75 protein-coding genes and 2 pseudogenes (1 of these 77 running past the window's edge) are annotated in these 53,495 nt (G+C 62.7%); 36 read left to right on the forward strand and 41 right to left on the reverse strand.

Annotation, left to right across the window (positions count from 1 at the left end):
* The 8 genes and pseudogenes from IEJ02_RS48435 to IEJ02_RS10465 form a co-directional block, all read right to left on the reverse strand.
* Positions 1-325 (reverse strand): annotated as a pseudogene (locus tag IEJ02_RS48435) (hypothetical protein); the annotation flags it as partial.
* Between the two features lie 56 nt (positions 326-381).
* Complete coding sequence (locus IEJ02_RS10435; RefSeq protein WP_191064495.1) at positions 382-957, reverse strand: phage tail tube protein; 576 nt, start codon at positions 955-957, stop codon at positions 382-384.
* A gap of 177 nt (positions 958-1,134) precedes the next feature.
* Positions 1,135-1,668, reverse strand: a complete 534-nt coding sequence (locus tag IEJ02_RS10440) for a hypothetical protein (RefSeq protein WP_191064496.1) — start codon at positions 1,666-1,668, stop codon at positions 1,135-1,137.
* A 527-nt stretch (positions 1,669-2,195) separates the two neighbouring features.
* Entirely contained in the window at positions 2,196-2,684 is a 489-nt protein-coding gene (locus IEJ02_RS10445; protein WP_191064497.1) for a hypothetical protein, read from the reverse strand.
* Between the two features lie 23 nt (positions 2,685-2,707).
* Complete coding sequence (locus tag IEJ02_RS10450; RefSeq protein ID WP_191064498.1) at positions 2,708-3,061, reverse strand: hypothetical protein; 354 nt, start codon at positions 3,059-3,061, stop codon at positions 2,708-2,710.
* Between the two features lie 57 nt (positions 3,062-3,118).
* Positions 3,119-3,526 (reverse strand): hypothetical protein, encoded by a 408-nt coding sequence (locus tag IEJ02_RS10455; protein ID WP_191064499.1) that lies wholly within the window; start codon positions 3,524-3,526, stop codon positions 3,119-3,121.
* Between the two features lie 42 nt (positions 3,527-3,568).
* Positions 3,569-4,099: a DUF6093 family protein gene (locus tag IEJ02_RS10460; protein ID WP_223863704.1), complete on the reverse strand. Its 531-nt coding sequence runs from the start codon at positions 4,097-4,099 to the stop codon at positions 3,569-3,571.
* 31 nt (positions 4,100-4,130) lie between these two features.
* Positions 4,131-4,430 carry a hypothetical protein gene (locus IEJ02_RS10465; RefSeq protein ID WP_191064501.1) on the reverse strand — a complete coding sequence of 100 codons (300 nt, stop codon included), beginning with the start codon at positions 4,428-4,430 and terminating at the stop codon, positions 4,131-4,133.
* 71 nt (positions 4,431-4,501) lie between these two features.
* Here IEJ02_RS10465 and IEJ02_RS10470 point away from each other — a divergent pair, with 71 nt between their 5' ends.
* Positions 4,502-5,128 (forward strand): thioredoxin-like domain-containing protein, encoded by a 627-nt coding sequence (locus IEJ02_RS10470; protein WP_191064502.1) that lies wholly within the window; start codon positions 4,502-4,504, stop codon positions 5,126-5,128.
* Positions 5,129-5,167: 39 nt separating this feature from the next.
* Here IEJ02_RS10470 and IEJ02_RS10475 read toward each other — a convergent pair whose 3' ends face one another.
* The 10 genes and pseudogenes from IEJ02_RS10475 to IEJ02_RS10520 all read right to left on the reverse strand — a co-directional run bounded on the left by IEJ02_RS10475 (position 5,168) and on the right by IEJ02_RS10520 (position 11,725).
* Complete coding sequence (locus IEJ02_RS10475) at positions 5,168-5,458, reverse strand: DUF2829 domain-containing protein (protein ID WP_191064503.1); 291 nt, start codon at positions 5,456-5,458, stop codon at positions 5,168-5,170.
* A gap of 92 nt (positions 5,459-5,550) precedes the next feature.
* Positions 5,551-5,778: a hypothetical protein gene (locus IEJ02_RS10480; protein ID WP_191064504.1), complete on the reverse strand. Its 228-nt coding sequence runs from the start codon at positions 5,776-5,778 to the stop codon at positions 5,551-5,553.
* A 24-nt stretch (positions 5,779-5,802) separates the two neighbouring features.
* Positions 5,803-7,560: a hypothetical protein gene (locus IEJ02_RS10485; protein ID WP_191064505.1), complete on the reverse strand. Its 1,758-nt coding sequence runs from the start codon at positions 7,558-7,560 to the stop codon at positions 5,803-5,805.
* Between the two features lie 11 nt (positions 7,561-7,571).
* Positions 7,572-8,078, reverse strand: coding sequence for a hypothetical protein (locus IEJ02_RS10490; RefSeq protein ID WP_191064506.1), 507 nt, complete (start codon positions 8,076-8,078; stop codon positions 7,572-7,574).
* Between the two features lie 237 nt (positions 8,079-8,315).
* Entirely contained in the window at positions 8,316-8,564 is a 249-nt protein-coding gene (locus IEJ02_RS10495; protein ID WP_191064507.1) for a hypothetical protein, read from the reverse strand.
* A 39-nt stretch (positions 8,565-8,603) separates the two neighbouring features.
* The gene (locus IEJ02_RS10500; protein WP_191064508.1) at positions 8,604-9,875 is read right to left on the reverse strand and encodes a hypothetical protein; all 1,272 of its coding nucleotides are present in this window, start codon (positions 9,873-9,875) and stop codon (positions 8,604-8,606) included.
* A gap of 75 nt (positions 9,876-9,950) precedes the next feature.
* On the reverse strand, positions 9,951-10,433 hold the full coding sequence (locus IEJ02_RS10505) for a hypothetical protein (protein ID WP_191064509.1): 483 nt from the start codon (positions 10,431-10,433) through the stop codon (positions 9,951-9,953).
* Positions 10,433-10,783, reverse strand: a complete 351-nt coding sequence (locus IEJ02_RS10510; RefSeq protein WP_317985777.1) for a ribonuclease domain-containing protein — start codon at positions 10,781-10,783, stop codon at positions 10,433-10,435. Before IEJ02_RS10510 ends, IEJ02_RS10505 begins: the two co-directional genes overlap by 1 nt.
* Positions 10,784-10,894: 111 nt before the next feature.
* Positions 10,895-11,221 (reverse strand): annotated as a pseudogene (locus IEJ02_RS10515) (ribonuclease domain-containing protein); the annotation flags it as partial.
* Positions 11,222-11,461: 240 nt separating this feature from the next.
* Positions 11,462-11,725, reverse strand: a complete 264-nt coding sequence (locus tag IEJ02_RS10520) for a hypothetical protein (RefSeq protein WP_191064510.1) — start codon at positions 11,723-11,725, stop codon at positions 11,462-11,464.
* 164 nt (positions 11,726-11,889) lie between these two features.
* Here IEJ02_RS10520 and IEJ02_RS10525 point away from each other — a divergent pair, with 164 nt between their 5' ends.
* Positions 11,890-12,480 carry a glycoside hydrolase domain-containing protein gene (locus IEJ02_RS10525; RefSeq protein WP_191064511.1) on the forward strand — a complete coding sequence of 197 codons (591 nt, stop codon included), beginning with the start codon at positions 11,890-11,892 and terminating at the stop codon, positions 12,478-12,480.
* Between the two features lie 56 nt (positions 12,481-12,536).
* On the opposite strand, the gene IEJ02_RS10530 is transcribed toward IEJ02_RS10525, so the two are convergent.
* The 6 genes from IEJ02_RS10530 to IEJ02_RS10555 form a co-directional block, all read right to left on the reverse strand.
* A complete protein-coding gene (locus IEJ02_RS10530; RefSeq protein ID WP_191064512.1) occupies positions 12,537-13,106 on the reverse strand; it encodes a hypothetical protein in 570 nt (189 codons plus the stop codon).
* Between the two features lie 106 nt (positions 13,107-13,212).
* A complete protein-coding gene (locus tag IEJ02_RS10535; RefSeq protein WP_191064513.1) occupies positions 13,213-14,133 on the reverse strand; it encodes a helix-turn-helix domain-containing protein in 921 nt (306 codons plus the stop codon).
* Positions 14,130-14,354, reverse strand: coding sequence for a hypothetical protein (locus IEJ02_RS10540; RefSeq protein WP_191064514.1), 225 nt, complete (start codon positions 14,352-14,354; stop codon positions 14,130-14,132). Before IEJ02_RS10540 ends, IEJ02_RS10535 begins: the two co-directional genes overlap by 4 nt.
* A 220-nt stretch (positions 14,355-14,574) precedes the next feature.
* Positions 14,575-14,784, reverse strand: a complete 210-nt coding sequence (locus tag IEJ02_RS10545; protein ID WP_191064515.1) for a hypothetical protein — start codon at positions 14,782-14,784, stop codon at positions 14,575-14,577.
* 116 nt (positions 14,785-14,900) lie between these two features.
* A complete protein-coding gene (locus tag IEJ02_RS10550; RefSeq protein WP_191064516.1) occupies positions 14,901-16,220 on the reverse strand; it encodes a UDP-glucose dehydrogenase family protein in 1,320 nt (439 codons plus the stop codon).
* 486 nt (positions 16,221-16,706) lie between these two features.
* On the reverse strand, positions 16,707-17,114 hold the full coding sequence (locus IEJ02_RS10555) for an ATP-binding protein (RefSeq protein WP_191064517.1): 408 nt from the start codon (positions 17,112-17,114) through the stop codon (positions 16,707-16,709).
* A gap of 305 nt (positions 17,115-17,419) precedes the next feature.
* Between IEJ02_RS10555 and IEJ02_RS10560 the strand changes: the two genes are divergently transcribed.
* Both IEJ02_RS10560 and IEJ02_RS10565 read left to right on the forward strand, forming a co-directional pair.
* Positions 17,420-18,283, forward strand: a complete 864-nt coding sequence (locus tag IEJ02_RS10560; protein WP_191064518.1) for a helix-turn-helix domain-containing protein — start codon at positions 17,420-17,422, stop codon at positions 18,281-18,283.
* Positions 18,261-18,503 (forward strand): DUF397 domain-containing protein, encoded by a 243-nt coding sequence (locus tag IEJ02_RS10565; protein ID WP_223863684.1) that lies wholly within the window; start codon positions 18,261-18,263, stop codon positions 18,501-18,503. Before IEJ02_RS10560 ends, IEJ02_RS10565 begins: the two co-directional genes overlap by 23 nt.
* An 83-nt stretch (positions 18,504-18,586) precedes the next feature.
* On the opposite strand, the gene IEJ02_RS10570 is transcribed toward IEJ02_RS10565, so the two are convergent.
* From IEJ02_RS10570 to IEJ02_RS10590, 5 genes are all read right to left on the reverse strand, one after another.
* A complete protein-coding gene (locus IEJ02_RS10570) occupies positions 18,587-19,003 on the reverse strand; it encodes an SSI family serine proteinase inhibitor (protein WP_191064519.1) in 417 nt (138 codons plus the stop codon).
* A gap of 325 nt (positions 19,004-19,328) precedes the next feature.
* Positions 19,329-20,888, reverse strand: a complete 1,560-nt coding sequence (locus tag IEJ02_RS10575; protein WP_191064520.1) for a phage major capsid protein — start codon at positions 20,886-20,888, stop codon at positions 19,329-19,331.
* A 30-nt stretch (positions 20,889-20,918) separates the two neighbouring features.
* Positions 20,919-21,485 (reverse strand): hypothetical protein, encoded by a 567-nt coding sequence (locus IEJ02_RS10580; protein WP_191064521.1) that lies wholly within the window; start codon positions 21,483-21,485, stop codon positions 20,919-20,921.
* Between the two features lie 3 nt (positions 21,486-21,488).
* Positions 21,489-22,571: a hypothetical protein gene (locus tag IEJ02_RS10585; RefSeq protein WP_191064522.1), complete on the reverse strand. Its 1,083-nt coding sequence runs from the start codon at positions 22,569-22,571 to the stop codon at positions 21,489-21,491.
* 68 nt (positions 22,572-22,639) lie between these two features.
* Positions 22,640-24,289 carry a hypothetical protein gene (locus IEJ02_RS10590; protein ID WP_191064523.1) on the reverse strand — a complete coding sequence of 550 codons (1,650 nt, stop codon included), beginning with the start codon at positions 24,287-24,289 and terminating at the stop codon, positions 22,640-22,642.
* Positions 24,290-24,334: 45 nt separating this feature from the next.
* Between IEJ02_RS10590 and IEJ02_RS10595 the strand changes: the two genes are divergently transcribed.
* Positions 24,335-25,429 carry a sialidase family protein gene (locus tag IEJ02_RS10595; protein ID WP_191064893.1) on the forward strand — a complete coding sequence of 365 codons (1,095 nt, stop codon included), beginning with the start codon at positions 24,335-24,337 and terminating at the stop codon, positions 25,427-25,429.
* Here the strand turns inward: IEJ02_RS10595 and IEJ02_RS10600 are convergent.
* The 5 genes from IEJ02_RS10600 to IEJ02_RS50360 are packed head-to-tail and all read right to left on the reverse strand — an operon-like array spanning position 25,423 to position 30,207.
* The gene (locus IEJ02_RS10600) at positions 25,423-25,671 is read right to left on the reverse strand and encodes a hypothetical protein (protein ID WP_223863685.1); all 249 of its coding nucleotides are present in this window, start codon (positions 25,669-25,671) and stop codon (positions 25,423-25,425) included. The genes IEJ02_RS10595 and IEJ02_RS10600 overlap by 7 nt on opposite strands.
* A 25-nt stretch (positions 25,672-25,696) precedes the next feature.
* Positions 25,697-26,038 carry a holin gene (locus IEJ02_RS10605; RefSeq protein WP_191064525.1) on the reverse strand — a complete coding sequence of 114 codons (342 nt, stop codon included), beginning with the start codon at positions 26,036-26,038 and terminating at the stop codon, positions 25,697-25,699.
* A gap of 16 nt (positions 26,039-26,054) precedes the next feature.
* Positions 26,055-26,369: a hypothetical protein gene (locus IEJ02_RS10610; RefSeq protein ID WP_191064526.1), complete on the reverse strand. Its 315-nt coding sequence runs from the start codon at positions 26,367-26,369 to the stop codon at positions 26,055-26,057.
* Positions 26,370-26,414: 45 nt separating this feature from the next.
* Entirely contained in the window at positions 26,415-26,678 is a 264-nt protein-coding gene (locus IEJ02_RS10615) for a hypothetical protein (protein WP_191064527.1), read from the reverse strand.
* Between the two features lie 55 nt (positions 26,679-26,733).
* Positions 26,734-30,207, reverse strand: coding sequence for an LAGLIDADG family homing endonuclease (locus IEJ02_RS50360; RefSeq protein ID WP_191064528.1), 3,474 nt, complete (start codon positions 30,205-30,207; stop codon positions 26,734-26,736).
* A gap of 136 nt (positions 30,208-30,343) precedes the next feature.
* Between IEJ02_RS50360 and IEJ02_RS10625 the strand changes: the two genes are divergently transcribed.
* Positions 30,344-31,054: an LPXTG cell wall anchor domain-containing protein gene (locus IEJ02_RS10625; protein ID WP_191064529.1), complete on the forward strand. Its 711-nt coding sequence runs from the start codon at positions 30,344-30,346 to the stop codon at positions 31,052-31,054.
* 83 nt (positions 31,055-31,137) lie between these two features.
* Here the strand turns inward: IEJ02_RS10625 and IEJ02_RS10630 are convergent, their stop codons facing one another.
* Positions 31,138-31,830, reverse strand: coding sequence for a GmrSD restriction endonuclease domain-containing protein (locus tag IEJ02_RS10630; RefSeq protein WP_317985778.1), 693 nt, complete (start codon positions 31,828-31,830; stop codon positions 31,138-31,140).
* Positions 31,831-31,925: 95 nt separating this feature from the next.
* Between IEJ02_RS10630 and IEJ02_RS10635 the strand changes: the two genes are divergently transcribed.
* The gene (locus tag IEJ02_RS10635) at positions 31,926-32,744 is read left to right on the forward strand and encodes a hypothetical protein (RefSeq protein ID WP_191064530.1); all 819 of its coding nucleotides are present in this window, start codon (positions 31,926-31,928) and stop codon (positions 32,742-32,744) included.
* 11 nt (positions 32,745-32,755) lie between these two features.
* A complete protein-coding gene (locus IEJ02_RS10640) occupies positions 32,756-33,070 on the forward strand; it encodes a hypothetical protein (protein ID WP_191064531.1) in 315 nt (104 codons plus the stop codon).
* Positions 33,071-33,490: 420 nt separating this feature from the next.
* On the opposite strand, the gene IEJ02_RS10645 is transcribed toward IEJ02_RS10640, so the two are convergent.
* Both IEJ02_RS10645 and IEJ02_RS10650 read right to left on the reverse strand, forming a co-directional pair.
* Entirely contained in the window at positions 33,491-34,117 is a 627-nt protein-coding gene (locus tag IEJ02_RS10645) for a peptidoglycan recognition protein family protein (protein ID WP_191064532.1), read from the reverse strand.
* A 446-nt stretch (positions 34,118-34,563) separates the two neighbouring features.
* On the reverse strand, positions 34,564-34,767 hold the full coding sequence (locus IEJ02_RS10650) for a hypothetical protein (protein ID WP_191064533.1): 204 nt from the start codon (positions 34,765-34,767) through the stop codon (positions 34,564-34,566).
* Positions 34,768-34,927: 160 nt separating this feature from the next.
* Here IEJ02_RS10650 and IEJ02_RS10655 point away from each other — a divergent pair, with 160 nt between their 5' ends.
* From IEJ02_RS10655 to IEJ02_RS10670, 4 genes are all read left to right on the forward strand, one after another.
* A complete protein-coding gene (locus tag IEJ02_RS10655; protein WP_191064534.1) occupies positions 34,928-35,383 on the forward strand; it encodes a hypothetical protein in 456 nt (151 codons plus the stop codon).
* A 90-nt stretch (positions 35,384-35,473) separates the two neighbouring features.
* Positions 35,474-35,644 (forward strand): hypothetical protein, encoded by a 171-nt coding sequence (locus IEJ02_RS10660; protein ID WP_191064535.1) that lies wholly within the window; start codon positions 35,474-35,476, stop codon positions 35,642-35,644.
* Complete coding sequence (locus IEJ02_RS10665) at positions 35,644-35,880, forward strand: hypothetical protein (RefSeq protein WP_191064536.1); 237 nt, start codon at positions 35,644-35,646, stop codon at positions 35,878-35,880. Before IEJ02_RS10660 ends, IEJ02_RS10665 begins: the two co-directional genes overlap by 1 nt.
* A gap of 41 nt (positions 35,881-35,921) precedes the next feature.
* The gene (locus IEJ02_RS10670; RefSeq protein WP_191064537.1) at positions 35,922-36,230 is read left to right on the forward strand and encodes a hypothetical protein; all 309 of its coding nucleotides are present in this window, start codon (positions 35,922-35,924) and stop codon (positions 36,228-36,230) included.
* Between the two features lie 108 nt (positions 36,231-36,338).
* Here the strand turns inward: IEJ02_RS10670 and IEJ02_RS10675 are convergent, their stop codons facing one another.
* From IEJ02_RS10675 to IEJ02_RS10690, 4 genes are all read right to left on the reverse strand, one after another.
* The gene (locus tag IEJ02_RS10675; RefSeq protein WP_191064538.1) at positions 36,339-37,121 is read right to left on the reverse strand and encodes an ABC transporter permease; all 783 of its coding nucleotides are present in this window, start codon (positions 37,119-37,121) and stop codon (positions 36,339-36,341) included.
* Positions 37,118-38,023, reverse strand: coding sequence for an ABC transporter ATP-binding protein (locus IEJ02_RS10680; protein WP_191064539.1), 906 nt, complete (start codon positions 38,021-38,023; stop codon positions 37,118-37,120). The genes IEJ02_RS10675 and IEJ02_RS10680 overlap by 4 nt, the downstream gene beginning before the upstream one ends.
* Positions 38,024-38,058: 35 nt before the next feature.
* Entirely contained in the window at positions 38,059-38,640 is a 582-nt protein-coding gene (locus IEJ02_RS10685; RefSeq protein ID WP_191064540.1) for a hypothetical protein, read from the reverse strand.
* Positions 38,641-38,715: 75 nt separating this feature from the next.
* Positions 38,716-39,825 (reverse strand): M4 family metallopeptidase, encoded by a 1,110-nt coding sequence (locus IEJ02_RS10690; protein ID WP_191064541.1) that lies wholly within the window; start codon positions 39,823-39,825, stop codon positions 38,716-38,718.
* A 2,812-nt stretch (positions 39,826-42,637) separates the two neighbouring features.
* Here IEJ02_RS10690 and IEJ02_RS10695 point away from each other — a divergent pair.
* From IEJ02_RS10695 to IEJ02_RS10805, 24 genes are all read left to right on the forward strand, one after another.
* Complete coding sequence (locus IEJ02_RS10695; protein ID WP_191064542.1) at positions 42,638-42,811, forward strand: hypothetical protein; 174 nt, start codon at positions 42,638-42,640, stop codon at positions 42,809-42,811.
* Between the two features lie 59 nt (positions 42,812-42,870).
* On the forward strand, positions 42,871-44,058 hold the full coding sequence (locus tag IEJ02_RS10700; protein WP_191064543.1) for a hypothetical protein: 1,188 nt from the start codon (positions 42,871-42,873) through the stop codon (positions 44,056-44,058).
* A gap of 117 nt (positions 44,059-44,175) precedes the next feature.
* Entirely contained in the window at positions 44,176-44,523 is a 348-nt protein-coding gene (locus IEJ02_RS10705; RefSeq protein ID WP_191064544.1) for a hypothetical protein, read from the forward strand.
* Between the two features lie 61 nt (positions 44,524-44,584).
* Positions 44,585-44,830: a hypothetical protein gene (locus tag IEJ02_RS10710; protein WP_191064545.1), complete on the forward strand. Its 246-nt coding sequence runs from the start codon at positions 44,585-44,587 to the stop codon at positions 44,828-44,830.
* 38 nt (positions 44,831-44,868) lie between these two features.
* Positions 44,869-45,258: a hypothetical protein gene (locus tag IEJ02_RS10715; protein WP_223863688.1), complete on the forward strand. Its 390-nt coding sequence runs from the start codon at positions 44,869-44,871 to the stop codon at positions 45,256-45,258.
* A gap of 424 nt (positions 45,259-45,682) precedes the next feature.
* Positions 45,683-45,910, forward strand: a complete 228-nt coding sequence (locus IEJ02_RS10720; protein WP_191064547.1) for a hypothetical protein — start codon at positions 45,683-45,685, stop codon at positions 45,908-45,910.
* 101 nt (positions 45,911-46,011) lie between these two features.
* Positions 46,012-46,140 (forward strand): hypothetical protein, encoded by a 129-nt coding sequence (locus IEJ02_RS49825; RefSeq protein ID WP_263407932.1) that lies wholly within the window; start codon positions 46,012-46,014, stop codon positions 46,138-46,140.
* A gap of 27 nt (positions 46,141-46,167) precedes the next feature.
* The gene (locus IEJ02_RS10725; protein WP_191064548.1) at positions 46,168-46,521 is read left to right on the forward strand and encodes a hypothetical protein; all 354 of its coding nucleotides are present in this window, start codon (positions 46,168-46,170) and stop codon (positions 46,519-46,521) included.
* Positions 46,522-46,615: 94 nt separating this feature from the next.
* Complete coding sequence (locus tag IEJ02_RS10730; protein WP_191064549.1) at positions 46,616-46,858, forward strand: hypothetical protein; 243 nt, start codon at positions 46,616-46,618, stop codon at positions 46,856-46,858.
* A gap of 277 nt (positions 46,859-47,135) precedes the next feature.
* The gene (locus IEJ02_RS10735) at positions 47,136-47,618 is read left to right on the forward strand and encodes a hypothetical protein (RefSeq protein WP_191064550.1); all 483 of its coding nucleotides are present in this window, start codon (positions 47,136-47,138) and stop codon (positions 47,616-47,618) included.
* Positions 47,619-48,625: 1,007 nt separating this feature from the next.
* Positions 48,626-48,772: a hypothetical protein gene (locus tag IEJ02_RS10740; protein ID WP_191064551.1), complete on the forward strand. Its 147-nt coding sequence runs from the start codon at positions 48,626-48,628 to the stop codon at positions 48,770-48,772.
* 207 nt (positions 48,773-48,979) lie between these two features.
* Positions 48,980-49,306, forward strand: a complete 327-nt coding sequence (locus IEJ02_RS10745) for a hypothetical protein (protein ID WP_191064552.1) — start codon at positions 48,980-48,982, stop codon at positions 49,304-49,306.
* Between the two features lie 12 nt (positions 49,307-49,318).
* Positions 49,319-49,630: a hypothetical protein gene (locus IEJ02_RS10750; protein WP_191064553.1), complete on the forward strand. Its 312-nt coding sequence runs from the start codon at positions 49,319-49,321 to the stop codon at positions 49,628-49,630.
* Positions 49,631-49,834: 204 nt separating this feature from the next.
* On the forward strand, positions 49,835-49,999 hold the full coding sequence (locus tag IEJ02_RS10755; protein ID WP_191064554.1) for a hypothetical protein: 165 nt from the start codon (positions 49,835-49,837) through the stop codon (positions 49,997-49,999).
* Positions 49,999-50,400, forward strand: coding sequence for a hypothetical protein (locus IEJ02_RS10760; protein ID WP_191064555.1), 402 nt, complete (start codon positions 49,999-50,001; stop codon positions 50,398-50,400). The genes IEJ02_RS10755 and IEJ02_RS10760 overlap by 1 nt, the downstream gene beginning before the upstream one ends.
* A gap of 73 nt (positions 50,401-50,473) precedes the next feature.
* On the forward strand, positions 50,474-50,848 hold the full coding sequence (locus tag IEJ02_RS10765) for a hypothetical protein (protein ID WP_191064556.1): 375 nt from the start codon (positions 50,474-50,476) through the stop codon (positions 50,846-50,848).
* A 27-nt stretch (positions 50,849-50,875) separates the two neighbouring features.
* Positions 50,876-51,205: a hypothetical protein gene (locus IEJ02_RS10770; protein WP_191064557.1), complete on the forward strand. Its 330-nt coding sequence runs from the start codon at positions 50,876-50,878 to the stop codon at positions 51,203-51,205.
* A 1-nt stretch (position 51,206) separates the two neighbouring features.
* The gene (locus IEJ02_RS10775; RefSeq protein ID WP_191064558.1) at positions 51,207-51,410 is read left to right on the forward strand and encodes a hypothetical protein; all 204 of its coding nucleotides are present in this window, start codon (positions 51,207-51,209) and stop codon (positions 51,408-51,410) included.
* Positions 51,411-51,429: 19 nt separating this feature from the next.
* Complete coding sequence (locus tag IEJ02_RS10780) at positions 51,430-51,729, forward strand: hypothetical protein (RefSeq protein ID WP_191064559.1); 300 nt, start codon at positions 51,430-51,432, stop codon at positions 51,727-51,729.
* Positions 51,730-51,840: 111 nt separating this feature from the next.
* The gene (locus IEJ02_RS10785; protein WP_191064560.1) at positions 51,841-52,212 is read left to right on the forward strand and encodes a hypothetical protein; all 372 of its coding nucleotides are present in this window, start codon (positions 51,841-51,843) and stop codon (positions 52,210-52,212) included.
* Positions 52,200-52,529: a hypothetical protein gene (locus IEJ02_RS10790; RefSeq protein WP_191064561.1), complete on the forward strand. Its 330-nt coding sequence runs from the start codon at positions 52,200-52,202 to the stop codon at positions 52,527-52,529. Before IEJ02_RS10785 ends, IEJ02_RS10790 begins: the two co-directional genes overlap by 13 nt.
* On the forward strand, positions 52,526-52,756 hold the full coding sequence (locus IEJ02_RS10795; protein ID WP_191064562.1) for a hypothetical protein: 231 nt from the start codon (positions 52,526-52,528) through the stop codon (positions 52,754-52,756). The genes IEJ02_RS10790 and IEJ02_RS10795 overlap by 4 nt, the downstream gene beginning before the upstream one ends.
* Positions 52,756-53,037, forward strand: coding sequence for a hypothetical protein (locus IEJ02_RS10800; protein ID WP_191064563.1), 282 nt, complete (start codon positions 52,756-52,758; stop codon positions 53,035-53,037). The genes IEJ02_RS10795 and IEJ02_RS10800 overlap by 1 nt, the downstream gene beginning before the upstream one ends.
* Positions 53,038-53,122: 85 nt before the next feature.
* On the forward strand, positions 53,123-53,495 hold the 5' portion of the coding sequence (locus IEJ02_RS10805; RefSeq protein ID WP_191064564.1) for a hypothetical protein. It continues 2 nt past the right edge of the window; only the first 373 of its 375 coding nucleotides appear in the window; the start codon lies at positions 53,123-53,125; the stop codon is cut by the window's right edge — 1 of its three bases falls inside, at position 53,495.

The following is a 53,495-nucleotide window of genomic DNA, read 5'->3' on the forward strand; positions in this document are numbered from 1 at the left end:
CGGGCTTGTCACCGCCGTCAGGGGCTGGGGTGTCCTCGCCACCCGGGACCGGCATTGGGTCCGGGCCTGGCTCCTCGTCACCGCTGGGGCCCTCGGGGATGCCCGGACCTGGCTCAGGGGTTGGCTCCCCACCGTCGCCAGGGCCCTCCGGGCCCGGCTCGGGCTGTGGCTCGGGCAGCGGAATCGGGGGGGTCTCGCCGCCGTCGCTCGCACCACACTTGACGGTGATCGTGCTCTTCGACTCGATCGTGATGGTCTTGTCCTGCGAAGTGCCGTCACCCTCACCCTCGCCGGGCAGAGGTGGAAGTGGCATGGGCTCGCTCACGAAAACTCCCTGTAGTCGACTTCGTGTATATCTTCACACAGCGTAACAATCAGATGTCAGCTGCCGCACGGCGGGCAAACGTCCACCTGCACAAGCCCATCCGAAGACTCACCCTGCGGATAGAAAGTGATCTGCAACTGAAGCGGAGCCTCGGTGTCATTGACGACATTCGGGTCACCCGAGTACACCTTGAAGACCGTCACCCAGTCGCCTTCGGCCGCCTCGGGGTCCTTGCGCGGGTGCTTGGAAATCCGCTGCACGAGGTAGCCGGAACGCAGCGGCTTCTTGAACAGCTGCATGACCTCGTTGTAGATGGACTCTTCCTTTTTGTTCGGATTCCGGTCCACAAAGAAGTTGAGCTGCGCCTGGTAGTTCTTGGTGGTCGGGTTGTTGACCGCCGCGTCGTCACACAGGCCGCGCGTGTCGTCGGTGTCGCGGTCTTCCCATCCCAGGTCGAACTCGGTGGTCATGGCGCAGGAGATGTTGACGCCCGCGTTGATCTCGGCCGAGGTCGGGCAGGAGATGTTGTCGAGCCCGTCTCCGAAGTGGCCGTCGTAGCAGTCCTCTTCTTGGTTACCGTCGTCGATCCACCACACGGTCACCGTTGGACCTAGGGCCTTCACTGCTGACATGCGTCTTTCCCCAGCCACTAGTACTTTGTGGGCCGGAGACCGTTACCCACAGCGATCAATAGTCACTCTTAGTGTATGTGCCCAGTAGCACAAAGTGACCGACTCATCGCTCTACGTGGAGGTTGATGGGCAAAGCAAAGGGCGCCCCACGATCAGGGGCGCCCTTACCGAAGGGACTCAACCCTTCTTGTTGTAACTTTCCTTCGCGCGCTCGCGGTGGCACACGCGGCAGTACCGCTTGCCGTTCGTCCAGCGTGTATTTTCTTCGGTGCGCGGATGTCCGTTCTTGCATGTTTCGTCGGAGCGCCGGTTGTCCACGCCACCCTTGCGCTTAGCGTGGTTGTCGCGCGCCTTGGTCAGGGTGCAGGTCCGACAGCGGCGGACATGTGTCACGTCACCATTCGAGCGCTTCCGCCTCTCCAGGACGAGGTTGTCGCCTTCGAGGAGGTGACCTTCCTTGCAACAGCCCTTCTGTGCTTGATACTGCCCTTTGCCGCGCACCCCCGTTATCGGTTCGCGTGCCTCCCGGCGTCGCGCTCGATACTCGTCGGTGCTGACGTAGGTCTTGCTGTGTCCGCGATTACATGTCCTGCATTGGCGCCACCCGTTTACCTGAATCAGCGTGTTCTCTTCCGTGTACTCATGACCTTGTGGGCAGTGCGTCTTGCGAGCGTTTTCCGCAGCGAAACCTATGCCACGAAGGTAATTCACCTTTCCTGGGACCGGCTCCAGGTGGCCCGGATTGGAGCACGGCCTAAACCGGCAGAGGTGGTCTGATTCGAATCCATCAGGTATCTGGATGCCAGCGAGGTTGAGCGAGACTCGATGCGTCTTGGTACTGTCGGCGATTACCTTTCCGCCATTAAAGTGACCGTATCCGCTAACATCGAGGGCCCCAAGCCAAACCCAGCAGTCAGGTTTCGCTCCAAACTCCCGTTGGGTATCTTTACCCACTCCCTCTTGGATGTAGAACCAGAAGCGATCCACCTCGGTTTTCCCGTACAGGCGTGTCCGCTTTCGCGGGAAGTGTTCCAGCCACAGGCTGTGATGGCGTGGACACATGCCCCACTTGACCTGCCGTTCTGTACATTCATCGACCCAGCATGTAACTTGTCCCACGATGACGCTCCTTCGTCATTGCGCACAGCCAACCCCCGGGGTCCACGTCCCGGGGGTTTCGCGTTCGTGCAGGAATATTCTATTAGATCAGAGCCTTTTTCGCATAGGATCTGCAACCCTTATTGAGGGGAAGGATCGCCTGAAACCGGTGGCGTAATGGGCGGAACGATGCCACCCGCCTGAATCTTGCCCGAGAACACAATGGGCTTGTAGAAGCGGATCGTGTCACCGATGCCCACCGCTGTCGGATCACGGATCGTTGTTGATCCTGTTTCCGACAGCGGACCTTGATCATCCGGCTTGAACCCGGTCAGCAGCCCGCGCACCAAATTCTCCAGCTGGAGCAGAGACAGTCCGGAAGGCGCGATTGCCTCGACCAGAACACTGGCCACCTTCTGGGCGGAAGCATCTTCGCCGTCTTCATCGCACAGCCCGGTCACAGTTGTCTGCATGCGGCTCTCATAATCTGTGAGCTGCCCATACCAGATTACGATCAGAGGTTTGATCAGCCCCGTCGGATCCTTTGGAAGGCGAGAGTTCTCCGGCACACCTTCCAGGAAAACCCGCGTATGCGGCAGTCCGTTCCGCAGGCGGTCGTAAATATCCATCTGCCAGTCGTAGACAGTTGCCATCAGGTTCTGGCGCCCAGATCCAGAAGGGCTTGATTCCATGAGGTAAATGGCACGGCGCGGTCGTCCAGGTATGCGCTGGCGGGCAGCTTGCGGTTAGTCACCAGCAGACAACCACGCTTGTTCCAGAATGTGCCATCAAAATCAAGCTCGCAGGAAAAACCTCGTTCGGTAAGCCACTGGGCAACCTGGCCAGCGTCTCTGCTTGTGAAGATGAACACCGCGTGGACCTCCATCAGGAGACAAAGGCCCTCCAGCGCTCCCTGCATTGGCGGGTCGTAGATCGTCCCGTCGTGCCAGCCCTTGCTGTACGCATGGATAACGCCATCGAAGTCAACCGCGACCGTTATGACCATTCACCCTTCCGGTTCCTCGGACTCAATCCATGTCAGCTTCTCGATCAAACAGAAGAGTCAGGTTCCGCCAAGCCTTGATCGCAGGTCAGCGAGTACTGTGTTGTACGCCGTGAGGACTGCCATCATGGGTTCAATGCCCCTGCGGGTTCCGAATTCCTGGAACGGAGCGTAGTAGGGGCGAAGGGTCTCCCACCCAAAGGAAATCTTCAGGATGTCCGTACCGAAATCACCCGTGCCCGTCACCATCGACTTCATGCGCCCTGTGTCGACACGGGATTTCGCGCGGACAATGGACTCGCCCTTGCGCCGCATATTGGACATGTCAAGAATGAGACGCTGACGCGTTCTGTTCAGATGATTGACGACGAAGGCGTCCAGGCCGACGTCATAGCCGCCACTCGGCGCCCCGCTCCCGTAGTACCGGTATCCACCACCACCGGATTGATAGTTGTACTTGAATTCCACTCGGGCCATCTCAGCAACCCCTCCCCTTGGGTACGTTACGGATCATCCGCACCCCACGCAGTCCGTTACCGGCTCAGGAATTTCCGAGATATCCAGCGGCTTTCCCTCGTACGGCGGAGGGAGCACCTGGGGGTGGGCGGCGTCCAGATCGCACAGCAGATTCCGCACCCAGGCATTCGAAGACGTCATTGAATTCCGGACATGGAAAACATGATGCAGCAGCTCCATGTCCGGAGGTACAGAAACAAAACGGATCACATCATGGGCATGAATCGGAGGACATTCCCGCTGCGGCACCTGGACGCGGAACGCATGAACCGTTCCGGACTCGCCCTGGGTGGTCCGCACCCTGGCCCTCCAGTCCTTGTTGTTCGCCCCACGGGCCTGACCCCGATACAGCAGACACATATCCGGATAGGTCTTGCCGCCCCGGCCGTCCGGCTGAGTGAGCCCTCCGGTCATGACGTCAAATCCGTAGTCGTTCACGTCTCCCGAGCGCCGGAAGATCTCGACCACACCGTTCATGTGGCCAATGGGCACGCTCCTCTGATGCCAGGGCCACCGTGCGTCCATCGCCCGGCGACTCAGGAGACGCGACACGGTTTCAGCTCCCGACGATTCCGCCGACCTCTGCGCGGTCGGCGCAGAGGATCGCGGAGAGGAAGACGGTGACGCGCCCGTCGTAGCTCAGCCGGACATCGGCGCAGATACCCGGGATGCGGGACTCCTCGCCGTCGATCATGAGTACGGTGACGTCACCGTCGCGGAAGATCTGAATGCTGTCGATGTGCGGGCGGCCGGGCTTCTCGTCTCCGCCGTGGCCGTGACCCTCGTCCCAGTCGTGACCCTTGTTGCCATGGCCGCGTCCACGCCCGTTGTTGTGACCGTCGTGCTCGTAACCCACCGTGGGCCCCTTACGATTTGTATCTAACCGTGACTCACGGTGATCGTACCGGGCGATACCTAAGAGGCTCCATGCGCACCGACAAGCACCAGATCCGGCGAGCGAACTCCGCGCGGCTTATCGCCGAGGAAAAGCGGCGGACTCGCAAAATCCGCATCACCGTCGGGTCGGCAGTCGTCATTGGAATCGCCGCCCTCACGGGTGGGGGATGGGCCCTGACTTCCGCGCTCCAGGACAAGCAGCGGTCCCATGTCATCGAAGGCGTCAAGGTCTGGAGCGACCTGAGCCGGAACCACACCAAGAAGCCTGTGCACTACCCGATGAGCCCGCCAGTCGGTGGCGACCACAATCCGGTGTGGCTCAAATGTATGGGGACCGTGTACGCCAAGCCGGTCCGCGACGAGAACGCGGTGCACTCACTGGAGCACGGCGCGGTGTGGGTGACATACACCGACAAGGCCAGCGAGACCGACGTCAAGGCACTGAAGAAGAAGGTGGCCTCGACCACCTACACCATGATCAGTCCTTACAAGGGTCAGAAGTCACCGATCACCCTCACCGCCTGGGGTCACCAGCTGAACGTCAGCCGGGCCGACGACCCGCGCGTGGACAAGTTCTTCAAGGAGTATATCCAGGGCAAGCAGACCCCGGAGCCCATGGCCAGCTGCTCCGGAGGCTACATGCGCAAGGCGCCGTGAGCAGATTCCAGGCCCACGGCGCCTTGAGGTGAAACCGAATCAGTCGCCATCGAGGACAAACCAGTCGGTGCCCAGCATGTCCGTCTGGGACGCAATCCAGGGAACGAACGCCCCGTCCGACGTATGGAACATCAGGTACGGCAGGAACTTCACCACCGTTCCCTCCGGGATCCCTGTGGCATCCGAAGTGTTCTTGTTGATCGGAATGCCCTCCGGGTACCCCTCCTGATAGACGACATACTGACCCTTGCCGTTCCATCCGGTCCGCGAAATCCGCTGCCTGCTGTGACGGCAGATATGCAGAGCATCCGAGTAATCCATGAGGTCCATGACCCTGGACTCTACTGCCCCCTTGGTGACCTGCTTCCCGGTTCGGCCCAGAAGCTAGACGACAGCAGCGGTGAACGAGAAGTCATCTGCCGTCAGCTCGTCCCTTCCGGAAGCCCGTCTTGTGAGGATGTGGCGTTGCGATCATTGCGGGTCTGACAGGCGTACTTCCACACTCTCGCGGCCAAGTCGTCCCCCAGCTTGTTCGCAACCAGTTCATGCAGATGCGCGAGGCCGGGACCGCTCTCCCATGCATCCATGACGTCGGCAACGCCATCGACCGACATCTCCGGGACCGGCATGTCCGGGAACCCGTGACTCATCTCCGATTCCTTTCGTGGATACCCTCACCTTCGGGTCGTGGGCGCTTTGCTCATGTCGCTGAAGTTCTTGGCCAGCTGATGGACTGCATCCTTCTGCTGCGCGTACTCCTCCTGCCATGTCTTGAGCAGAAGATTGCGGCTGTCGAATGAGTAGGCAGTCTGGTTGAGCAGGATTGCCAGCTCCCGGTCGTTGAGCGGCTTGTCCGCCAGGAACTTCTCGACAATCTCCTTCAGGTAGATCTCGCCGCGCAGTGCGCGAGACTTGATCATGTCCTTCATCTTCAGAGCGGCATCCCGTACCGCCCTCCAGGCTTCGGTGTGCTCCACCGTCGCCACAAAGGCGTCTGTCACCAGCTGGCGCTCGCGCCGCTCACGCAGGTCCGAGATCCACTGCTCAGGCTTGGCGTAACGGTCAGCGAGGTAGTGGGTCACGCCGGTACCGGACAGACCCTCCTCCAGGACGGCAACGAGCTGCGCCGGGCTGAACTTCGGCCGCTTACTGTCCAGGCGGGACATGGCATTGATCATGTCCGTGGTCAACCCCAGTCCATGCACCTGGATCGCCAGATCGGCAAAGCTATTCGGACCCCAATGGTCCTGTTCGCGCATCAGCTTGCCGAGGGCCGAGATGAAGGATGGGGAAACTCCGGCGCGAGCCAGATTCAGCACGTGGTCCGGGTAAACCAGATTCCAGGGGTACATACTTTGCCGCTTCTCGGCATCCGCATGGAAAAAGCGCCTCTTGCGCTCCTCCTCAACCGGCATGCTGTTGTTGTCCCAGCGGACCAGAGAAACCTTCAGGTCGGTCGCCTCGACCAGTAGACGGAACGGCAAGACGCCGCCCTCCGTGCCAAATTCACCGACACCCTTGTACTTCAGGTGCTGGATCTTCGGCACCTGAACCTTCCACTCGTCAGGCGTCAGGCCGTCGCGGCTGGCGCGTCGCACCAGAGGGATACTGATTCCGGAAGCCAGCAGTTCCTTGATCTCGTCAGCTGTTATGGCGCCGCATTTGACGAGGTGAACAGCGTCGTTCGCCTTGCGACCCAGGCCCTTGCGGAAGAAAGAGGCCGTCTCGGCGTGCGAAAGACCCGACTCGGTCAATTCCCTGAACCAGTGATCACTGTATTCAGGCAGTGCAGCGACATCGGCAGGCACCGGCTCTGACCCAAGGAGGTCGGCTAGCTTGGCAAGGGGAACACCCTGGTCGAGAGCATTGATGCCGAAGGTGGCCAGACTCTCCGGTGTATGGCCGGAGGCGACCGCCAGCTCCACGAAGGTCGGCTCATCCTCGTCGTCAGCGTTGGGCATAGGCAGCTCCGTGCTCATGCCGCGCCGGTCCGCCTCAGCCTGAAGGTGCGCACAGGTGCAGAACCAGGCATAGGGATCCTCGGTTTGCCCGGGGTAGTCGTCGCCGAAGTAGAGGCGGGCGAGTGCATCATTGACCGTGAGAGAGCCTTCGTCGGGCAAGCAGTCCTCGGGGTAGCGACTGAAGCTGGCGCCGCTGGCGACAAGCTGCTGATGCCTCTCGGCCAGTTCGCCGAGAGCAGCAAGGGTGTCCACGCCAAGCCGGACCAGCTCATCCGGGATTCCAGTACCCAGCTCTTCCAGATAGCGGAAGACACCCAAGGCGCTCTTGGCGTAGCGGCGCTCACCCTCCGGGGTGGCGGAGCGGACCTCGGCGACCGTGTCCTTGTACTTCTTCAGATATACCGGGCCGGTATCGTCGAGGTTGTCGATGACCTCGGTGAGGTCACTGCGGAAAGCGGTCAGATCCATCACCCTGGCCACGGTCAGGCCCTCCCGTCGATACGCGCGGACGCCGTTTCTCCGGCAGCCCAGACGCGGTAGTCGATGTAGTAGTCATCCTCGCCGTCCGGAAGACGGTCCACCTGGACACTGAACCCGTCGCGGTGGCCCCAGGTGACCAGCTCGGCCTCCACGTGAATGTCGGAGTACTGGGAGTGCTCCCATGCTTTGGCCCAGTTGGCGAGTGTGCCGACAGCCAGCTCGCCGTCGATGCGGTAGACGTAGGTGATGGCGGGAAGCTGCGCATCCTCCGACCAGGCTCGACCTTCCTCGGTGAGACTGATGTCGTGGTGCCAGCTCTCAGGGTCGATCTGGACGAGTCCGAGTTCCTGGGCACCGAGGGCGGCGTCATGGATGGCCTCGCTGGCGAAGCCCTTGAGGGCTTCCTCGATCCGGTACCCCTTCATCGGGTACTTGATCTCGGATTCCGGCCGGGCGTGCAGGGCCCTCATCAGGTCGGAGATCACCGGGTGCCGGATGGTGCCGGTCATGTCATTTCCCCTTTCCGGGAGTGCTCGCTGAGAGCGAAGTCATCCTGACACACTCTCGACGATGATCACAATTACAAACATCTACTCGCGGAAGGTTGCAAACATTTGCCCCCTCCCCGGGTAAAGAGAAAGCCGCCTCCGCGATGGGGGCGGCCATCTCAACCGAGATCGAAGACTGGATCCAGGATCATCAGCATGTCGTGCACCTCCGGAGAGGGAGTCCCACGCTGCGGCAACTCACATGGCCGCCGCGACGGCATGATCGACCTTGCCAAGGAACTCCTGGCACAGACAGCCGTCGACAGGTGACCAGGACGGGCAGCTACTGACGGCCTCGGCGTTGTGGCTGCACGGGTAGAGCCAGCTCCCTTCGGTGCAGCCGCACCTGTCATTGTTGTGCCAGCGGGGCACCGGCTGACGGCAGAGGTCGCAGACGAGATGCGGGTTGGCGAACGCAAGGTAGACATGGGTCCTGGTGTGGGTCATGCAATGCATACTCCCACCCCGGATCAGGGGTCCCCTGGTTCACTCCAGGAGGAAGACCTTGGCCCGCTCCGACCATGGAGCGTCCGGATCACCTGCCACATACGGCTCGATCTCCCAGATGCCATCCCGGTACTCATTGCGAGCCGGGATGTACTGACGAGTACGGATCACCGGGCCCACCACCGTCTTCACCTTCCACGATGAGCCCGAGCCCTTCGCTTTGTTGCTCCGGTGCCGCAAAGGCTTGCCGATGCGCACCACCTCCACAGCGGGGCGCTGACTCTCGACGTCCGCACCCGCACGCCGCATCCGCTTCACCGAATGCTTCGGAGCCGGAACCTCCTCCCGGGCGGTGAGCTTCATGTGCCGGATCACCAGCGTCGACACGAACGTCTTCACCATCTGCGTCAGCATCGGCAGAACCTTCTCGTTCGCCTGAACGAACTGATCGCCCACGTGGCGACGTTCCGCCTCCCGCAAGAAAGACGGATCCGAAGAAATGGTCGGCCTCAGACGCTCCTCGACCGAATCATCATCGAACCACCCCAAAGTCCGGTCCAGCGGAAGAACCTGCTCCCGCTCCAGCGGCAGCGGGTCGGACAGCTGAAGTTTCATTGCGTCCTTGTCGAGACTCATGCCAGGCGGCAGCTCACGCCTCTGACTCTCGGCGAACGCCTCATAATTCGCACGGGCCTTGGTGCCGTCCGAGTAGAACACCACCCCGACCTCCTTGGCGCCGGGCAGCACACGCCAGCTCGCGGCAACCACCGGAGTGTCCGATTCACGGAAGCCCTTCATCATGTCGTCGACCAACTCGACGTCGAGGAGCCGACCGGTCCCGGGCTCGTAATGAGCCGTGAGCTGCCCTCGGGGCTCGGCCTCGCCGATGGGGGTGTCCCACAGAATGAAGCCACGTGAGGCTGGCAGCTTGTCCAGCTCAAGCCGGTACATGCCCATCTGAGTGCGGGCCGCCAGGTAGGTGATGTCCTTGCCGATCTTGTGCGGCATCCTGTAGGACGCCTCCAGGGTGTCGGCATGCCAGTCGGCCAGCTCACGATAAGAGCGAATGGTGGCCTTCTGTTGGGCCTCCAGAGCCATGCCGTGCGCCAGGTGATGCTCCCCGACCTGCCCCAGCATCCGGCCGTACACCTCCTCGCGCAGCTCAAGGGCCGCCTTGCCCGGGTTGGCCACGCCGGGCGGCCACCAGAACGGGGAGCCCTGGGCCGCTTTGGCGCACCACAGAGTGGCTGCGGACTGCCGGGTCCAGGTGGCGAGGTCGTGAACGAACTCGGGCAGCATCGACGGTTCCATCAGGGGTGATCTCCTTCTCTTCCCTTTCCGGAACGGACTCTACTTGCCCCCTGAGACACACCCTTGGGGATGGTGTCAGAGCCAGCGTCCGAACCCGGCCGCCGGAACCGTCGGTCCGACCGGCCGCCCCCCGGGGAAGCCGTGCATCCAGTACGGAAGATCACAGGGAGACGGTTGGTAGTCGACTACCTGGAAGCCGTATTCCCAGTCGTCGTCCTCTTCCTCTTTGTCGGCTTGATCATCCAGCTGCTTGGCGCCCGCAAGCAAAGCCGTGGTCATCTTGGCGCCATCGGTCTGAAGGTCTTCGGTGCGAATAACCTTCGCAATCAAACCCTCGGAGACCGCGACGGCCCGCAATGCGGCAGCACCGGCCCGCAGTACCCGGATCGTCTGCGGCTTCGATGAGTAGATCGCCAGGAACGCGTCGATATGCGTGTCCGAGAACAGGTATTCCGGGACACCCTCCCCGGCGAAATCCACCTGCTCTACATCCGGAATCAGAGCCCGGACTTTACCCCGATCCGTGTTGTAGTCCGGCGGGTAGATATCCCCGGGCATCAGCGACTCCCCATCGGAGACGGGGCATTCGGGCCTGATGTGTCGCAGGTGTAGTCAATTGGGTGGAACGTGTCGTAGTGGTCGTCGCTCCACCAGTCCTCGACCTTGTCCTTCGGATCTCCACCGGTCACAATCCGCAATTTCCCCCGGTTAGGCGCACCGGGCGTGATTACGGTGTACTCCTTGTAGTAACCCTGGGGCTTCCTGGGGAATGGATACGGGTCATTCGGCCGCCAGTCGAAAGTAGAGCCGTCCTTTTTCGGGAACGGGAACTTGCTTCCGTCGTCCCCGTACTTCCAGATCAAACTCAGCGTGTCGTGAGCCTCCTTGGGCAGCTCGTTCACGCACACCGGATCCAGAATCTCGTGAGGCGAGCCGTTCTCGGCACTGCCGCTCGGCTCGGGCCTGGGGGAGTCCGTGCCATCAGGTGAAGGCGAGGGCTCGGAGGACGGGCCGCCTTCACATTTGTAGTCGATCAGCTCGAATGACCTGTAGTGATCGTCGCTGTAGTAATCCTCGACCTGATCGGCTTCCTCGCCGCCCGTGACGATCCGGCGGGCCCCCCGATCGTCCGACCCCGGGGTCTCCACGGTGAACTCGTGGTAGTACCCCTTCTCCTCGGGTGGGAGGATGCCCTCGCGGTTCTTGAAGACCGTCCCGTCCTTCTCGTGCGGATACGGTCCGCCCTTGAGGATGTTCTCGATGGTGTCATGCGCCTCGCTGGGGAGATTCGCGGCACAGACGGCGGGGATGTTGATGTCCTTCCCGCCGTGATCCATGCCCTTCATGCCGGTCATGGATTTCTCTGTGTGCCTCTGTGGCGGCCTGGAGTCCTGTCCGGCCTGATATCCGGAGACCCATAGCCCTGAGGCCGCGAGAAGGGCAGCCAGGCCGCCTGCTGAAGCTGTCAGGCGCCTGCGGTGGCGAAGGAGGAAACTCAACAGACAATCCCTTGATCGGAGCATTTAACCCACGGTCACCATTGTGACCGTGGGTAGTCGATGCGTCACACACCAAGGGGTGCCGGATCAGCGCAAGTGCCGGATGACCACCAGATCACAGTCGTACTCCGTCTCCACATGGACTGCGCCGTGCCGGTCGAGCGCCTGCACGACCTCGCGCCACTCGCTCTCGCTCAGGAAGAACGCGTCGTCCCCCTCGGAGTTCGAGTCCGCCAGCCTCATCCAGGACCACAGCTCGTCCGGGGTGGCGGCGACGTGACTGAGGATGCCCTTGTCCTGGTCCATGATGACGACGCTGACCCTGCCTACAGCGTGGGTGTGCAGCTTCATCGGTCTTCACCTTTCCCGTAGAGACCCCTGTCCAGCGGGCAGGGTGAGGCAAGACTGCTGTGGATACAGCCCTGCCGTGAATCCGGGCCCGGCACATGGCCGCCGGTCCCCGCTGCGGCTGCACAATGCAACGTCAATCACTCTGTGTAACCGATACTCGGATCATGAACTTCGTGCTCGACTACAGCTGGGACCGGCCCGAACCCAGCTGGACCCGCCGGTCCGGCTTCACCGGAGTACTGCGCTACCTCAGCATCGGCAAAGACGACACCGGCCAAGGGCTCACCACAGACGAACTGACCTCCCTGCTCAAAGCCGGACTCTCCGTCGGCTGCATCTGGCAGGAAGACGGCGACGCCATGACCGGCGGCAGCAAGACCGGCGAAACCCACGGCAAACGAGCCCGCGAAGCCATGCAGAAACTCAAAGCCCCCAAAGGGTCAGCCGTGTACTTCGCCGCCGACTCCGAAAAAATCACCGCCCAGCATGCGGCCGACTACCTCACCGCAGCCCGCCCCGCCCTCGGCCCCTACATCATCGGGCTCTACGGGGGAATCGACGTCATCACCGGAACCAAAGAACGCATGGGCGACAACGCTGCCTACTGGTGGCAGACCGCCGCATGGTCCGGCAGCCGCATCGCCGACCGCATCCACCTGTACCAGGCCGTTCACCGGGGAAACTTCGCCGGAGCCCAGGTCGACGTCAACGCCGCCTACGCCGACAACTGGGGCCAGTTCACCGAAACCACCTGACCGGAGTGACTTCTCCCCGCCCTGAAGGGCGGGGTTTGCGGCCTTCGTCGAGTCGATCAGCGCTTCGGTTTCGGAGCCACCGGCCAGATCGTCAGCTTGAGCTGAGCATGAACCACCCTCACCGGGCACTTCGCGTCATGCGCCACCATCAGCCCCACCGGAACCCCCCGGTGGACAAACAGGCCGTGCTGCTTGGTGAACGCCTGCAACCCCGGTGACGGCACCCGGTGATCCGTCCCTGTCGCATTCCCGCCCGCACCCTCATCGCCCTGCTCACCCTTGACCAGGTTCAGTGGATCCCGGACGAATCGGTCTCGTACCTCGCAGTACCGGTTCCGGTTTTTGAACAGCCAGTCCGGGATGCCGGGGATCTCCACCCCGCCTACCGGCGCGGCCTCCCAGTGAATGTTCGCCTCCAGCTGCCCCCAGCCCTCCCGCGACGGCCAGATCAGACCCGAACGGTCATCCGGGAACTCCGACTTCCCGCCGTCCGGCTGAACCGGATCATGCATGCCGAACCGGTCATACGACTCGCCTTCGAATGGGAACCGCAGAAGCTGGTAACCGCCGGAAGCGATGACCTGAGGTTCCTTGTTGACCAGCGAGACGACATGAACGCCCGACACGAACCCTCCCGGATGGTGAAGAGCCGCGCCCCGGCTCCGGGGAGAGAAGCCAGTGACGCGGACACGCGATCATTCTGCCAGGAGGAGATCCGTTCAGGAGAACTGGTCACGCCGCCTCGCTCGCCGCCTCACGGAAATCCCCCTCCAGCTTCCTCTTGATCTCTTCAGCAGAGCGCCCCAGATTCAGCTGCTCCACGATGACAGGACCCTCGTTCAGCAGCTCCTCCAGCGTTCCCCGTTCACCGAAGTACCGGAAACTCAACCGGTCCCACGCACTCAGCACATCCAGAGCCTCACCCGGATCCACCCCGACTTCGATCGCGGCAGTCGTCACGACCTCGGTCACCTCGCCCGGGAAAGAGCCCCCCTCATCGCTCCCGGGGTCCGCCGCCGACCGCACCCCGGCGGGGTTGTGAGGCGAAGCCGCATCTCTCTCGTCGGGCCCTTCAGGGCCCGCATCGCTTCCCGCACCCTCCCGAGAGGGGTAAGGGGAGAGAGATGAGGGTTCCGTTGAAGATTCGCGTGGGGGTTGCTGTGGACTTTCAAGGGGTGCACTGGTTGCACCCTCGGGGGTGCAAGGGGTGCAGGGGGAGGGTGCAGTGGTTGCACCCCCAGGGTGCAGCTCTTGCACCCCCTCACCCGGGGAGGGTGCAGTGGTTGCACCCCTAGTGACCTGCGGCTCTTCCTGGCGTGCGAAAGTGATCTCCTCCACAAGGTTGTCCTTGTAGTCTTTCGCTTTCCGTGCGATGGCCTTGACGCCAGCGAGGTTGACGCGCACCAGGTCAGTGATCTGACGCTTGTTTGCGTCGGTGCGCTCCTTGTTGGCGATGAGGTTCATCTCGATGAGCGCAGTCTTCGCGTAATTGACGCTGCGCAGGGACAGTCCGGTGTCGTCCGCGATGCGCTTACGGCCCGGCCAGGAGTAGCCGTGGGCGTCGGCACGGATGCAGTAATTGAGGAGTACGGCCTTCTGGGAAGCGGACAGGCCCGTCGCCTTCATCGCGGCGTCGATGTACTCGAAGCTCACCTCTCCACTCCTTCCAGGTGTCCGTTGTTGTATCGGCTGTTGCGGGATCGGCGCAGCATCCGCAGGTTGTCGTCGTTGTTGGTGACCTCGACCTCGGCCGCGAGAAGCGGCATCGAAGGGAAGCAGCTGAACTGCTCATCAGCATGGTTAGCCAGGAGCATGAGAACGGTCGGGTTGCCAACCTTCAGGGTGCGCACGTAGTCGAGCGCTTCGATGCTCATGACTTGACCTCCGCATGCTGAACTAGCTGGCTTTCTCGCATGAGTTGAGGTACCTTCCTTGAGGTTGAGGGATTGAGTCACGTCTTGCTCATCCTCGAACTGGTGCACTTCTTTGGCATGAGCGGTGCACGTCTCGTGTGGTTGTAGCGTTTTCAGGCATGCGACAGGCCCCGGTCTTCCAGGACATCGGGGCCTTTGTCGTGTTCAGTTGGAGATCTGCTCAGATGAGATGAACCCGCTGAGGCAGCTCGTCCCCTGGATGCCGGATCATCAGCTCGCCACCGGCCGCCTTCTCCTTCTCCAGGAAGTCGTAGACCTCCAGGGCGCGGTTGACCATGTCGGACTTGGACTCCCCGGTCTCGGTGGTCAGCCTTTCGAGGCTGGCGAAACCCTTGCGCGTGAATGAGATGGCCTGACGTGAAGCCGTCATCGAACCCTCCCCGTGGTTCTTGTTTGCGGACAGAGCGAACCTACCACAGGGTGCTCGAAAATTCGCATAGATTCGAGCCAGTTTTCAGGTAGACAGCGACATGTCTTGCTACGCTTTTATTCCTGAAACGCCCTGCCCAGCTGGCGTACCGCCCACCCTGCGCGCCGCCACTGCGCCGCATCCAGAACATTTCGAAGATCCACCACGGTCGGAGACGGGGTCCGCCCCACCAGGGCGAAAGGATTCGCTGCCGCGAACTGCGGCCACTCGGTGGCCACTACGACCGCATCCGACCCGGAGACTGATTCCTCCATCGACTCCGCCACCCGAAGACCAGGGCGCTCCCTCAGGGCCGACGTCAGGGCCTGCGGATCGTGCACCCTCACCACAGCCCCGTGCAGCGTCAGGCGGTCTGCCAAGGCCAGTGCGGGGGACTCCCGGACATCACTTGTCCCTGCCTTGAACGCGGCTCCCCACAGCGTCACCCGCATACCGGCCACGCTGCCGCCCAGTGCATCCTCGATCAGATCCATGGCGGCCTCCGGGCGGGATGAGTTGACCCGGTCCACCGACCACATCAAGTCCGCCATATCCAAGGCCCCCAGCTCTTCGGCTGACGCTGCGAACGCCTTCAGATCCTTCGGTAGGCAGCCGCCGCCGAACCCCGGGCCGGGCGCCATGCCCCGGATGCCGATGCGCGGGTCGATCCCGATGGCCTCGGCCAGCTCGATCGCGTCCGCACCGGCCTGCCTGCACATGTCGGAGACTCCGTTGATGAAGGAGATCTTCATGGCGAGGAACGCGTTCGCCGCGCCTTTGACCAGCTCAGCCGTGGCCGGGGTCGTGATGAACAAGGGGACGCCACCCTTGAGGATCTTCGAATAGACCTCCCGAACAGTGCGCTCGCCACTGTCCGAGAACACCCCGGCGACGATCCGGTCAGGGTTCAGGGTGTCGTCCACGGCTCGGCCCTCACGAAGAAACTCAGGGTTCCAGACGAGTTCCACCGACTCCCCGGCTGGCGCGTGTTCAGCCAGCAGGTTCTTCAACAGACGTGACGTCCCTGCGGTGATCGTGGACTTCCCGATGACCGTGCATGGCCCGGTCAGGTTTGGGGCGAGGGTCTGTACGGCCCGGATCAGCTGGGAGGTCTCGTAATGATGGCCGACTTTCGCGGTGGGGGTGCCAACGGCAAGGAAGTGCACGTCACAGTGCGCCACCTCGGACATGTCGGTGGTGAACCACAGTTTCCCGGAGGGGATGTGACGGTTCAGCAGTTCCTGGAGGTTTGCCTCGTGGATCGGGCAGTCTCCCTTGTTGAGGCGGTCAACTTTTGTCTGGTCCATGTCGACGCCGATGACCGTATGGCCCAGCTCGGCCATGGCCGCAGCGTGGGGGATTCCGAGGTGGCCGCAGCCGATGACCGAGACGCGCATGTACCCACCGTTCTTCCAGGAAGTCGCTTACCGATCATCGCTCAGTGGCTGACGGAACCTCAAACGGAAGCAAATATTCGCTGTTTGCTGAGGACATGCGGGGGCGGTCGGCGTCACACTGGAGCAGGTGGCGCGGTCTTCGCGTCTTCACCTACGGTTCAGGCAGGTCGCATCACGGGGGCAGCGGCTCGATCCACGATCGAGAGACGCAGGTCACAGGCATAGGCCGTAGGTACCTAGGGGAGGGTATGTGACTGATACAGATCGATGCATGCCAAATCAGCAGAGCCCGCAAGGGACATGCACATGCCGCAAGAACGCTGCGGCGAGCGCCGAGGAGGCGATCAGGCGGTACCAGGAATGGCGGGCGCGCATGATTGGGGACAAGGTCACCGCCGCCTCCACCATGGAGGAGCTGTGCATCCAGCTCCGCGAGGAACCCCCAGAAGTCGAGGGGGTCTGCGCTTTAGTCAGGGCCCTGTGTACCTAAGTGCGTGCGCCCGAAAGCAGCTCCGCCCACACCTTTTTTCCGCTCCGCGTCACTTCACACCCCCATGAAGTGGCCAGGGTTTCCACCAGGAACAGGCCGCGTCCGCCTTCATCGGAAAGATCTGCCGGACACCTGTTCGGCTTCTTTGCGCAGCGATCGCACACCGAGATCTTCACCCCGCCAGTGAGGCGGGTGACAGAAAAACTGATCGGCCCCTCGCCGTGCCGAACAGCGTTTGCCATCAGTTCGGTGACAATCAGCTCGGCTGCCTCAATCATTGGGTCCAGATGCCAGGTGAGCAGGATCAGAGATGTGTCGTGACGGGCGCGGGTCGCAGACACCTCGGTTGCTGGATAAGTTTCGGCATAGCGCTGTGGACCTACCGGTGCTGCTGCCACTGTCATGCAACCTCATATCCTCTCTGGCCCAGAGATGAGTCGGCGGCCCGTGTCCCACGAGGGAAGAACAGGGGCCGCCGCCGCGAACGCCGGATGGATCGGGGTAGATTCATCCGGCGTCCTTGACGCTGCCACATGCGGGTGGCGCAAGTAACTCGCCAGCCAAAGTGGCAGTCGCTGGTGCGTTTCTTAACCAGAATCCACCACATACTAGCCTTGTGGCAAGTACCACTCTGACATAATCTCAGTCTTGCGAACTACTGTTCTGCACTCATGTCACCCGAATGGGTGAACCCCGAGAGGAAGGCACCATGACATACCAGGGCAAACCCACGATCCGTAAGCAGATCGTGGGTCGGTACCTGCACCGTCTGCGTGAAGCCGCAGGCTTGTCCATGGATGACGTGGCCAAAGAGTTCGGGGTGAGTCGCGCTGCTGCCTATCGTCACGAGACCGGCAACACTGCGGTAGATGTCGCGGCGGCCGAAAAGTACATGCGCTTGTATGACGTACAGGACGAGGCGGTCGCGAGGCGCATCATCGATCTGGCCCGAACCAGCCGGAAGAAGGGCTGGTGGGAAGGTTATCGAGGGACAGCGGATCTGGCTCAGATTGAGATCGCCGACCTGGAAGACCTGGCCACATCGATCAGTAATTACGAACCAATGGTTATCCCTGGTCTTGTTCAGACAAAGGCGTACAGCGAAGCACTCATCCTGGGCGCAGATGATCAGACATTCCCGTACAAGGTCATCCCTCGCAAGTCTCTGGAGATTCGCAATCAGCGCAAGGCGGTCCTGACCAAGAAGGATCGACCTGACCTTCGGTTCGTTTTCAGCGAGATTGCCTTCAAGGCCCCGGTTGCCTCGGAAGAAGTGATGACAGACCAGGCGAAGCATCTCGTCCATCTGATCCGGGACAAGGGCGTCAGCGTGCAGATACTGCGCCACACACCGGGGGAGGGGATGGCCACTCCGGATCGACCACTCCTCCTTGTCACGGCTGGAGGCGAGGACGCGGAATCGATTGTCTACCTCGACAACCTGTTCGGAGGCAGTGCAGTCGACGATCAGCAGGTTGCTCGACGGGCAGCGGAGCTGTTCGTGCATCTCCAGCACAGGGCGCTCTCACCTGAGGAGACTGCACGGTACCTTGAGCGAGTACACCAACGTTGAGAACCGGGAAGGCCGAAGACTGTTGACTGAGACTCCTAAGGGAAGGCATGGTGTCACGGGGTGGCACAAATCTTCTTACTCGTCGAACACAGGTACGTGTGTAGAGCAGGGTGTACACCCGACCGGCCAGGTCGCGGTGCGTGACACCAAGCTCGGCGAGGACAGCCACATCCTCACCTTCGAGGCCAGTGACTGGAAGGCGTTCATCGCCACCCTCTGACAGGTATCCTGTCTCACGGCATATGAGGTGAGCACAGACGGCCCCCACCCGGGAACGGGCGGGGGCCGTCTGGCTTCCCAGGCTCAGAAGTCGAAGGCGCCAGCGGTGGCGATGTTGCCCTCGCACTGGTTCGCGAACTTCTTCGACCAGTACACCCGCTCACCCTTCCAGTGACCAGTCGCCGTGAACACCACCGGCTGGTACTCCTTCGTACACACCTCCCCGTCGAGCGGTTCGATCCTGTCGAAGTCGCCGTCCGCCTGCTTCAGGCTGTAGCAGGCCGTCCAGGGGTCGCTGTGGTCGCCGCCGTTCGGCATGCACTGAAGGCTGGACGAGTAGGTGTATCCCTTCTGGACGTCGGTCACGAACATCGTCAGCTCGGCGCCGGGATGAGTCACCCCCGTCGCGGAGGATCCGGAGGGTGTGTATGCCATGGCCGCCGGAGCGGACAGAGCGAGCATCGAGGCGGCCAGCAGGGCGGCCCGTCGGAGGAGTTTCACTTCTTGTTCCTCAGGTGATCGGGGTGGGTGAAACACCAGTGTCCCAGCGATCACAGAGGGTGACGACCTGGTCCGGGGAAAAGAAAAACCCCCCGCCTGAGCAGGGGGCTTTCCCGGAAAGGAGAAGACGATCCCGCCGTATCCCTAAGGAGTAAAGGAGGAAAGCTTCCTGAGTCAGACAGTACATGGGGTGACCATGAAAAATCCAGCTCCCCGCCGAGTCAGGGTCGAGCGGGGAGCTGGATGGCGGACCGGGAGAGGGGATGGGGCCCGGCCCGCCAGGAGGCGCCGCCCGCAGGGGGGAGAGGCGGCGCCGATCAGGGGATTAGCTCTTGTCGGTCCCCTTGGCCTGCGTGCGGCCCGTGGACCGAGGTGGAGGGGACTTCGTCTCGGCCTCCTCCTTGACCTCGGCCTCTGCCGCCTTGGCCTCCGCTTCGGCCTTCGCCCGGGAATCCAGCTCGGCCTTCACCGCAGCGCGGGTCTCGCTGGCGATCTGCTCCCGGATGTCGCGGTGCGGCGGGGGCGGGACGTCCGGAACCTCGTTCGGGTCGGTGTCGTGGACCGGGATCACCGGGCCGCGCATCAGACCTGGGGCGTGCGGGTCCTCGGCCGGGCCGGTCGACTCGCCATTGCCCCTGGACACCGCGACCGCCGATGTGTCCAGACCGGCGGCGCCGATGATGGAGCGCACCCGGTACTGGATGTCATCGTGCGAGAAGCTGCCCTCGAAGGCCGGGATGTCTCCGCCGCCGATGGCGCGGCCGGTGTCACCCATCACACGGACCTCGGGGACCTCGTGGCCACGCAGGAACGCGGTCACGATGGCGGGGCCCCGTTCGGTCTGACCGCCAGCGGGAAGCAGATACCAGGTGGTGGGGGCGGCGCGCGACTGGTCGATCAGTGGCAGCCAGGGGCTCTCCACGACCGTGAAGCGGCCCGCGACCGGGCTGCTCACGTTGGTGCGGATCTCCTCGTCGGTGGCCAGCCGGTGCACTCGCACGTAGGTGGTGGACTGCGCGATGGCCTGGGCGGTCAGCGCCAGGGATGGCGGGACCAGCAGCACGAAGTTCTGCACCCGGACCTGGCGGCCGTTGACCTGCCGCATGCCGATCTGCTGGATGGCCTTCTCCAGGGCATCCAGCGACAGCGGCGGGTTGTCCTTGACGTAGTTGCCGGTGCCGACCTGCGAACCGAAGTTCTCGGCCTGGTTGAAGAAGTCCGGGTTCGGCCCCTCGGCGGTCGCCAGGACGCCCGTGGTCAGGACGTCCTCGGTGTCGCGCGCCCAGCGGGCCATCTCGGTCGGCAGCTGCTGAAGAACCCGCAGCTCGTCGTTCATGAACGCTTCCCACGAGAAGGGGAATCGCGCACCGTACTTGTTGACGAAGTAGTCGGCACCTTCGGTGGTCAGGTTGAAGGTGGGGTACTCGGTCAGCTCGGGGATGCGGGGCAGTGCCCGGACGTGCCGGTCGGCACCGCCGTTGTAGTCCGGGAGCTGGTCCAGCTGGGAATCCCAGCGGACCATGCGAGCTGGACGGAAGTCCGGCACGGTAGTGCGCACGGCGAAGGTGGGCCACTGCTGTGGAAGCTCGGCGTACTGGCCGAGCATGCTGGCCTGGCTGATCGTCTGGAAGAGAACCGGGAAGTCGCCGGAGGACACGGCCTCGCGGAGCTTGCCCATGGCCAGATGCTGTCCGGGGCCGGTCAGGTTGCTCGCTTCACGGATGATGCGCAGCAGTTCCATCTCTCCGCGCCGCTGGGCGAGTGAGGAGAACGCGCGCTTCTTCAGTGCGGACCGGCGCTCGATGTGAGCCTCGGCGATGTCCGTGAACATCGAGTTCGAGGTGGCCTTGATGCCGTCCAGGGCCTTGAGCTTGGGGTCAGACATATTCATAATCCTTTACCTCCCTCCCGTGGGTCAAGAACCGGCGGGCTTGTCGGGAACAGCGTTCGGGTGCGGCCTGAAGGACTGCACGACGTTGATGATCGGCACCATGACCTCGGGCCCGATGGGCTCACAGGTCTCCGGGTCCTTCATGTGCATCTTGGTCTGGCCGACGATGTGGCCGAACCAGTGGTCCTCCTCGGAGTTGAGAACCAGGACGGCCTTCTCCTCGGAAGTCTTCGCGGCACGGATGCCGACCGCCGAACCAGTGCCGGAGGTGGTCGGATCCCAGCCCTCGACCGGGTAGCAGAAGGCGCCGACGAGTGCGACCGACGCCCAGCCCGGCTCCAGGGAGTTCGCCGTGTTGCGACGGATCATCCAGGAAATGCTCGACTTCTGGCCGCTGCCGTTCGCGCATGCCTCAGCGTCCGGCCACATCACAGGAACGCCCCCGACCTCCTGGGCGAATCCGACGATGTCACCGATGAGGACCGGATCGCCGTTGCGGGTGGGGTCCTCGTTGACGTGGGGGTCATCCCCGCGCAGAGGGAGCGGCAGCGAGAGCCACTGTCCGTACTTGAAAATTTCGTTGGTAGCCATGAATCAGAACAGCTGCTTCCCCGAGAGAACCGACTCGATCTCGCCGAAGTCCTCGTCCGACACCGTTGTGGTGTCGGAGCGCAGAGCGGACTCGGTCAGCCCCAGGTTCCCGGTCTCCGACTTGGACAGGCCGCTGCGCTCCGACTCGCGCCAGACTTTCTTCAGGTACTCGCGCTCACGCTTGATCGACTCATGCAGGTCGTCCTGGCCGAATCGATACGTCTGCGCGATGCGGATCATCGACGGCTCAGGCACTCCGGATTCCAGGATCTCGGCGAGCGTGTCCCCGATGCTCTTGGCCTCACCGAGCTTGGCGTCCGACGCCTCCTGGCGCTCCCGCAGGAAAGTCACCGTCTCGGACAGGGTGCGGTTCTCCCGCAGCAGCTTCTCGGTCTCCCGCTGCGACTCGCGGAGCTGCTGCCCCAGGCGCGCGATCTCGACCGAGAATTCCTGGAACCGATCGGAGATCGACTCTTTCAGGGAAGAGACCTCGTTGACGAGGCTACCCGCGCCGATGGTCGACGGAATATTGACTTCCGTCGCCGCCTTGGACTTGGTCTCCTCTGCCGGGGGGGATACCGGCTTAGTCGACTCTGTCATATTGACGAGCCTTCCTCCCGCTCCAGCACGGGTGACTAGGTCAACAGATACGCCCTCACGGATGCTGCGCACCACTTTTCCGCTCGGGGTGTTCTCGATGTCCCCGGATGCCCGGATGGACAGTCCGATGATGGGTGCGAGGGACTGGGCCAGGCTCTTGGCGCCTTCGACGAACTGGATTCGGGCGAAGAGCCCGTTTCCATCGGGGCCTTCTTCGAACCCGGCATCGTCCACCAGGTATCCCGCGAGGTCACGGACGCTGCGCTCGGGGCGGTCGTTTTCCTCGTTGGACGACGGGTGGTCGTAGTACACGTGGGTTCCTGCCGGAAATGCGGCAGGTCCATCACGTTTCAGCACTTCGGCCGGATAGAAACCGGAGCTGCCCTCGACGTCGGCTTCGATCAGCCGGGCACGCCAAATGCCCTTGCCCTCGATGTCGCTCGGTTGGGCAAGGGGTGCGGATTCCGCCAGGACGGCAGTTACCACCGGGCTACCTCATGTCACTGATGGTGATGGATCGCTCCTTAGAGTAACGCCAAACGACCTTGCTCTGACTACTCAGAGTTTCCGGAGCTCTCATCCCGTAGTCCGTGGTCGCCCATCGACATAGGATCCGGCTGCTTCGGCGGGCGCCCCCCTGTCCGGCTGCCCGTCTTCAACGGGGATGGCGCACCCGGGCCACCCGTGCCACCGGAAGAAGCCCCGCTCTCCAGGTCTTCCTTCGGTTTCATCGGATGCGGCAGATCCTTTTCCTTTGGCGGGTCTGCGGGGAAGTCATCCCACTTGTCGTGCCATGCGTCCAGCACCATTGACCGGGCTTCCCTGTCCGACAGGACGCCCATGCGAACTGCCATGTCGATTGCCTGTAGCCGCCGATGGATTGGCTCCTCGGCAATTTCCGGCCAGCGCAGGCGGACTTTCAGGCCGAGCATCCTGAAGATCAATTGGAATGTTTCGTCCATCACCTTCTGGCGCGCCTGCATCACCAGAGTGGTCGAGGTGTCCAAAGAGGTGGACCCCGCCCGGTTTCCGATAGTGGGGTCCTCGGTCAATGCTGGCAGCGGCACGTCGAGAGCGGCAGCGATCATCGCCGCCAGAGGGCGTCCGGCGTCGAAGTCAACAGCCGACTTATTGCCCACAGCCGCCAGATCCTGACCCGCGCCCAGCACGGCCGACGCCCCCACCGACAACGGCTGGCCGGTTGCCGGATCCGTCCGGGGCGCCTGCGCCAGCGTCGCCGCCGTCCGCCGCACACCCTTGGACTTCTCGTTCGTCACCTTCCAGGCAAACCTGGCGTACGCCTTGGTCAAAGTCGCGCAGTTCTCCAGGTACTCCTTGTATGCCTTGGTCCACCAGATCGCGGGAAGCACATCCGGGACGCCCCACCTCCAGCCGACCATCCGATTGAAAGCGATGTGCACCATGACCTTGGAATGATCAACCGGATCATTCTGGATCGCCCCCGACCGCAGGTCACGCCTCCCCTCCATCGCCGCAGGGGTCGGATACCACACCGACTGGTAGTTGAACTTCGGCTTACTGCGGCTCTTTTTGGGTTTGGTGAAGGGCTGGATGTCAATCTCTTCACTGGGGTCAAGCTCCAGATCCCAGTCGTTCCAGGTCCGCCGGATGTACATCAAGCGCTCCCGGTTACCCCGTTGGGATACTCCCTCCGAGATCTCCTCGAAGGGAATGCGCTGCACCGTCTTGGCCTTCTTGTCCACGAGGAAGAAGAGGTTGCCGTCGGTGGCCGCCGACATCTCGATCTCCATCTGGGCGAGCGCGCCGGTCAGGACGTCGCTCAGCCCCGCCGGGAGTTCCGGCGTGGTGTTCACCGTGCGAGGACGCCCCGGGCCGGTGATGAACTCACTGGGAACAACGGAGACGCCGGATCCCCAGATGTATCCCGTCCGGACCTTCAGGCCGCGCTCGACCAGCGGATTGATAGTCGCCACCGCGCGGCACATCTCAGAGGCCCGGTGCAGGCCCTCCAGAGTGAAGGAGTTGGCGGATTTCGCGATACCCGACAATGGGCGCCATCCGATGTCCTCCAGAGCGAGCTGCGCCGTTCCGAATTCCCCAGCCTCCCGGATCTCGTCACCCACCAGGTCCAGTAGTTCTTCGTTGCGGGTCTCCAGCGTGTTGATCAGGGCTCGCACTTCGGTGGGAGACATGTTGCTGATGGGCTGATCCGGGCTGTCCATGAAGCACAGAGTAATCGCATGATTCTCTAGAGTTATCTCGTGGATATTCCAGGATTTGCCTCATGCGAGACCTCCGTGCCGTTCCGGTCCGGAGAAGGCGGCTATCACACCTACCGGATCCCCGCCATCACGCGGACCGCGAACGGAGACCTCCTCGCGTTCGCCGAAGGACGAGTCGGCTCCAGCCGGGACCACGGTGATATCGACATCGTGATGAAACGGTCCACCGATGGAGGGCTCACCTGGGGGGACTTGAAGGTGGTGGCCGAGAACGGCGCCGGGGTGGCGGGAAATCCTTCGCCTGTCGCACTCGATGACGGACGCATCTTGTTGCTGTATGTCCAGCAGGCAGAAGGGGTGAGCGAGAAGAAGATCCGGCGTGGCGAGGTATCGATGAAGGACGGCCGACGCGTGTGGATCACCAGCACGGATGATCAGGGGGAAACGTGGTGCGGCCCCAGGGAGATCACCTCGTCAGTGAAGAAAGAAGACTGGAGGTGGTACGCCACCGGGCCCGGACACGGGATCCAGCTTCAGGTGGGAGAGTACCGGGGGAGAATCGTCGTCCCGGCGAACCACTCCATCCCGCCTGGGGGTGACGACACCGGAGACGAGCGGCAGTACAACGGTGGCCACTGCCTCATCAGTGATGACGGCGGGGAAACCTGGGAAATCGGATACACCGACTCCGAGCCCGACGGATGGATCAATGTCAACGAAACCACGGCGGCGGAGCTGCCCGACGGAAGGATCTATTTCAACTGCCGCAACAACTCCAGCGCACCGGGTGTGCGGGCAGATGCCTACTCATCTGACGGGGGGCAGTCGCTCGGCCGCCCGTTCAAGCCGCAGCCGTCTTTGATGGGACCCGTCTGCCAGGGCAGCGTGCTGAATCCCGGAGTCCCCGAAATGCTGCTCTACACGGGGCCCATGCATACGGGGAAACGTGCCTTGATGATGCTTCGCGCGAGTTTCGACCAGGGGAAGGTATGGCAGCCCGCTCTCCTTCTGAGCGGACTGCCTGCCGCCTACTCGGACCTGGTGTACATTGATCCGCTGTTTATCGGTGTCCTGTACGAGACCGGAGAATCCGACCCCTACGAGACGGTCACCTTTCAGCGAATCCGCTTGGTCTACTGAGACAGATTTCCCATCTGGGCCAGAATAGTCATCACGGTCCCGACGATGGCGATGGCTGCGGTCGAGGCATACACCTTGATCTTCAGTCTGCCCAGTTCTTCTGCCAGCTCGCCGAACTGGGCCCGGTCCTCTTCGGCCCGTTCGGCGAGCGTGTTGACCTGCTGTACCAATTCGGCGGTCCTCGTATTCAGCTGCTGCACCAGCGTGTATACGTCACGCATGGTGACAATATCTTCAGCCACTACGTTTCCCGCTCATTGTGGTGGATTACTTGACGGTCTTTCCGTCACTGCCTGCCGTGGGCTCGGTCACCCCGACGGAGGGCGTGACGGTCTTGGCCTTCTTCTGAGTCAGCTGCTCGACCAGACCCGGACCCCGCCCCTTGGTAGCCCCAGCCTTCCCCAAGGAGGTCAGGAGCGACGACAGACCGGCGAAGACCGAGACCGAGGTGATGGTCGACCACGGAAGGCCGTTCAACCCAAGCTTTTCGATGTCCGTGGCGGAGAACACGGCCACCTGGGCGCCCAGCGCCTGGATGACGGTCAGGACGGCCCGCTCGAAGGATGCACCCCAGAATCGGGCGTTGAACAACGCGGTACGGAAACCCAAAGCGGATCACCTTTCTTCAATGTGTCAGGCCGCCGGGCGGTACCTGATATCCGGTCGCACCCCCGGCCCATTGCTGCGGCGTACCGCGCTGTTGCTGTGTGCGCTGGCGGTACGCCTGCACCAACTGGTCATGATCGAGGATGTCGTTCAGCGACTCGGAGAGTTTGCGCAAGGCCATCGAACGCAGGGGTCCTGACTCCCCATACGCCTGAAGGATGTGCCCCAGCAGATGCGCGTACAGATCGACCGTCTGTCGCTGTCTCGTTCCCTCGGGGGCCGCTGCCCTCCGGATGGCAATCCTGTCGTGTACCGCGTACGCCGGTTCGTGCATGACGGCCGTCCTGATGCGCAGGGCCCCCTCAGGGGCGGTCGGGTGTTACTTCTTGTGGCCCTTGACCTCGTCCGGCACGGGCATGCCCGCCAGCTCGGCCAGCACGAGGAGGAACTGGCTGGCCTCGGCCAGCTCGGCGGCGGTCTTCTCGTGAGCGGAGGTCAGCTGCTCCACGGTCGCCTTGAGGTCGGCAAACTTCCCGCCCAGGTCAGCCACCCCCGCCTCCAGGGGCGCCACGGTCTTCTTCAGGCGGACGTCGACAGGCTCGACGATCCGCTTCATGTCTTCTGCCATCGATGCAAATCCCATGGTGATCAGTGTACGCAGAGTTACCTGATGAACACACTGAGTGACCGAAGCCAGGTCAGAAGGGTGCGATCGACAGCTCACGGTCATCGTCAAGATCCGAGAGATCGTGAGCCATGTCACTTGCATCCTCCGAAACAGTCGAGCCGACCTCCAACCCCTCAGCCACCGGGGCCGTCGCATACACCAGCGCATCGGCATAGTCAGGGGAACGGCCATGCTTCTGCCTCATCTCCTCTTTCGGGATGATGAACAGCTTGCCGGTGCGGATGAAGTAGAAGACGATCGCCAGGTCGTCCCGAAGTTGCTGATTCTCTTCGATCTTCACTGTGCCGTTGCGCATCGACTGCCGCAGCTGATCGAACCAGAAGGCCCTCGCGTTGCCGTAACCGTGCACCGAGCCGCCGACGTCAACCGGAGGGGAGGCCGACCCGTGCATCTCGTACACACTGAACCAGGGGTCCGGAAGAAGCGCGGCCCTGGCGTTGAGGGTGTCCACCACACCGGCACCCAGACCTACCGCGTCCACCCGGATCTCCACCCACGACGATTTCAGGCGGTCCTTGATTTCCTCAGCGAGGCGGAGAACCCGGTAGGCCGACGAGACCGTGTCCGTACCCGCCCAGACCTCCTCGATGCGTGCGGTGGAGCCGATGTACGAGGACACCACAGTCTCGTCGGTTCCGAAGCGCGCCACATCCACGCCGATCCGCACCACAGGGCCGACAGGCTGAACCGGTACATCCTCGAAAGCCTGGTTGATCACGGCTGGGGGAAACAGGGACGACTGTGACTGCTCGGGGAATCTGGCCAGCACCTTCGAGATGTACCGGGGGTCATCCTTGCCCCAGGCCCGCAAGCGCTCCTCGGCCCAAGCCTTCGACACCAGAACCTCATTCAGGAGCGAGGGCACTTCCTCGCCAGTGAAGTTCGGGGTGGAGGAAGCAGGAACTGAGATCCTGTGCCAGTCCTGCGCATTCTCCGGCTTGGTGTACATGGCACCGAACTCGGTGTTCCGGTCATCCGGGTTGCCTACCGCAAGGATGCGGCAGCCCTCGTTGGTGGTGATCGCTTCGATACCGGTCCAGATTTCTTCCGGGACACCGCACGCCTCATCGATGACTCCGAGAACGAAGCGGCGGTGGATGCCCTGAAAGCCATGCCTGTCACCATGTGCTGGCTTTCGCCCGAAGGCCAGGATCTGCCCGTCGTCAGCTTTCCATTCATCCCCCTGGGTCACATATCCCGGAAGTGGTGTACCGCGACGCTTGGCTGTTGCGTGATGCTTGCGGATTTCTTCCCAGAGGATCTTGTTAACCTGGGCGTAGGTCGGTGCCGTGTTCCCGCACCAGATGGGTGACCCACCACGCCTCACATACAGGCTCTCGTTCGGCACTGAGACGCAGTACACGTTCCCCTTGTACTGGGATCGCGACGCCTTGATCCGCTTGGTCTGGCAGTCACCGAAGATGAGGTAGTACCCGGTTCGGCAGTTCTCCTTGAGGATGCGCCGACCGTCTTCGAAGGCGCCCCCGTCGCGGGGCTCCCGTTCGGTGATGGTGGCGTGGCGTCCGATCTTTTGAGCGACCTCCTGAAGGTCGTCGGCGAGGCGCTTGCTTACAGTGCATGACCGCCATGATCCGTAGCCTTCAATGCCACGCTTGCCCTGCGACTTCTGGAACCAGCCGTCGCCGAGGAGGTAGAACTCCAGGAACTTCTCCAGGGCTTCAGGGCCCCAGTTCTTCACCTCGTCAGGGATGTACTTGTCGCCAGCCTTGCCGAGGGGCTTCAGGTACTCGTAGAGATCAGAGCAGGAGAAGAACCAGTTCTTATCCATACTGCGGGCGGGCTCCCGGCCGATCATGCGGGCGAGGAGTTTCCGGTACGGCTCGTACCCCTTGGTGTGGGGGAGCTGGGTGAGGATGACGGGCCCAGCCATCTCGGTGACGTCACCCTCGACGCTCCCCGCATAGCCGCCCTTGCGGACATACTCGCGCTTCGGACCCAGGCTCCCTTCGGCCATCCAGGCACCCAGGAAGGCCGCGAAGTCAAGGGTGTCCCAGGTGTACTTTCCGAAACTGACCGTCTTGGGAGTCTTCCCCCTCCATGAAGAAAGAGCGGGAAGCTCTGAGCCGCGAGGTCCGATTGAATCGGCTCGCTTGAAAGTCTCGCCGACTTCCTTCTGTCCATTTTTGTAGACAGACCACTGCGTCAGCATGCGATGGTTTGGTGTTACCCGTAGATCGACACTACGTCCCTTGATGTCGACAATCTCGCCGTCCCAGGGCGCTTCGTGATACTGGAAAGCCTTCTGCCACTCAAAGGTCTTTGTCTTCGGGCTGCGAGTGGCGAACTCATCGCCATCAGGTCCGGTTTGTACGTCCTTGAAGAGCTTCCATCCGTCACGCGTAAGCACTTCAGTGTCGTCTGTGTAACATGAAACGGCGATGGCTTCCCCCACTGGCCTCGTTGAAATCCACCAGCAGATCAACACGGAGGAAATCATGGAGTTATGTGTAGGAATTCGATCAGTGCCGCACAGATAAAGATGATCCGGCGCATCTACCTCAATGCACTGGACTTCACCGTCAGTAATCTGCTTGACCGATTTGACCCGCCACCCCGGATGCGGCTCCACGTCGCGATACGTCAGGTGCCGGGTGATGGCTACCGCACGAGCGTCCAGGTCAGGGAGGGCGCCGATCGATGCGTCGCCCGCAAAGGAAAGGGTCCATGTTGCACCCTGGCCTTCACGCTTCTTGTGCAGCAGCGTGTGCACACCCCTGGCCGACATCCACGCTCGGACTTTTGCCACATCCGATGGGGCGCCGGAAGTGTGGTGCGTCTCCCACGACAGGGCCGGTCGGCCTTCGCGGTCGACGCATCCCCGCTCCAGGAGAAGTTTCGAAATCCATGGGTCCGGTGTCCACCTGGGGCCGCGAATATGAAGCTGCGGGGTTTCGGCAGGGATCGTCAGCCTCTGATGGCCTGCCACCATCTTCTTCAGCTCGATCGTCGAAACCGTCCGGGTCTTGTGCTGCCACAGCCCGGTATGCAGAGGGAGACCGGCGCGCTGGCATTTGAGTTCGGCCGCTGCGCGGGGGCGCGATGTGAGTACGGGCCACAGGTGGTCACCCGATGCAATGATTTCCCGGTCTCCGTCGGGACCTTCGAGAACAATCCGATAACGGCTCGCAGTGTGGATTCCGGTGGTGGCCGTGACGGTCACAGGCGATCCGTCTGAGCCGAGCACCTTCATCCCGGTCTTCATGTCCCCCATCGACATGAAACCGCCGGGCGTGGGGATCGGGGTTTCCACGGCCAGCGCCTTTCCGGTTCCGTGACAGCTCGCCACGACGGTGCGCTTGTTCTTGATGACCGACTCGGTGATCTCTTGCTGCTTTGACCACATGTGGACACCCAGCACATCCCGGGCCCACCCCGCAGGGTCGGTCATCCAGCCAGCCTGACGTGCCTGGTTCCGCAACTGCGCGGCAACGGATGCAGCGACATCCCGATCGGTTTTGCTCACAATCCAGCCCTTCTTCGCTGCACACCATGCAAGCACGCCGTTACGCTCTGCATCTAAGCTGGTATTAAGAAGGACTCTCGGCCACGCACCGGCATGCGGGGGCGCAGAGGAAAACCGGACTACCGAAGGTGCAGAAGTGTCCAAGAAGAACCTGACTCGCGCCGCCGCCGTTTTCGGTGCCGCTGCGGTCATCGCTGGCCCGCTGACCGCAGCCAGCGCCTCCGCGACGGAGCTCCCCCCGTACGACTGCGCGGTGGCTCTCCCGCTGCTCGACCAGGAGAACCCGATTCTCCTCGGCGCCCTTGGCTGCAAGGACAACACCGAGAAGTTCACGGCCGAGCACGCCGGTTCAGGTGACGAGTCCGGCGGCGGCCCGGACTCCGGTGTCGAGGTTCCAGACGTGCCGGATGTGCCAGACCTCCCGGGTCTCCCCGGCGGTGATGACCAGGGAGACGGCGGCGACCAGACTCCGGCTCCGGGCGATGAGACCCCAACTCCTCAGCCCGGCGATGACGGTGGCGATCAGGGCGAGGAGACCCCAGCGCCCACCCCGGACCCGACCGACCAGAGTGATCAGGGTGACAACGGGCAGGGTGAGGACGGCCCCGGCAAGTCCGAGCATGCACCTGGGCACGACGGTGACAAGGGCGATGAGGGCAACAAGGGCAACAAGGGCAACAAGGGCCAGGACACCCTGGAACTTGCTGGCTCCGAGGCCGGTAAGGGACAGCTCGCTCAGACCGGTGGGGATGACAGCACCGGTCCGATGCTGGCCGCTGCCGGTGGTCTGATCGCTCTGGGTGCGGGTGCGGTCGCCTTCAAGCGTCGCCGGGACGCGGACGCCTGATTTCAGTACGGAAAGTACGGAAACACAGACGGCGGTGTTACCGGAAACGTTTCCGGTAACACCGCCGTCTGTGTTTCACCAGGTCAGGCGCCTTTCCATTGCATACCTTGGTCCTGGCACTTCTTGAGTCCCTTGAGGGCGGCAACTTCGCTCGGATCTGCGGTCAGTCCGTAGTGCAGTTTCACGGCCACCCATGAACCGGCGTATGCACAGACCGCATCCCTGTTGGGAGGGAGCCAGCTCGCCGGATCGGCGTCACCCTTTTCCGCGTTCACCTCGGGGGTGACGGCGGTCAGGGTGGGTGCGTAAGACGTGTCATTCCCGAGCTTCGCCAGCTTTTCACTGCTCCACTTGGATGCGCCGCTGCGCCAGGCTTCGGCCAGCGGGACGAGGTGGTCGATCGAGATGCCAGACGCATTCGTGATCGACTTGTTGTCGAACCAGGACAGCCACTTGCCGCCCTGGAGCCTGCATCCAGGCTGAGCGATCTTCGGCTTCCTGACGGCCTCAGCGAGGAGAACTTCCTTGCGGGTGTTACATCCATCTCCATCGGAATCGGCCCAGATGTTGAACTTGTCCCGCGAGTAGCCCAGCCTGCTGCCTTCGTTGGCGACCTTCAGTTCGCCGATGGCTTCCCTCAGGGGTCCTTGGTGAACTCCGGCAGGAAGCGTCTTGTTCTGGGCTTCCTGCTGCTTCGTTTCACTTGAGCAGGAGACGAGAGAGAGGGTCGCGAGTCCCGCGAGAACCCAGGTAACGATCCTTGTACGTGGCATCACGAAGATCAAGCATGCCACCATTGCTTCGTCACGTTACGTAGTATGGGATCACTCGTTGTAACTGTGAGTGACGATCGAGACCCGAGGACGCACCCATGAACAAGCTCGCCACCCGCGTCGGCGCCGCCGTCGCCCTTGTCGCAGGTGCGACCGCTTTGTCCACGGGCACCTCCTTCGCATCGGACACCTCTCAGATTCCCAACCAGTCCACCCAGCAGGGAGTGACAAGTGCGCTGGGAAAGCTGGGCGGACTCACCAGTGGCCTGACCGGGAACAGCGCAGGCTCCGCACAGCCTCAAGCTCCATCCGGACTCCTGGGGGGACTGAAGGCGGTCGACGGCGAGCCGGGTACCGACAACTCCCAGGAAGACCCTTCCGACGAGAAGCCGGGTGACTCCGGAAACGGAAACAGCGGAGACCCGACGGACAACCCGAACCCGGGGCCGCTTCCACCGGCTCCGGCGCCCACGCCGATCCCCGCGCCGAACCCGACCCCCACTCCGGCGCCTCAGCCTCAGCCGGACAAGGATCAGGACGCGCCACAGGGCAACCAGGGCGACCCTGTGAACTATCCATCGTCGAAGAAGACCGCAGCAGAAGCGGCGGGCCTGCCTTTCTGCCCGCCGGTCAAGGACATCAACCTCGGCATCGAGGGGATGCGCAACTCCTTCGTCTTCCCGTTCGTCGGCGGGACGATCGAAGGCGTCCCGGACATCGTGAACGACATGAAGGGCATCTGCCTCAACCTCGACTACCCGAGCAGCTTGCTCTCGCCGGGTAACGAGATTCCAGCAGAACTGTTCTCCGCTGACCACGGTAAGGGCGAGACCAGCACTCGCACCGAAGACGGAGGCAGCGGGCAGGGGGATGGCAATGGCAATGGAAACGGTGGCCTCGCTGCCGGTCTCCTGTAAGTGAGGAATACATGAAGAAGATCACCAAGTACACGACCGGTGCGCTCGCGGTTGCTGGTCTGGCCACTGGCCTCGGCGGTCTCACCGCCACCACCGCCTCGGCCTCCGAGCTGCCACCCTACGACTGCGCGATCGCCCTGCCGGTTCTGGAGCAGCAGAACCCCATGCTCCTCCTGGGTGCGGGCTGCAAGGACAACACCGAGAAGTTCCTGGAGAAGGCCGGTGGTGGCCAGGCCGGTGGTGACGAGCAGGGTCCTGGCAAGTCCGACCAGGCTCCGGGTCAGAACAAGGGCGAGGACACCCCAGCCCCGGGTGGTCTGGTCTGAAAACCCCGAACACCTCACATCATTGATGGTCCGATGACGTGAGGTATCCGACGGAATCCTGCGGGGAGCAGGGAAAGTACCGGTGACACCAGCCGAGTTGCCGGTGCGGTTTCCCGCAGGATTCTGCCGGACCTCCTTGTGTGGCAGGACCGCCCGCACGCCGGATGCGTTATGGGATACGCAGATGGCAAGCACTGACCATGGTGCGCGGGCGGTCCTTCTTGCGTGCACGCCAGGTTGCACACGCTGGCAGACGCTACCTGACGATCACCCAATCCGTACAGAGGGCATCTGAAAACGTGAACCCTGTCACCGTTCATCGCCAAGAGCTACGGCAATTGGAGTAGTCTTCTCTGGCGAGCCCGGCCGGTCTCGAACACCCCGTCCCCCCTGGGTTTGCTCAAGCTGGCCGGGCTCCTCTCACTTCTGGACCAGTTTCCCTCCGAGGCGTTCAGCGACACGGAGGCGGATCTCGTCCATCCCGGGGAATCCCGGCCCCCTCGGATCGACTTTCCCTACCTGCCACTCTTCGTGCCCGATGACGGAAGTCACCCCTTGAACTCCCCATCCATGGGCTCGGAGGAGCGCGGCGGATACGCGGACCATGGCCTCGATCTGGTCTTCCGGCCAGTGATCCTTGTTGTCTCCGAGGTTGATGCATTCGAAACCGTAGAAGCGAGCATTGCCGTCGACTGTGGCAAAACGGGGCTTCGAGAGTTTGCTTTCCCGGACCACGGCACGCAGGACTCCTCCATCCCCAAGTCCAGCGTGGTTAGCCCTGCCCCAGCCGACCATGTGGGTGATGCCGTCTTTGTCGATGACGCCGTGGCATAGCGGTCCTGGGAGGGCGGTGTGTCCGTCCCGGCATAGCTGGACAGATGATTTCGTTCCCGCTGAAGCCGTGTGATGGAGCATCACTCCGTGAACGGGTCCCCACAGGCCGTGCCCTGCCCGGTTGTGTTTTTTCCAGTCTCCGAAGCCGCGTACCCGCACGCCTTCGTCCTTGATTGCCTTGTATGCCGCATCAGCGGAAAGAGGGTAAGCCATGCTACATACAGTAATCGATCGTCACCGTGAGCAACGAAAGTGGGTTTAACAGAATGCAAAAAGCGCGCCGGGCGCAAAGATCGGCATATGCCCCCTATCACATTCGCCCTGTCGTATTCACCTACGACGTGCCATCATCGAAGTATGAGGGCGAATAGATATCCGGCTCGGTGCAGCGTCTGCCGCATGGACGTCAGCAGTTGGGAGGGGTCGATTCACCAACACGGAGACCGGTGGATTGTGACCCATCGCACTCCCTGCCCAAGTGCGGAAATCAGTCAGATCAACGCACAGACTCTGACCCGGCGATGCATAAAGATCCTGGAAAATCCCACGTCAGATCTCAAGCACGTCGTCCTGGCAGTCTCGTCTCTGAGCCGCCTGATCTCCACGGGGTGGCTCGATTACGGCAAGTGCGTCCGGAGGATCCTCGGGTCTCCAGCCACTCAGGACATGGACCGCCTGGAGGTCGAGGGGCTGATCGAGCGGTGGATGCCTGAGCCCGCTCGCATGTAGATCAGCACCACTGCCAGGAAGATAGCACCCAGCGACACCCCTACCCACCCGACGATCTGCCAAAGCGTTACAAAGTCTGGGTGTATGTCAAAAATCTTCTGGGTATCGGCGGGAACCTCGCGCTGTGTGGACATGTTTTCAGGCTAAGAGCATCTGAGACTTCTCGGTACCGCGATTTCCCGTGACCCTTTTCATATATGGGCCGACTCTTGCCTAGGCCAGTTGCGGGCCGCCGGGACCTTGTGCATTCTTGGTTCGTGTAACTGAGAATTCCCGGAAATGAGAAGGATCTCCATGAACAACGCCAAGCGCGTCGCCGCCGTGGCCGCCGTCACCATCGCCCTCTCCGGCGGCGTCCTCATCACCACGGCCGTCGCCGACAGCGCCTGCGGCCCCGGCGCCATCGGCAAGACGAGTGAGCAGAAGGTGCTCAACCCGGCCACCGGCCGGTACGAGACCGGAACCGTCACCGACTGCCCCGACGTCACCACCTCCAAGCCGACCGGCACCGTCACCTCCGCGATCAGCCCGCTCTACTCCGCCGTCGACTTCCGCGACAGCAACGGCGTCAAGACCGGGTCCGGACTATCCAACCGTGACCAGTTCCAGTACCTGAACGAGAAGAAGACCGTCGGCGGTGTCGAGCTGATCCGCGTCAAGCAGATCACCAAGGGCATGGGCGGCTACGGCAGCCTCTACGAGGGATGGATCCCCGTGAACTACACCATGCTGCCCAGCATGTTCCACTGATCCACCGGCTGCACATGCGAAAGCGGCCCCTCGCTGTCCGAAATGAGGGGCCGCTTCGCTGCTTTCTGAGCGCCAGAGAGAATGAATCCCGTGAGTACATACAACAGCAAGTTCCGCGATGCCCTGAACCGGATCGAGACCTACACCAACAAGGCCCGGGGCTCCAAGGACCCCAAGAGCGCCAGGGTGTACACCGACCTGGCCAAAGCCTGGGCACGTGTCGCCCAGGCCATCGCCGTCAAGGAGGGGAACGGCGACTGATGCCACGAGACCGCAAGGGCGAGCAGATCCTTGCCGAGAAAGCCACGAAAAGTGAAGCCTGGGTCAGCGCCGTCCGCGCCGACGAGTCGACCAATGGCGCCAGGGTCACCAAAATCGCCGACTCGTATGCGCCCGGTGTAGCCAACGACTCGTCAACGACGTCCGCCCTGGATGAGGCGAGCGGGGAAGTGGGCACTGGATCCCCTGGTGTCGGACACAAGCGCCCTGTCTGGTGAAAACGAGGAAGCCGAGGGTTCGGTAGCCGTACCCTTCCCGCGTGAACTTCACACACCGCATGCTGGCCTTGTGCTGCTCCATTGTCGCGCTGTCCACCGGATGTACGCAGGACGACGAGCCGTCTGACAAGGGTCCGTCCTTCTCTCGAAGCGTGTCGACGGCAAAGGGCTTGGCTGAAGCCGAGTGGGGTCTGGCGTCTCCGGAGAAGAGAGCCGAGCTGTGCCGCGTCTACCGCCAGCAGGGCGAGGGGGGTCTGAGGATCCTGCCCAAGACGGGACTGTTCTCGGCGAACGATCAGGCGGTTGAAGAGTGGATCAAGATCGTCGTCCGGGAGTGCGGCAGCGGATGAAGGCAAACGGCCCGCCATCACACATGTGAGGCGGGCCGTTTCCGTGTACCCACCCTTCCCAACGGAGGGGCAATTCAGATGGATGCGTGTGCGTCAACGTGGCGCCGGTCATGCATCCCTGCGTGTGAGCGATACACCAGCAGCAATGACCGACACGGCCGCCCAGACCGACAGGGCGATCAGTGCATCCCTGGGGGAGGCGTGATCGGTTCCAGGTTTTGCGGACATCAAAGACTCGCTCGCCTTCATTGGCATATACCCGGAAGCCGTCCTCAGCCAGGCGTACGGGAGGATCGACATGGCCTGCGGGATCACCGTCAACACGACAATGTACTGGCCGATGGCCGCCGGGGTACTGCGCAACAAGGCCCCCAGACCCAGGCCGAGGATCGCCAGGAGAGTCAGGGAGACCCCGGCCCCGATCAGGGCGCGCTTCGTCCCGGGGGCGCTGAAGGACACTTCGAGGTGCGAGCCTTGCAGGAAGAGCTGTGACAGCGGGAAGACGGTGAAGGCGACCACCAGGAAGATGGGGAGGACTGTCAGCATCAAAGCTGCAACCTTTCCCCACAAGACCCACAGGCGGTGGGGCACCGCAGTGAAGGTGGGCCGGATGGTCCCCGTCGTGTACTCACTGGTCATCATCATGATCCCCATGACGGGAATCAAAAGCTGAGCGAAGTTGAGACCGGCCATACTCACGAGAACCGGATCCATCTGAATCTTTTCCGCGTTGCCGAAATTCACTGCCGCGCCGACGACCCCGGCAAATACGTACGCAGACCCCACGGACGCGGCGATTGTGTACCAGGAAGAACGAAGCGACCATAGCTTCGACCACTCGGAGCGAACCACGCGCCGTCGCGTGATATACCCCTTCACCAGCGGAGTCATCGGCCAACCCCCCGATACTCAACCGATTCTCCCGTCAGTCTCATGAATGCGTCCTCCAGGGATTCTGATTGCGGCGTCAGTTCAAGCAAGGGGATTCCGCATGATGCGGCCAGGTGGCCGATCCTTCCCGCCTCCACGCCGGAAACATCGAATGTGTCAGGAGAATGTACGGTGAACCTTGCTTCATCCCGATCGAGGAGACCACGCAGAACGTTCGCCTCCGGTGAGACCACCCTCACCCATGAACCAGCCTGCTCCCGGAACTCAGCCATCGACATATCGGCGAGGAGTTTCCCCTGTCCGATAACGATCAAATGGTCGGCAGTGAGAGCCATTTCGCTCATGAGGTGGCTGGAGACAAATACCGTCCGGCCCCGGCGGGCCATCTTCTTCATCACGCTGCGGATCCATTGAACGCCTTCCGGGTCCAGGCCGTTCACCGGCTCGTCGAAGATGAGCACTGAAGGGTCCCCGATCAGGGCTGCCGCCACCCCCAGTCGCTGGGTCATACCCAGCGAGAAGGCCCCCGCCTTCATCCTCGCTACCTTGTCGATGCCGGTCATCTTCAGTACCCAGTCAACCCGGGTGCGCGGGATTCCGTGCGTGTGGGCCAGCGCCATGAGGTGGTCGAAAGCGCTGCGTGAAGGGTGCGTCGAATGGGCATCCAGGAGCGACCCGACTCTGTGCAACGGGGCGGTGTGGTGCGAATAGCACTTCCCATTGATTGTTGCTATGCCGGATGTCGGCGCATCCAGGCCGAGGATCATTCGCATCGTGGTGGATTTCCCCGAGCCGTTCGGTCCGAGGAAACCCGTCACTCTGCCCGGCTTCACCGAGAACGACAAATCGTCCACCGCGACTTTGTCGCCATACCTCTTGGTCAAGTTCCGGACCTTGATCAAGATCTTCTCCCTTCAGGGCCCGGAACCCTCCACCTTCAGATCGGCGTCAGCTCAACCGGGCCCGCGCCCTGTCCGACCTGGATCATCGCACCAGAGTTCTTCTCCACCGCAGTCGCCGCCACCTCGGAGAAAGTCCCGTTCCACATGGACTCGATGTCGGCAAGCGTCGCGCCCGAATTCAGCATCTCCCGCACCTTGTCGAGCATTTCGATCCGCAGCGTGTCGACGGTCGCCAGGACCATCTGAGTCTGAGCCTGTGTCAGCCGGACTTGCTCATCACGGAGCCTGTCCTTCTTCAGATCCATGAGTTCGGTGATCTCGCGGATCAGGTCAATCAGGTTCTTGATGTTCTTGCCCTGAGTGGCGAAATCACCGGACATTGCCTGTTCGTACAGAACCGGCAGGATCTGCTCCAGCCTCCGCAGCTGGAGCATCCGCATCTGCACGACGGACATGGACGTCGCCATGCTGTCCAGGTGTGCCGACATGCGCTCATGGCACACCGGAATAGGGAGGCCCACCGTCGCAGCGATCTGCGCCAGAGTGGAACCTTTCACCATCATGCCGACCATGGCCTCAGCCAGCTGGTCAGGAACCCCAGTCGTCTCCACAGTCACACCTGCTCACCAGATAGATGATGAACGCCGCCTCCACAGCGATGATTACGCTCATCACCGCCAGCAGCAGGGGCATCATGACTTCGCGTCCTCGCCGTCCTTCGCTTTCTCCTCCGGGGCAGGCTCGGAGGTGGGCTGCTCGCCCGACTCCGGCTCTCCCTCCGGGGTGGGCTCGGAGGTCGAGTCACCGTTCGGGGATGGGGTCGGCTCGGGCTTCTCGTCGGGCTCGGGCGCCGGAGCCGGAGCGGGAGTGGGGGTTGAGCCGCCGATCTCGATGCCGCACTCGGACCACGCCTTGGCGACCTTGTCCTCGTGCTTTCCGGCGACCTCGATGGTGAACTTTGCGAACTCTTCGAAGTTTGTCTGAGGCTTCGACTTGTTTGCCGCACGCATCCAGGTGCGCAGAGGCGCCTCCCACACGGGGCCGTCCACCAGCTCGGCGAACAGGGCGAACGCACGGTTCGGGATGCCGGAGTTGATGTGCACGCCGCCGTTGTCCATGAACGTCTCTTCGTAATCGTCCATGTGGCCGACCTGCGGATCCTTGCCGAGGGCCAGGTTGTCGTACGCGGTGCCTGGATCCTTCATGTCGCGGAGCGCCGACTTGCCGTCGAGGAACAGCTCCGCCCCGATCCGCCAGTTGGGGCCGCTGTCGTCGCCGCCCTCCTTGGCTTCTTTCTCCCGCACGCTCACGCCGATCACGTCGGCCAGGTGTTCGTTGAGCGCGCCGGGCTGGCCGAAGTATTCCAGCCGAGGGCCGCCATCAATCAGCTTGTGACCGAACTCGTGCGCGAAAACGTCCAGGCCAAGAGTGAAGTCACCGAAGACCTCGCCGTCACCCATGCCGAACACGAGGAACTGCCCGTCATAAAAGGCGTTCACATAGTCCACGCCGTAGCGGACCACGCCGTCGGGGAAGTCGCCGACCTCCATGACCTCGCTCGTAACCTGCGCCCACTTGCGGACCCTCTGGGCCTGGGGGAGGTTCTGGCCCGCCTTTTTCTTCGGGGGCAGATCCATCGAGGAGTTGGCGTCATACACCGAGATCTCACCGGGCTCCGACTTGGAATCCAGTGAAGCCCGCACGTGGCGGATACCCATGTCCTGATGGAGCTGGGAACGGAACTTCGGGTTGGTCTTCGCCAGGTGAGCCGTCAGATGGGGAGGGAGAATGGAATGCTGCATGCATACAGACTGTCACACACGGTAAACACGCCACCTCCGGCCCAGGGAAGTGCGGCGTCGGGAGAACAGGGCACTCGCCCGAAAGGTTCGCCTAGGCAAGCCTATGCGTGCGCGCGAGGCGAAAATTTTCCGAGGCCACTGAAAGTCCAACTACTCAGCCTGGCCTGGAAGTTGGCCCACGGAGCCCACGTTGCAGACGTTTACACGCCCCACATCTGGGCCCCATTTTCCATTTGTATTTGCGAGTTTGGTTTTCTGTTTTGGGTGGGGGAGTCTCAGGTCTTTTTGTTTTTGTTTTCGGATGGTTTTGCTGTGTGTTTGATTGCTTGTTTGTGGTGGTGTTCGTGTCGTGTTTGTGGTGTGTGTGTTGGTCGTATTGTTGGGTGTGTTGTGTGTGGTGGTGTGGTGTTGTTAGTGATTGGTTCATGTATGTTGAATGTATTTGTTTGCATGTCATGAGTTCATTGCATGTCGCATGCTTCAACTCCATTGTTATGCACTCGTGTTGGCCAAGCGTGGATCATAGGCATAAGGCAGGTATTAATGGCCCATTATTCAAAAGCAATCAGTCTTTATTCATCATTCATCACCCAATGGGCATAGCCATAACCGCACATGTGGTGCGGACCGAATAGGCGCATACCGCAGCATGGGGAAAAGGGGGAAAGAACCGTTCAGTGAAAAGCGAGCCCATTGCCTCACTGCCTCATTCATCGGTCATTCATCGGGGCTGTTTCCACAGGTGTTCCATGCTGTGCACCCATGAGGGGGTGTGTGTGCCAGTGCCTAGGGGTGCATGGCATGCATGGCCATGGGGGGTGATGCCCGCTCATGCTGCGCCCCTCATGGCCACGTTGCCGGATGGCATACCGGGGACCAGTCGCATGCGGGTGCCCAGACGGCACACAACGCCCCCTGAGACGGGCTCAACGGTGGGCAGCGTCACCTCGGTGCACTCGGGCCCATGGCGCAACGGCAGAAGAGCACACAGCAGCGCACAGACAAGCCCTCCACACACAACACACGGCACACACCACACAAAGCAGACACAACAGGCACGGCACACGCAGCACCACCCATGCCAGCGAGGCACCCACCCATGAACGGGCCCCCGCAACACCCCCCCACCCGCACCCATGCCCCCACACCGCAACCCCCGGCCACACCCCCCATGCACCCCCCTAGACCCCTCCCATAGGCCCCCGCACTCCACAAACCCCACAAGGAGACAACGGCAGACAACCGCCCACACACCACCTGACCAGCCAAAACACCCCCCACACAACAAACCCACCACACGACACCCCCCACACAGACCCCCCGACCATGCGCACACAACGGCAGACACACACCAGACCCCTGACCAGCGGATTCGTATCCGGCCAGACAGAACCCTGCCAGGAATGCCCGGTTTTGCGGGGTGGTGTGGGTGGAGATAGATGGCGCGAGAAAGGCTGGTGGTGTGCGTTGGCTCGGAAAGAGAGGTGACTGTCTTCCTCTGTCTGTGTTTCATAGATCGAAAGGGCAGGGGGGTGGTGTGTCGTGGGGTGTTTCCGGGGGGTGTGACCGTTGTTTCTAAGGTTGATGGTCGGGCTTTGTGGCGCCGGTAAACCCCGTCCGAGGGGGGTCCGTTTTGGTGGGTTTCAGTCCCGTTTGCGATGTGAGCTGCGTCACTTTTTTGGTTACCTAGAGGTAACTTACACGTTTGCTCTCCTGATTGCTTCAGTAAATTTTGACAGTTTCTGGGCCGGTCCCAGGTGATCGCGATCAAGGAATGCCCAGCTCAGGGGGCATGCACTTTCGTAAGTTCGCAGGTCACAATACCTGTCAGAACTTTCTTTGTGATGTTATCGGTCTGTTACCTAATACCCTTTGACCTGCATGTTTATGCCTGCATGGCGACACTCTGAGTCTTCTCGTCGACCCACTATGCCCCCTGATGCCCGATTTACAGCTGGCTTCGCGTAAGTGATGTCTGCCGTTGTCTGCCAATGTTCTCGGTGTCGCCACGACGCACCGCACACGGAGCGCCGAGGCGGCGGGCAAGCGCACCGATCACGGGGCGCACCCCCTGACACTCCCGTTCACGGGAGGGATGGCGGAGCCGACCGAATCGCCGATCACGGTGGGGCGGATTCCTTGAATAACGGTATGGGCAGGCACTCCGGTGCCTGAGGTGATGAGCCGTTCCCGCGAATGCCGACCGGCCGTAACGCTGTGAAGCGTCACGGACTACAGCGGAGACCCGAACTCCGGAAAAAGTCGGGTACGGATCTCAGCGGACCGTGCGTGATCCCACCTGAATCGGTGGTGTGCGGAATGCGGCTGTTGACTCCCCTCCGGGGTGAGTCCGGTGAGTGAACGTATGCGGGCAGGGCTAAAGCCGAAGCTGTAAAAGGTGGGGCCTCCCTGACTAGCGATTGACCCTAGGTGAGTGGTCGATTCCCCCACACCGATCACGGTGTGCGCGTGTGAGTCCCATTACCACCTAGCGCGATGACCCGTGCGTCTCACGTGATCCCGACAAACCAAATGCCACGGTGGTTAGGACTGTCCACCGATGATCACAACCCCTCGGAGCGTGGTTTCTCCGGGCGGTGGTTGAACAGTCGGGGCGGCTGAGTAAGTAGCGATTACTCGGCCGCCTGACATGGTGTGACGCGTTGCGTTGTGCCATGCGCGCCAATCATGGCGCGCCACGAGTACGGATGCACAGAGTGAGCCTTTCTGGCTTTCTGTGCATCCTTCCCGTGGCGTGATTCGGGCCTGAAAGGGTCCGGCGGCGCGGAAATCCTCTCGGAAAGGGGAAGTCGTGGTTTTCGAATTGACCAATGGAAATCAGGTGCGCGTTCGTTCTTCCGGCGCCATCGAATTCCATGCGGGCGGCAAGGTGTTCCGGACCAAAAAGACCAATTACGTCACCGCCCTCAGGTTCGTTCAAAACAAGATGTGGGGCGCGGAAGTCCGCTTTTCGCGTCCGCTCTGAAAATCCGGCCGGAAGTCAGTTCCCTGCCATGCATGGCAGGGTGAAAGGGGAACACGGAAATGGAACTCTTCATCGCGCTCAACACGGACAATGACGCTCGCTGGTACGGGTACGGAAAGGGTGCCGGACACGCCCTGATGATCCCGGACGGGTTTTTCGGTGACCCGCTGTCGGGTGCGACCGGTGAGACGCTGTGCGGCAAGTCCCTGGACATGTCGCGGCTGACAGAGAAGAGCGGCAGCGAGGCGCAGTGCAAGGCATGTGCGAAGCGCCTGACGGATGCTCTGCTGGAGCGCGCCCGCGCCGCGAAGAGCGCGATGGACAAGTTCTGTGAGCCCGTGGCTATGGAGGAGGGGCCGGGGGGCGCCCCCGTGGCCGTGGAGACCCTGGAGAGCGAGACCGCCGCACCGGGCACGGACAGCGGTTCCGTGTTCGTGACGGTGGACGGGAAGTGTGCGCGGGAGGTAGCCGGGGAGGATGGCGCCGTTTCGCTTAAGGCCATTCACGGCCGGAGCAGGATCACACCGGTTGACGGGTCGGTTTCCGTGAACGGGGACGGCGCGGAGGTGGGCGTATGCCCGCAGTGCCACCGTGAGGTGAAGCTGACCGGCTCGGGATTCATCGGGACGCACTACCCGGCAAAGCTGGGGAAGTCCCCGATCATGAGCGAGCAAGCCGTGACCGATGTCGTGGCGGATGCCGCCGAGCGGAAGCGCGCTGCGGAAATCGACACCGAGCGTGCGGCGGCCGAGGAGGAGGAGCGGGAATTCCGGGCCCCGGTCGCGGAGAATGTGCGCCGCGCTTCGGGTGACCAGGGGACCGAGGCAACGCGGGGCGCCGCGATGGTTCAGGGTGCGGACATGCCCCCGGTGCAACCGAATTCGGGCCACGCGTCCACATGGGACGGGGGGATCGGCTCGGCGCGGCCCGACCGCAAGGTGATCGATGAGCCGAAGCACGGGGGCCGGTACGGGTATTTCACCAAGGAGGAGTACGACGCTCTGTCGCGGACGGCACAGCGTCAGTACTGGCGGAACGTGAACAAGTTCGAAAAGCAGGCCAAGGGTGCGCGGGAAGCGCTCCGGGCAAAGGAAGTCGCCACGGGTAAGGCGATTCCGGCGGGGGAGCGTCGGAAGGCTCGTAAGGCTGCGAAGGTGGGGAGCGGGGTTACGGGTCACCGGGTGGGCTACGGTCACCCCGGGATCGGTCACGGGAAGTCGGCGGAGGAATCCCGCGCCATGGCGTGATCGCTGGATTTTCCCGGGGGTGGCGGACGTCACCCCCGGGGGCGGGGGAATGTGCGGGGTGCGGGAAAACCTCGCGATATGATGCCTAGGCAAGAACGAGGAGAGGGAAGACGAAGCATGAAGATGAAGCGTAACGCGGTGGCCGGTAACAGCCAGTGGCAGACGTTCATGGTGGTTATCGAAGCGGGTCGGGGTGGTGGTACCGGGCGACTTCCGCGCGGCGGCGCTCAGTTCGGCGCGGCTCCGGTACCCGGTGAACTGTCACAGCTTCCACAGGAGTGGGACAAGGAGATCGCGCACGCGTCGCACGTCGGCTACCACTACGGGACGCCGATCGTGTGGCTGGATGAGCGGGATGGACTCTGGGTGATCCCGGACGAGTTCTACTCGCCCCAGACGTCCGGCGTCCAGAACCGAATCCGGGAGTACCTGGGTGAGGGGAATTACCGCACCGCGTCTCTGTGAAGTTCGGGAGCGCCCGGAAGGGGGCCGGGCGTTCCAGTGCCTTACAGGGGAAGGGGAAGACGTGGGGGACGATGGGCCGCGCTCGCTGGCCGCGACGTACCGCCTCATGGTGTTCATGTTCCTGCTGGGTGCGGCGGCGGCGCTGCTGGCTGTCGCCGCACATGACAGCGGCGCCCCGGGCCCGGTGAAGGAGTCGGACCCGGGGCGCGTCACAGTGGATACGGGAAAGCTGCCGGGTCCGCATTGCTGGTATGAGGTGGGCCGGGACGAGTCCGGACGGGTCAGCAGGGAACCCATCTGCCCGTGACTTCCCAGCATTCGCATTCTTAAGGAAAGGGGACGACAGTGGACGCCATGACCGTGGCCGCGACCGTGAGCCTGACGGATCTGCATAACGACATTTCCGGCACGGATGGGCCTTTCATCCGCGAAGACGGGAGGCAGGTGGCCCGTATCTGGTTGCGGAACGGGTACGGTGCTTCGGTCCTGGAGGAGGGGCCGGACGCGTGGGAAGTCCTCGTCATCCGGGAGATCGCCGACAACCGTCCGCACTGGGGCGGTGAGACGCCGTGGATCGCGGACTACTCGACCCCGGCCACTCCGGCGCGGGACGCGTGGGACAAGTCCCCCACGCTTCACGGGCAGACCGTTGACCAGGTTGAATCGGTGCTTCGGGTGCTGTCGGAGCTGCCGGACAACGACCCGCGTGACATGCGCGCACGGTACGCCGTGTGAGGCTCTTGCCGGGGGGTTCGGGGGCACATCGCCGCGTGCGGGGGGTGTGTCCTGGTGTCCGCCCGGACGGGTGGCAGGAAAGGGGATACGGTCATGGCGGTCACGCTGGAGAAGTTCACGGAGGTCGCGACGGTCGGGAACGGCCGGAAGCGTCACGCGTTGTGGGCCTCGGGCTGGAGTTACGTGGGGGTGACCTTGACGCGGTGTTCGGAGGTGGCTACGGGCCGGGAGTACCGCCAGTCGGGGCGGCCGGTGCCGATGGACTGCGGCAGGTGTGCTCGGGTGCCGGTCACCAGTGGCTGAATCGGTGATTCTGGCCTAGGCATGAGCCGATTTCGGGTAGTGTTTTCCTGGTGCGCGGGCCGGATTTTCGGTCCGTGGGCCGGGATATTGCTGCCGGTGGAGCCCATGGAAAGGGGTAGACGTGGAGCGGGAAACGTATACGGTGACGCGGGAAATCCGTAACGGTACGGCGCATTGGGTGCATGTCAAGGGTGCCAGTTTCAATGAGGCGGCGGCCGGTCGTGCGGCCCGTGCGGAAGCCAAGAAGTGGGCCCGTGAACTGGGCCATGAGCGCGCTTACGTCGTGTCCGGTGGCGGGCAGTACGGGACGGATTCATTCCGCCACAGCGTGTGCCTCGGTTTCGAGTGATGGGCGGGAGTATGGGAGTCACCCCGGAAGAGGCTGCCAAGATCATTCGGTGTGAGGTGGATGCGATCCGCATGGAATTGTGCGGGGAGATCGTTCCTCGGATGTGGAATGACACTGATGTTTTCGAGGCCCTGGAGCGCATGGCCAAGAGCTTCGGGAAGATCTTCGCGAAACAGAACGCGGCTTTCAACTGGACCGACTTCGAACGGGCCTGCGGGTTTCTGGACTAGAAAGGGCGGAAGATGGCCACAGGAAGCATGGATGCACTCCGGGAGCTCTGGGAGCGCGTGGAGGAGGGGTGGCGTGTCAAGGTCACCAATCACGACTACGCCATGGATGGCGGGGAGCGCATCGTGACCCTCAAGTTCACGATGCCCGATCAGACCTATCGGGCTGACGGACGTACGCACCTCATCCGCAAAGGCGGGCCAGCCTTCCTGAGCCGGGAGGTGAACGGGAGGCGCCGGGAATTCCGTCACGAGTTGCCGGTAGAAGGGGACGATTTCGAGGTGGAGGGTCGGACGCTGCGGATCTACAACCCGTCACATGCCTATGTGCATGGCGGCCGAGCCATCGTGCTCACGCTGGAATTCCAGCCTCCGGCGGGGTGACCGGACCCAAGGGGGTGCGCCTGGTTTCAGGGGGACGTGGGAGGCATTCCGCGCCCCTCTGTGACTGGACGGACGGAGGGATGGGAGAAAGAACGTGACGGAACGCAGCAACGACTACCCGACAGGCAACCCCAACGGCATGTCGTTCCTGCCGGGCACGGGATGGCGATATACCGGGCCGGAAGGGTACCGGGTGGTATTCGACGGGACCGGGCCGGACGAAAGCGGCTGGACGGTACTCCGGTATCACGGTGCGCACACGAGCCCGGTCCACGGTGGACGGGGGCTCACGGAAGACGACGCGCACGCCATGGCGGCGCGTCTCGCGGGACAGTAGGGCGGCCGGTGCCGTTCGGGAGGGTGCGGATTCCCGTGCCTTCCAGTGCAGCACCGGAAGTTCGGGAGCGGATTGGAGGGGTGCGCCATGGGATGGGAGTGGCATGTGATGGTGGACGGGAAATGGCGGGTCCTTCTGTCCCCGGATATGGATCCTCCGGCCACGGTTGCCGTGGAGGGCGGGGTGCTTCCCGTGGAGGTTTTCCACTCTGGAATTGGTTGCACGCGGACAGAGTGTTTCCGCCCCTCCGGGGTGGGACGCTGAAAGGGGAAAAGGTATGCCGTACATGTTGAAGATTTCGCGCCGGGACATCACCGGGTACCGGGAGGAGTGCCCTTTCAAGGATGAGGAGGGGCACAACGCGAACGGGACCGGCCCGGATTGTGTGCCTGACTGTCTGTGGATGGACGGAGACGTTCGGGAGCTGCACGACTACGGCACGCACGTAGCAGAGTTCGGGGAAAACGTCGATGCGTACGACTGGGAGGAGTACGAGGGTGACGCGGTCGCATGGGCCGCGCACTACCTGTCGAAGAACCACCCGGACGTTACGACCAGCGGGACGGTCGGCGAGACAGCCAGCGAGCGTGAGTGGCTGTCCGGGAACACTCCGGATCCGTACGAGGAGAAGGAGGAGGAAACCCACGTTTACGTGCTCGGGGACTTCACGGACCGGGAGCGCGCCGAAGTGTTCAAGCTGGCCGCGATGCCGTACGACCGGATGGTCAAGGCGCTGCGGGAGCGGGGGATCGGCGCGTGACGGATGCTACGGCGGTAGTCGTCAACTGGGTTCGCACCGATCGGCCGGTGCGGGATTTCCTCCGGGCGATTCTCGACGGACGGGAGGGTTTCCGGGGACGCAGGGCGAGCTACGTATGGGGCACTTCCCCGTCCATGCAGGGCGTTTCGGTGCATGTCGCCGCAATGGCCGACTACGTCGAACATCTTCTGCGCTGGGACGACGGGAGCACGTATCGGTCCCTGTACCTGCGGTCCGGTCAAGAGAATTTCGAATCCACGACTCCCCGGAGGATTCGGGACAGTCTCGGATCTGTCACCTGGTTGACGTTCCTGGACGGAACTCAGGTGAGTTCGGATTCAGTGGACTGGATCGAGGTTCGGGACGCTGTCACGCGGGAGGGCAACGCATGATCAAAGAGAGGGGAGTAGGGACAGTGGAGACCTCGAAGTGCCCGATCTGCAAGGTGAACGACCGGGAGTGGGACAGCGAGCCGCCGGGTCCGGGCGGCTACTCCGCGACGTGCGGACGGTGCTGGTGGCTGACAGGGCACCGGATGCACACGCACACCTACGGACCGAGCGCAGCACAGGTGAAGGCGGGGACCGTCCGGGAGGGGCACACGTGGCGCACATCGCGGCTCATGCGCCCCCTCTGGGAGGACGGGAAGCACGTCGGGTACTGCTGCGCGGACATCGACCCGTGCGGCTTCGAGGAGCGGTTTTCGGGTCCGGATCTCGACCTGTGCCCGGTTCACACGGGACCGCAGTACGGAGACATAGTCAGGGGTGCGTGCCGGGACTATCGGGAGCATCGTTTCGAGCGCGGCGAGTGTGACAGTGATGGCTTCATCACCGAGCACGGGCGGAGCGCGGAGCGGGAGCGCCTTGATGCGCAGAATCGTCCGGCGCCGAATGAGCCGGGTCCGGGTATGCCGGGGCTCCGCCGGTAGATCATTCGCTGATCGGATAGTTCGGGGACATGGGGTGACTTTCGCGTGAATGTGTCACGTCGAAAGGGGTCACCTGATGGAGCCGGAGCTGATCTGCGACGTATGCGGTACGACGGAAGGTGTACGGGAGACGTACGAGCCGTACGCGGCCGAAATCCGGGGCGAGTTTATCGAGATGACGCTCTGCTGGGAGTGTGATCTCGATCTCGCCCAGGATATTTAACCGGTGGCACTTCGGGAGGGTGTGGCATGCCGCACTTTCCAGTGGGTTCATCGGGAAGCACGGGAGGCGGGAAGGGGAGGAATGAAGCATACGTATCTGTACGCGTACTCGGGCCCGGTGGGTGAGTGGCTTGAGGTTCGACTGACCCCCACGGACAGGGGCGAAACGCCGGAAGATTCTGCGCCGGATTCTGCGTGGAGTAGCTACATGGAGGCGTACACCGCGCACGCCGCTGTCTGTGAGGGATTCACGGAGTCCATCAAGGATGCTCCCCGCGTACGCATCGGGCGCCGGTACGTCATTCCGGGGTCGAAGAACCCGGATATTTCTTACTTCGAAGAGGGAGTGTCCGAGTCGACGCGGAAGGTGACCATGGACCTGTGGGACGGGCCGGTCATGAATTCGGACCTGAAGCGCCAAATCCTCAAGCGTCTGACCGAATTCCCCCGGGACGACTCCTGTGACTCTCTCGCGGAAATCGGCCGATTCCTTACCGCTTCGGCGGGACAGCGCGTGATCCCCGTATGGATGTAAAAGAGAGGAAACATGACCGAAATCAAGGTTACGGGACTGACGCCGAGCAATTCGGCCGCACTTCGGGAGGTGCTGACGGAAATGCGGCGGGAGGTCCCCCTGGAGCTGGAGGCATCCGGCAACACGGTGACGTTCTTCATTCCGGACACCGGTTCGATCGAGGTGACTCCCACTACCGCCACGTTCCGCGTCGGTGACCCGCTGGGGCTGCTGGGGGAGCGTATGGCGAAGCTGCCGACCCGGGGGCACCCGCGTGCGTCACTGCATGCGGTCGTGCGTAAGGTGCGGGCGGGGCTGGAGAGGGGGGAGCGGGGTGGAGCGTGAGACGCTGCCTCGTGAGCCCTGGCGCGGCGGGCAGATGGGGCGGGGGGCTGTACGAGGGGGATGAGCCCACCTGCCCCTGCTGAGGCGTGCAGGGACTCCGTGAGGGACCAGCCTCCAGGTGACTGCTGATTCCGTGGGGGTTCGGGAGGGTGCGGGTTTCGGTCCGCACCTTCCAGTGTTTCCACAGGGAAAGGGAGGACGGAAATGCAGGACATTCTGACGGTGCGGCTCTCGGATTCGAAGAGGGAGCTGTTCGTGTACTCCGGTACCGGCGAGCTGATCTGCGTCAAGGCGGTCCGGGACGTGGGCGGTGTGACCGAACGCGTGGGGGAAGAGGTCGAGTCGTTCATCGCGGAAGAGGTGGAGTAATGACGGAGAAGTCTCTGAACGACATCATGGAGTTCGATCACGTCATTCAGGTTCTGGAGGATGGCACGATCCTGGACGACGTGGAGGGGGTGTGGGCGCCGGAAATCTACTTGGATGCCGAGTGGGACGAGTACGGTGATGCCCACGTGTCAGACGCCAACGAGCGGGATCTCGTCACGTACGTCCGCTCGCAGGGGTGGGAGCTGTTTCAGGGGCGGATCTCTCACGGCGTGACCCTCGGGCCGGTCATCGACAGTTCGTACTTTATCGGTGGCGGCCTGGAGGAGCGGATCCGGGAGACACCGGGCTACTGGGTGGTCGTTGCGGTGGACATTCAGCCGGACGACAAGGACGCGGAATCACAGCCGCACGGATGGGCTCTGGCGCACCGGGAGAAGTGATCTGACCGGAGTTCGGGAGGGCCCGCCGTGGCGGGCTTTCCAGTGCTCTTATCGGTCCCGGAATGGAGAAGAAATGAGCGAGGCCGTGAAGATGATTTACACCGCCGAGGCACTGGAGCGGGGGGATTTTCAGCTCGGGACAGTTTTCGATGAGAACCAGGGCAACATCAACAACGCACGTGTAGTGCGGCTCGCCATGGAACACGGGATGACCCTGGACGCCGAACAAACGGGGTGGCTGGAGGCATTCGAAGCCGACCCCAAGGGATACGAGGCTGGAGAGGGCTGGTCCTACTACGACGCCGTGACGGAACAGGGCGGACTGTCCGACAAGGCCACGGAGTACCTGGAGGAGCGCACAGACGAGCGTTTCGCGTGGGTGTGGGACACAGGGGGTCTGACGCTCATGGAAATGTCCGAGGCCGACACGTTCGGCTATTTCGGCTGAAACGCAAGACGGAAAGGGGAGAGCGAAATGGCACAGGAGACGCCGGAGTACTACGACGTGCGAGCCGGTTCGTACGACACGAACGCGCGGATCTACCGCTTCGCGCGAGGCACCAGGGGGGAACAACGGGCACAGGAGTACGCGGACGCGTACAACAAGTCACTCCGTGAGGGCATGGGCCTGCGGGACGAGGACGTGGATCTGCGGATGGCGCAGCACATGTCGCCGGAGGACTGCGACCGCGCCATGAGGGCGGAGACGTATCGCGCCAACCGTGCCCACGTGGTCATGGCCAAGGCGGTTCCGGTCATCGAGGACCACGACCCGATGCCGACCGACTACCCGCACGGATACTGACATGCGGACCGAATTCAAGGACACCAGCGAGAAAGTCATCGGTACCATCGAGTGTGACAACCCGGAGCTGCTGCTCTGGATCGAGGGTCAGGTGATCGGTAAGCGCGTGGTGACAGACGGGCTTGACGTGTGGGTGGCGTCGGCCACCGTGACTGACGACGACGGTACGCACGTCATGGACTACGAGCCCCGGCGGGAGCCGTAACGGCAAGGGGACGGAAGCGGTGAAAGCGAAGCACAGCAGGACGGTGGAGGAATACCTCCTCATGCTTGATCCGCTGGTGGTCTTGGACGACGGCCCGAACACCATCCGCATGAAGGACGGGACGATCGTCACGGGATACCACCAGGACCCGTATGGCGTGCACTTCAGGAATGACGCGCGCCTGTCCATGGTGGTGAACCTGGTCGGATGGGATGCGGCGGTCAAAGTCAAGGAGATCGGGGATCTGGTGCAGAAGACGGCCAAGATGCTCGACGCCTACGACTTGGACTTGAAGGAGACGCGGGAGAGGCAGGCATAAATGCCCGCATGAGCCCCGGCGGGAGCCGTAACGGCTTCGGGGGTGCCCGGCTCCAGCCGGGTGCCCCAGTGGCCGCGCGGAAGCGTGAGGGAGTGAAAAGGGAGGGTATGTATGACCGTTCGAATCGACCACAAAACGGTTGGGGACGTAGCCGTAAGTGCACGGTGGTTCACCAACGGCGCGGTGGATCTGGCAGCTTCCGGTCTGGGGCTGGAAGGGCCGGTTTACCGGATCAGCGATGACGTCAGCTACACCGGGGGAACCGGGGCGCGCTCGGCGTGCGCTTACTTCATCGGTGCCATGCATGGATGGGCCCGGCTGTCCGGTGCCCTCATTCCGGAAGAGATGGTCCCCTTCCTGCGGGATGTGCAGGAGACCTATCGGGCGGGCTTGACCGACCGGTTCAAGGATGAGGAGGCGGCAGGCGCGGAGGCCGCGCGGGTCGCATGGGAGCTGGGGAGGAATGACGCATGGCAGGACTGACGAGGGACCAGGTCACTTACCAGGTGGCACAGTGGGCAGCGAACGACCCCGGGGTGCTGGAGCGGGCTCGCCGCATCCTGGCCGGGGAGCCGGAGCGGCACACCGACAAGGGCCGGGCCGATCTGCTCGCTCTGTTCATCGGTGACCTGGTGTACAGCAACGGAAACGGCTACTCGCACACCCTGGACGAGTACCCGTTTCCGCCCTTCTGGGATGCTGAGGCACTTCAGGGGCTCCGGGAGGTCATCGACCGGCACGACTTCTACGTGACCGGTGTCGACTGGGATGCGGTCGCTGAGGAGCTGAAACCGGAGTGAGCGCATCGGACACAGACGCGTACAGGAACGGACGCTGGTTCGGATGGATGGTGACCCACACCAACTACCGGCCCACAGTTCCGCTGGAAATCCCGCTTGCCCACTCCGGTCGTGAATCCAGCCGTAACGAGTGGCGTGAGGGCTACGCGGAGGGAAAGCGGCTGCGTCGGGAGGGGCTTGCCGAGAACGGTGAACCCATCGAGAAAGGTGAGGAGACGGGTAGCTGATGGCATTCGTTGAGTGGGTCGTCGCTGTCGACGACAAGCACGGCAAGGTCAAGATCTTGGACAACATGTATGGCGAGATCACCGGTCACAACATGTACATGCACTGCGAGAACATCGAGGGCGACGGGCCGGGGCAGCCGACTCGCCGGTACGCCTTCCAGGCCGGAGTGATCGTCGGCATCCGCAAGGCGGAGGCATTCATGGAGGATGCGCTCACCAAGGCTCGCAGTGGGCGGGATCACGAGTCCATTGTGTATGAGGGCGTGAGTCGGTACAGCTGACGCTTCGGTGGCGGTTGGGGAGGTTGCGGGCTTCGGCTCGCAGCCTCCCTTGTCGGTATCGGGTTGCACATGAACGGGAGAACGAATGAGCACTTTTGAGTACCTGACCCCGGGTGAGGCGGTGGCTGCCACGCGGGAGGATGTGCCGGACTATCTGAGTATCGTCGGCCTGAGGGGAGCCGATGCCGATTGGTGCACGCGTACCGCCACGAGGCAGGCCCGTAAGCCGTCCGACACCTGGAGTGCACGCACGTACCTGGACCGGTTCAAGGAGATCAAGCTGGTCGAGTACGTCACCGGGGAGGCCGATCCCGGGACGGTCGAGGTGTTCTACGCCGATGGGACTTCGGCCTACCTGCACGGGGTCGACTTGCTCTGCGTGGAGCGGCCCGTCGAGGGTGCGGAAGTAGGCGACGCCGGGACGGCTCACGGGGCGTACGAGTACCGGTCGGGCCACT

The sequence above is a fragment of the Streptomyces sp. 5-10 genome (assembly GCF_014712245.1).
Taxonomy (GTDB): domain Bacteria; phylum Actinomycetota; class Actinomycetes; order Streptomycetales; family Streptomycetaceae; genus Streptomyces; species Streptomyces violaceusniger.

Coding starts and splice junctions, on each gene's coding strand:
- IEJ02_RS10545 (WP_191064515.1), bottom strand. CDS start 14,784: ATGACGGCTTCACGTCAGGCCATCTCATTCACGCGCAAGGGTTTCGCC.
- IEJ02_RS10755 (WP_191064554.1), top strand. CDS start 49,835: ATGCAGGACATTCTGACGGTGCGGCTCTCGGATTCGAAGAGGGAGCTG.
- IEJ02_RS10590 (WP_191064523.1), bottom strand. CDS start 24,289: ATGGACAGCCCGGATCAGCCCATCAGCAACATGTCTCCCACCGAAGTG.
- IEJ02_RS10505 (WP_191064509.1), bottom strand. CDS start 10,433: ATGCCCGGGGATATCTACCCGCCGGACTACAACACGGATCGGGGTAAA.
- IEJ02_RS10540 (WP_191064514.1), bottom strand. CDS start 14,354: ATGAGCATCGAAGCGCTCGACTACGTGCGCACCCTGAAGGTTGGCAAC.
- IEJ02_RS10645 (WP_191064532.1), bottom strand. CDS start 34,117: ATGGCTTACCCTCTTTCCGCTGATGCGGCATACAAGGCAATCAAGGAC.
- IEJ02_RS10740 (WP_191064551.1), top strand. CDS start 48,626: ATGGAGCCGGAGCTGATCTGCGACGTATGCGGTACGACGGAAGGTGTA.
- IEJ02_RS10520 (WP_191064510.1), bottom strand. CDS start 11,725: ATGAAGCTGCACACCCACGCTGTAGGCAGGGTCAGCGTCGTCATCATG.
- IEJ02_RS10775 (WP_191064558.1), top strand. CDS start 51,207: ATGCGGACCGAATTCAAGGACACCAGCGAGAAAGTCATCGGTACCATC.
- IEJ02_RS10735 (WP_191064550.1), top strand. CDS start 47,136: ATGCCGTACATGTTGAAGATTTCGCGCCGGGACATCACCGGGTACCGG.
- IEJ02_RS10705 (WP_191064544.1), top strand. CDS start 44,176: ATGAAGATGAAGCGTAACGCGGTGGCCGGTAACAGCCAGTGGCAGACG.
- IEJ02_RS10495 (WP_191064507.1), bottom strand. CDS start 8,564: ATGACCCACACCAGGACCCATGTCTACCTTGCGTTCGCCAACCCGCAT.
- IEJ02_RS10615 (WP_191064527.1), bottom strand. CDS start 26,678: ATGGGATTTGCATCGATGGCAGAAGACATGAAGCGGATCGTCGAGCCT.
- IEJ02_RS49825 (WP_263407932.1), top strand. CDS start 46,012: ATGTGGAATGACACTGATGTTTTCGAGGCCCTGGAGCGCATGGCCAAG.
- IEJ02_RS10450 (WP_191064498.1), bottom strand. CDS start 3,061: ATGGTCATAACGGTCGCGGTTGACTTCGATGGCGTTATCCATGCGTAC.
- IEJ02_RS10525 (WP_191064511.1), top strand. CDS start 11,890: ATGAACTTCGTGCTCGACTACAGCTGGGACCGGCCCGAACCCAGCTGG.
- IEJ02_RS10555 (WP_191064517.1), bottom strand. CDS start 17,114: ATGACAGTGGCAGCAGCACCGGTAGGTCCACAGCGCTATGCCGAAACT.
- IEJ02_RS10650 (WP_191064533.1), bottom strand. CDS start 34,767: ATGTCCACACAGCGCGAGGTTCCCGCCGATACCCAGAAGATTTTTGAC.
- IEJ02_RS10640 (WP_191064531.1), top strand. CDS start 32,756: ATGAAGAAGATCACCAAGTACACGACCGGTGCGCTCGCGGTTGCTGGT.
- IEJ02_RS10750 (WP_191064553.1), top strand. CDS start 49,319: ATGACCGAAATCAAGGTTACGGGACTGACGCCGAGCAATTCGGCCGCA.
- IEJ02_RS10550 (WP_191064516.1), bottom strand. CDS start 16,220: ATGCGCGTCTCGGTCATCGGCTGCGGCCACCTCGGAATCCCCCACGCT.
- IEJ02_RS10725 (WP_191064548.1), top strand. CDS start 46,168: ATGGATGCACTCCGGGAGCTCTGGGAGCGCGTGGAGGAGGGGTGGCGT.
- IEJ02_RS10435 (WP_191064495.1), bottom strand. CDS start 957: ATGTCAGCAGTGAAGGCCCTAGGTCCAACGGTGACCGTGTGGTGGATC.
- IEJ02_RS10475 (WP_191064503.1), bottom strand. CDS start 5,458: ATGGACCTCATGGATTACTCGGATGCTCTGCATATCTGCCGTCACAGC.
- IEJ02_RS10655 (WP_191064534.1), top strand. CDS start 34,928: ATGAACAACGCCAAGCGCGTCGCCGCCGTGGCCGCCGTCACCATCGCC.
- IEJ02_RS10785 (WP_191064560.1), top strand. CDS start 51,841: ATGACCGTTCGAATCGACCACAAAACGGTTGGGGACGTAGCCGTAAGT.
- IEJ02_RS10765 (WP_191064556.1), top strand. CDS start 50,474: ATGAGCGAGGCCGTGAAGATGATTTACACCGCCGAGGCACTGGAGCGG.
- IEJ02_RS10665 (WP_191064536.1), top strand. CDS start 35,644: ATGCCACGAGACCGCAAGGGCGAGCAGATCCTTGCCGAGAAAGCCACG.
- IEJ02_RS10745 (WP_191064552.1), top strand. CDS start 48,980: ATGGAGGCGTACACCGCGCACGCCGCTGTCTGTGAGGGATTCACGGAG.
- IEJ02_RS10460 (WP_223863704.1), bottom strand. CDS start 4,099: ATGGACGCACGGTGGCCCTGGCATCAGAGGAGCGTGCCCATTGGCCAC.
- IEJ02_RS10480 (WP_191064504.1), bottom strand. CDS start 5,778: ATGAGTCACGGGTTCCCGGACATGCCGGTCCCGGAGATGTCGGTCGAT.
- IEJ02_RS10490 (WP_191064506.1), bottom strand. CDS start 8,078: ATGACCGGCACCATCCGGCACCCGGTGATCTCCGACCTGATGAGGGCC.
- IEJ02_RS10635 (WP_191064530.1), top strand. CDS start 31,926: ATGAACAAGCTCGCCACCCGCGTCGGCGCCGCCGTCGCCCTTGTCGCA.
- IEJ02_RS10760 (WP_191064555.1), top strand. CDS start 49,999: ATGACGGAGAAGTCTCTGAACGACATCATGGAGTTCGATCACGTCATT.
- IEJ02_RS10470 (WP_191064502.1), top strand. CDS start 4,502: ATGCGCACCGACAAGCACCAGATCCGGCGAGCGAACTCCGCGCGGCTT.
- IEJ02_RS10675 (WP_191064538.1), bottom strand. CDS start 37,121: ATGACTCCGCTGGTGAAGGGGTATATCACGCGACGGCGCGTGGTTCGC.
- IEJ02_RS10700 (WP_191064543.1), top strand. CDS start 42,871: ATGGAACTCTTCATCGCGCTCAACACGGACAATGACGCTCGCTGGTAC.
- IEJ02_RS10580 (WP_191064521.1), bottom strand. CDS start 21,485: ATGGCTACCAACGAAATTTTCAAGTACGGACAGTGGCTCTCGCTGCCG.
- IEJ02_RS10790 (WP_191064561.1), top strand. CDS start 52,200: ATGGCAGGACTGACGAGGGACCAGGTCACTTACCAGGTGGCACAGTGG.
- IEJ02_RS10560 (WP_191064518.1), top strand. CDS start 17,420: ATGACATACCAGGGCAAACCCACGATCCGTAAGCAGATCGTGGGTCGG.
- IEJ02_RS10575 (WP_191064520.1), bottom strand. CDS start 20,888: ATGTCTGACCCCAAGCTCAAGGCCCTGGACGGCATCAAGGCCACCTCG.
- IEJ02_RS10770 (WP_191064557.1), top strand. CDS start 50,876: ATGGCACAGGAGACGCCGGAGTACTACGACGTGCGAGCCGGTTCGTAC.
- IEJ02_RS10500 (WP_191064508.1), bottom strand. CDS start 9,875: ATGGAACCGTCGATGCTGCCCGAGTTCGTTCACGACCTCGCCACCTGG.
- IEJ02_RS10445 (WP_191064497.1), bottom strand. CDS start 2,684: ATGGATATTTACGACCGCCTGCGGAACGGACTGCCGCATACGCGGGTT.
- IEJ02_RS10690 (WP_191064541.1), bottom strand. CDS start 39,825: ATGCAGCATTCCATTCTCCCTCCCCATCTGACGGCTCACCTGGCGAAG.
- IEJ02_RS10610 (WP_191064526.1), bottom strand. CDS start 26,369: ATGCACGAACCGGCGTACGCGGTACACGACAGGATTGCCATCCGGAGG.
- IEJ02_RS10800 (WP_191064563.1), top strand. CDS start 52,756: ATGGCATTCGTTGAGTGGGTCGTCGCTGTCGACGACAAGCACGGCAAG.